The sequence below is a fragment of the Aeromonas sp. 96A genome (genome assembly GCF_051919165.1).
GTDB lineage: Bacteria > Pseudomonadota > Gammaproteobacteria > Enterobacterales > Aeromonadaceae > Aeromonas > Aeromonas veronii.
In genome coordinates this window covers 3,512,819-3,568,372 of the sequence record NZ_JBQBFE010000001.1, presented here as the reverse complement: position 1 = coordinate 3,568,372, position 55,554 = coordinate 3,512,819, and the positions used below count along the sequence as shown (strand labels likewise).

The following is a 55,554-nucleotide window of genomic DNA, read 5'->3' as shown; positions in this document are numbered from 1 at the left end:
CAGCTGAGCTAAACGACCTGGGATTCTGAAATGATGGTGGGTCGTGCTGGATTCGAACCAGCGACCAATTGATTAAAAGTCAACTGCTCTACCGACTGAGCTAACGACCCATCTAAATCATTTTTTTACAAACTGGTGGTCGTTACTGGGATCGAACCAGTGACCCCCTCCTTGTAAGGGAGGTGCTCTCCCAGCTGAGCTAAACGACCTGGGATTCTGAAATGATGGTGGGTCGTGCTGGATTCGAACCAGCGACCAATTGATTAAAAGTCAACTGCTCTACCGACTGAGCTAACGACCCATCTAAATCATTTTTTTAAACTTTTTACTGCAAATATGGTGGTCGTTACTGGGATCGAACCAGTGACCCCCTCCTTGTAAGGGAGGTGCTCTCCCAGCTGAGCTAAACGACCTGGGATTCTTGAAATGATGGTGGGTCGTGCTGGATTCGAACCAGCGACCAATTGATTAAAAGTCAACTGCTCTACCGACTGAGCTAACGACCCATCTAAATCATTTTTTACAAACTGGTGGTCGTTACTGGGATCGAACCAGTGACCCCCTCCTTGTAAGGGAGGTGCTCTCCCAGCTGAGCTAAACGACCTGGGAATTCTGTCTCCACCTAGTGGAGAAAATGGTGGGTCGTGCTGGATTCGAACCAGCGACCAATTGATTAAAAGTCAACTGCTCTACCGACTGAGCTAACGACCCTCACCACGACCAGTTCCGACCGCATTACTGCTTCGGCTCTGACGGCGGCCTATATTACGGATTTAAATTTCCGGTGCAACAGAAAATTCGTAATTTAAATCCGTTTGCTCACTGTGCGTACAAATGCAGGCTGTTTTTACAGTAGCGTTACGAAAACAGTGACATACAGCAATGTTACAGCTTGGCCAGACTCTGTTTGGCCAACTGGGCTGGCGAGGTGTTGGGATAGCCCTTGATCACCTGCTCATAGAAGGATTTGGCTTCCGCCTTCTTGCCATCCAGCTGCGCCAGCATACCCAGCTTCAGCAGCGCATCGGCTCGCTTGGGGGATTTGCTGTATTTGTTGGCCAAGGTCGAAAACTGGGCCGAGGCTCCGGCTCTGTCACCCTTGTTGAACAGCAACTGGCCGAGCCAGTAGTGTGCATTGGGAACATAGCCCGAATTGGGGTACTGCTTGATGAAGCCCTGGAAAGCCGGAATGGCTTTGTCGTAGTTCTTCTCTTTGAGCACCATGTTGACCGCTGCGTCGTAGGCCTGATTCTCATCCTGATTGGTTGAGTAATTGGCGGCGGCAGCCGGTGTGGCAGCAGCAGGGGCCGGGGCGGCTGGAGCAGCTTGCTGGCTGCTGGCAACCTTGTCGAGCTCCTGATAGAGCTGACGCTGGCGCTCTTGCGACTGTTCCATCTGGTAGGTCTGCTGCTCCAGCTGACCACGCAGCTCGGAAACCTCCCCTTGCAGGGAGTCGACCTGTTGCTGCAATTCAGCTTGCAGTCGCAGACGGGCATTGAGGGTGCGCTCCAGCAGGGCAACCCGATCTTCCAGGCTACCGGTGGGCACGATGGCGCCGTTGTTGCCACTAAGGACAACGCCACCACCCGAGTCACCGCCCAGATCGCTGACAGGAGCCGCAGCTTGCGCATTCAGAGCAACCATTACGGCCAGCGCAACGACAGCTTGCTTGTACACAGATTTCATTCGGATCAAACCTTAGCGTTTAGTACAGATAAAACGGCCAGCGCCATCGTCGCTCGCATATGCAGATTTCATTCGGATCAAACCTTGGCGTTTAGTGCAAATAAAACGGCCATCGAAATGGCCGCTTGCATATAAACGAACTTCGTCCGGTTTAAACCTTAGTAAACCAGAACCGCGCGGCGGTTTTTGGCAAAGGCATCCTCGGTGTGGGACATGTCCAGCGGCTTCTCTTCGCCATAGCTGACGATAGAGAGCTGCTCGGCCTGCACACCCAGGGTTTGCAGATACTTGGCAACAGCCTTGGCACGACGCTCACCCAGGGCGATGTTGTACTCCGGAGTACCGCGCTCATCGGCGTGACCTTCGATCAGGACTTTCACGCTCGGGCGCTCGCGCAGGTAGCTGGCGTGGGCATCCAGCAGATCAGCGTACTGACCCTGGATATCGTAACCGTCGAACGGGAAGTAGATCACGTTGTCACGCTGCAGTGCTTCGAACTTCTGACGCATCTGCTCTTCCGGGGACAACATGCCGTTGGCGCCGCCGGTTTGTACACCGCCCATGCCGTCGGTCATACCTGATTCAGCGCCAGCGGCGTCGGAATCAGAAGAAGAACTACAAGCGGCCAGGGTGAACAGTGGCAGTGCGATGGCCAAACCCTTGAGCAGTTTATTGAGTTGCATGCTATTTCCTTAAACCTTTATAACAAAACAAAAAACAATTGGATTTTTATCAATTCAAGAAGGGCGACCAAGCTGGTGCACGAATTTCACCGCTACTGGTCGGAAGCACAGCCTTGAAGCGACCATCAGTCGACACCAACGCGAGACTCTTACGACCCTGATAGATGGTGGCATAAATGATCATGCTGCCATTGGGAGCCACACTTGGCGACTCATCCAGAGCGCTCTGGGTAAGGACCAACAGGGCATTGTTTTCCATGTCCTGACGGGCAATACGATACTGTCCCTGAACACGGGTCACCATCACCATGATTTTGCCATCAGGAGTGATGGATGCACCCTGGTTGGATTCACCTTCCCAAGTCATCCGGCGAGTCATACCAGTCGCCAAATTTACGCTATAAATCTGGGGTTTGCCACCACGTTCAGAGGTGAACAACAAATTTTGCCCATCCGGCATCCAGGAGGGTTCAGTGTCGATCACACGGCTGGTTGTGACGCGAGTCAGCTGCTTGCTAGCGACATCAACCACATAGAGGTTCGGTGAACCATCTTTGGAGAGAACGATAGCCAGACGACGACCATCCGGAGACCACTCCGGCGCCCCGTTGATACCGCGGAAACTGGTGATCAGGCTGCGCTGCTGGGTGTAGATATCCTGCACGTAGATTTCGGACTTCTGGTTCTCGAAGCTCACGTAAGCCAGCTTGCTGCCATCCGGCGACCAGGCCGGAGACATCAAGGGCTCGCGGGAGCGCAGCAGGGTCTTCTCGTTGTAACCGTCGTAGTCAGAAATACGCAGCTGGTACGGAAACTGGGTACCCTGCTGTACGGAGACGTAAGCCAGACGGGTCAGGAAGGCACCGCGCTCGCCAGTCAGACGCTCATAGACGATGTCGGAGATACGGTGGGCAAACTGGCGCATCTGGGCACCCGGGATGGTCGCCATGCGGCTATCCAGGATGTAACCGTTGCTCTCGCCACCTTGTGCCTTGGCCAGCTGGCCTTTCAGCACATCGACCAGCTCGAAGTTGACCTTGTAGGTGCCGTCACCGACTGCCGAAATGGACCCCACCACCACGGCTTCAACCCCTTGGGAGGCCCAGGGAGCGAAGTTGATCTCGCTGCTGCTGCTCGGGGTCTGCGGCATCTGGCCACGGGCCAGCGGCTTGAACTTGCCGCTGCGCATCAGGTCGTTGGAGACCACTTCCGCGATGTCCTGCGGCAACTGCCCGTTACCTTCCCACTTGAAGGGAGCGACGGCGATGGGGCGTGCGCTATCAATACCGCCGGTGATGACGATGTCCAGGGCCGCCTGGGCACTCTGGCCCAGCAACAAACAGCCAACCAAAGCAAAAAATACTTTTCTGATCATGGCTTAAATACTCGGTTCCAATATAGATGAGAGGTTAAATTCCTTTCTCGGCGAGAGGTTGCCAACCGGAGGCAAGCAACCTCGTTTTATCACGCTTAGATACTCGGTTCTAACTTCAGGTTAAATTCCTTCAACATCTCGAATGCCGCAGGATCCTTGGGCACAGGCAGTTGATTGGCTTTCAGAACAGCCGCCTTACCGGAACGACAAACCGCCGGGTCACCCTGGCCGTTATCTACCGATATGACAAAGCCACTGCTCGCAAGACGTACGCCGATAGTACATGTTTTGCCCCGCATGGTGGGATCCAAAATCATATACCGCTCAACAGTTGCCTTGATGAGCGCCGCATATTTGTCGACTTCGCCCTGGGCTGCTGCCGATGCCGCCTGACTGCGAGCATTGGCCTCAGCCGACAGCTGCTGCTGCATCATCTCTTCCATCTCTTTTTGCAGCTTGGCCTGCTCGGCGGCTTTACGCTTGCGCTCAGCCGCGATCTTGGCCTGCTTTTCGGCCTCTGCCTTGGCTTTCTTCTCTGCGTCAGCTTTTGCCTTTTTCTCAGCCTCTTCCTTGGCCTTCTTCTCGGCCTCGGCTTTGGCTTTTTTCTCTGCTTCTGCCTTGGCTTTCTTCTCGGCTTCGGCTTTGGCCTTCTTGTCAGCTTCCGCTTTCTTGGCCTTGGCTTCTGCCGCCTTTGCCTTCTCTTCGGCCTCTTTCTTCTCTTGTTCCTTTTTCTTCTTCAGCGCCAACGCCTTGCTCTCGGCTTCCGCCGCTTTACGCTCGGCTTCGGCCTTCTTGGCCTTCTGTTCTTCCAGCTTGCGGGCTTCCTCGGCTTTTTGGGCCTTCTCTTCCGCCTGCTTCTGCTCGGCAACCTTCTTCTGCTTCTCGGCCTCGGCCTTGCGAGTCGCCTCTTCGGCCTGCTTGCGCTTGGTCTCGGCGATGCGAAGCTGCTCCTGTTTCTGAGCCAGCTCGCGCTTGGCGAGATCCGTGTCTTCCTTATCCTTCTCTTTCTCTACCTTTTGAGGCTTGGGCTGAGATTTCTGCTGCTGGATCTGCTTGGCCTGCTCGTTGAGGAAGTTCTCATCGAGCATGACAGCATTGACGATCTGCCCCTTCGATTCGGGTCGTTTCGGTTTGCTGAAATCGAGCCCGACAAACAGGATGATGCCGATGATCAGGTGCAGCAGAAACGACGCGATGAGATAACCGGAAATACCACGCTTCACATCCATCTCCGTTAGTTCACCGGATCTGTCATCAGGCCAACCTGAGGCACACCCGCATTCTTGAGGGCCACCATCAACAGGATCACCTCTTCGTAGCGCACGGCCTTGTCACCCGCGACCACCACGGGGGCATTCTGGTTGATCGCCAGATAGCCCATGGCTTTTTCGGTGATGTATTGCTGCATCGCCTCTGGCGTGCCGCTTGGCACCGGCTCGTCATCGGCTTCGCCAGCCTTGATGACATACTCGCCTTCGGTATTGACGCTGACGATGAAGGGCGGCTTGGCATCTTCCGGCAACTGCTCGGACTCAGCCTGTGGCAGATCCACCTTGACCCCTTGCGTGATCACCGGCGTGACCGCCATAAAGATGATAAGCAGCACCAGCATGACGTCGATATAGGGAACCACGTTGATCTCGGCCACCTTTTTGCGCCGGATCCGCTGATAGGTTTGCATTACTGATCACCCTGCTGCTGTGCAATTTGACGGTTCAGAATGGTGGTGAACTCGTCCATGAAGTTGGCGTAGGCGTTCTCCAGCCGCTCGACCTTGTTGGAGAAGCGGTTGTAGAAGATAACCGCCGGGATAGCGGCAAACAGACCCATGGCGGTAGCGATCAGCGCTTCCGCGATACCCGGTGCCACCATCTGCAGGGTGGCCTGCTGCACCTGACCCAGGGCGATAAAGGCGTTCATGATCCCCCATACAGTACCGAACAGACCGATATAGGGGCTGATGGAACCGATGGTCGCCAGCACCGGCAGATTGGATTCCAGATCATCCACCGCGCGGGAGAGGGAGACGCGCATGGCGCGGTAGGTACCATCCATCACCGCATCCTGACCACGGGCACCGGCCTTGAGCAAGCGGGCATACTCCTTGAAGCCGGAGTAGAAGATATCTTCCATGCCTTCGATATCATCGCGGCGGGAAGAGGACTCCTGATAGAGCCGATTGAGATCGACCCCTGACCAGAAGCGATCTTCAAACTGTTCCGATGCGAGATTGGCCGCCTTGATCGCCTTTGAACGCTGGATAATCAGCGCCCACGAGACAATAGACATGCTCATCAGGGTCATCATGACCAGTTTTACCAACAGGCTGGCTTGCCAAAACAGGCCAATAAACGAAATTTCAGCGTGCACTTAACAGCACTCCCTTGATTTTTTCAGGTATAGCTACAGGTTTCATTTGCGGATGACTGACACAGGCTATCTGTACCATGGCCTGGGTGATCAGTCGTCCATCAGCTGCCAGGATCTGCTGCGAAAAGCGCAGGGATGCGCGTTTCACTTCAATCACTTGCGTTAATACATTCAATAGTTCATTAAAACGGGCCGCCGAGCGGAAATCGATCTCAGTTCGGCTCACCACGAAGGCATATCCCTCCTGCAGCCAGACGTCCTGTTCGACCCCTTTGGCACGAAGAAACTCGGTGCGAGCACGTTCCATAAACTTGAGATAATTGGCGTTGTAGACGATGCCCCCGGCGTCGGTGTCTTCGTAGTAGACACGCACCGGAAACTCAAAGACTTCCCCCATAACAATCTGTGATCCATTCGACAGTCAGATGGGGGGCTATCATAGCGCAGGGCTGAATAGGAAAGAAGCAGGGGGAGACAGGGAAATCCTGCCTCCCCCCGTTTTTTATGAAAGGAAATATGAATGTGTCAGCCAGAGGCCATACAACAAACTGGGCCAGGCGAGCCAGGGGTTGAACAGCACACGTCCGGGCAGGCTTTTCAGATGAAAGCCAAGCCCGTTAAGTACGCCACAACAGACGGCCCACATCAGCCAGGGAGCAAGCCAGAGACCATGCTCGCTGGTGTTGGCCGCGATCAGATTGGGGGCCTGTAAAATAGCGACGGCCAACAAGGCCGCCGCGAGTAACATCAACCCCTGCCACGGCTGCCGCTCCAGTGGAGCGGCCAGGCTGGCGAGTCGATCACTTGTTTTCATCGATCTGACGATCCATGTTCTCGGTGTGTTCCAGCCACAGCGCATTGATGATGCCAAATGCACAGGCCAGCAACAGCCCCAGGATCCAGGTGAAATACCACATTGTCAGCGCACCTCTTAATAGAGAGATTGTTGGTTATCTTCGATGTGCTTGTTGGTTACCCGGCCAAACATCTTGATGTAAGTCCAGATGGTGTAACCCAGCACAATCGGTACGAAGATCGCTGCGGCCACAGTCATCACCTGCAAGGTGTTGAAAGAGGCGGTAGCATCCCACATGGTCAGGCTCAGTGACGGCTCAAGGCTTGAGGGCATCACGAACGGGAACATGGAGAAACCGGCAGTGAGGATGACCCCGGCAATCGCCAGCGAGGAGCTGGTAAACGCCAGCCAGCCGATGTTCATGCGGGCAAACAGCGCAGTCAGCAGGCTCATGGCCAGGCCCAGTACAGGGGCAGCCACCATCCACGGATAGAGGGTGTAGTTGTTCATCCAGGCACCAGCCTGCAGGACAACTTCCTTGTTCATCGGGTTGGATACTGCGTCTGTCGCGGCAGCCTTGACGATGACATACCCTTCCATACCGCTTACCCACCAACCCGCGGCAGCAAACAGCACCAGGGTCAGCAGTGAGCAGATCATGGCGGCAGTGCGGGAACGCGCCAGCACTTCACCGTCGGTCTTCATCATCAACCAGGTTGCGCCCTGGGTGAGCAGCATGAACAGGCTCACCAGACCAGCCAGAATGCCGAACGGGTTAAGCAGGCCGAAGAAGTTGCCGTGATAGGTCAACATCATGAACTGGTTAAACTCGAACGGAACGCCTTGCAGCAGGTTGCCAAAGGCCACACCAAAGACGATGGGCGGTACGGCGCTACCGGCGAACAAGGCCCAATCCCAGTTGCTGCGCCATTTGGCATCAGCACGCAGGGAGCGGTACTTGAAACCGACCGGACGCAGGAACAGCGCCATCAAGGTCAGGATCATGGCGATGTAGAAGCCGGAGAAGGTCGCGGCATACACCATCGGCCAGGCGGCGAACAAGGCACCACCGGCAGTGACCAGCCAAACCTGGTTACCTTCCCAGTGCGGCCCCATGGTGTTGAGCATCACGCGGCGCTCGACATCTTTCTTGCCAACGAACGGGAGCAGTGCGCCTACCCCCATGTCGAAGCCGTCAGTGATGGCAAAACCGATCAGCAGCACGCCGACCAGAGCCCACCAGATGACACGCAGAGTTTCGTAATCAAACATGGTCGCTCTCCTTATGCCTTGATCTGTTCAAAGTGATACTTGCCAGTCTTCAGGCTGCTGGGGCCAAGACGGGCATACTTGAACATCAGGTACATCTCGATAACCAGAAGTACGGTATAGAACAGGCAGATACCGATCAGAGAGAACCAGATCTCGGCTGCAGGCAAGTTGGATGCAGAGAGGGAAGTCGGCAACACCTCTGCAATGGTCCACGGTTGGCGACCATATTCAGCAACAAACCAGCCAGCTTCGATGGCGATCCACGGCAGCGGGATACCCCACAGCAGACCCTTGAGCAGCCACTTGCGCTTGCCGATCTGGTGACGGGCACTGTCATAGAAGGCCATACCAATCAGCACCAGCATCAGCATGCCGACGGCAACCATGATGCGGAAGGCGAAGAACAGCGGCAGTACCTGCGGGATGGAGTCATCCACGGCGGCCTTAATCTGCTCGTCGGTAGCATCGGTCACGTTGCTGGTGTAGCGCTTGAGCAGCAGACCGTAGCCCAGATCCTGCTTCACTTCGTCGAAGCGAGCGCGGGTCTCGTCAGACTTGTCACCGGATTGCAGCTTGGTCAGCAGGTCGTAAGCGGTCATACCGTTACGGACGCGCAGTTCGTGCTCGCTCTTCAGATCCTTCAGACCGGTTACCTGACCGTCCAGAGAACGGGTCGCGATAATGCCCAGCGCATAGGGGATCTTGATGGCGTAGTCGGTGCGCATCTCTTCCTGATTCGGAATACCGAACAGGGTAAAGGCGGCCGGAGCAGGTTCAGTTTCCCACTCAGCTTCGATAGCGGCCAGTTTCACCTTCTGCACTTCACCGGTCTCGTAACCGGATTCGTCACCGAGGATCAGCACGGACACGATGGAAGCCATACCGAACGCAGCGGCAATGGCGAAGGAGCGACGGGCGAACGCCACATCACGATTCTTCAGCAGGTAGTAGGAGGAGATACCCAGCACAAACATGGCGCCACAGGTATAACCAGCCGCCACAGTGTGGACGAACTTGACCTGAGCAACCGGGTTGAGCACCACGTCAGCGAAGCTCATCATCTCCATCCGCATGGATTCGAAGTTGAACTCGGCACCGACCGGGTTCTGCATCCAGCCGTTGGCGACCAGGATCCAGAGGGCTGAAGGTTGGTACCCAGCGCCATCAACCAAGTGGCAGCCAGATGCTGATGCTTGCTCAGACGATCCCAACCAAAGAAGAACATACCAACGAAGGTGGACTCCAAAAAGAAGGCCATCAGCCCTTCGATAGCCAGCGGGGCCCCGAAGATATCGCCGACATAATGGGAGTAGTAAGCCCAGTTCGTCCCGAACTGGAACTCCATGGCCAGACCTGTGGTGACCCCCAAGGCAAAGTTGATACCAAACAACTTACCCCAGAATTTGGTCATGTCCCGGTAGATGGTGTTGTTGGTCATCACATAGACGGATTCCATGATCGCCAGGAGAAAGGCCATTCCCAGCGTCAGGGGTACAAACAAAAAGTGATAAAGGGCCGTCGCAGCGAACTGGAACCGCGATAGGTCTACCACATGCTCAGCAATCATGATGTTTCCTCACCGATTATTGGCACGGCTATTTTAAGTTTTAAGCACAAAGCTTCCGTTGGAGGTTATCGAATGAGCCTTATTGGGACGTGTCACAACAAAACGCGTTCAGTAACCACTGGCATTAACAACAAGGCAATACGAGAACACAAATAAAGCTAATGTTTAACAATTCCAAAACAATCAGCCTAAATTTATTCTCGCCCATGATGACCGGGTTTTTATATCACCTTTATTTGATTGAAATCAATGTAAAAGGACCCGCCATACATGGCTTTGAAAGGCATTTTTAATCTATTTCACGATTATTGACGCGAGCCAGATCACAAAACACGATAAAGCGTAAAACATTGATTTAAATCAATTTAAGAATTTAACATCCCGCCGCTCGGTTTAATTTGAAAAGCGTGAATGACGCGCCTTTTTCCATGTTATCCGAGTCAGGCAATCTGATTCGAAAACTCAATTTAAAATTGCAAAGAATGCATACTCATGCGAACCAATTTCATCAATAAAGACATTAGATAAACTAATTTGAAGAGTGCAATTTTTCTTGTTTGCCGGGGTCGATTCGAACTCCTACAATGCGCCTCGCAGTGAGGGCATACCCTTGGATACAGGCCGGTTAATCCGGGTTCACGGTACGTATTCGACGATCAATTTGAACCTGTCTATTGGAATCGAAGATGAAAAAGTTTGTTGCTAAAACCATCCGTTACTACAAGCTTTCCTTTGTTCAGCTCTATCAACTGAACCGACTCTGAGAGCTCGCGACGGCTCACCTGTTTATTTTCCGGTCTGTGTCCAGACGCACTCACTGTCTGTGAACATCCATCCTGAATTGTCTTTGCCCACCGCATCCGCCGTGGGCTTTTTTTTGCCCGGATAATAAAAAACCGCCTTTGACGGCGGTTTCATGTTCAAACGACTGTTTTTACTTCTCATCTAGTCGCTGAAGACCGAAATGAGCGTAGGCTCGTGTGGTCGCAATCCGTCCTCTGGGTGTACGTTGCAGATACCCTTGCTGGATCAGATAAGGCTCCAGCACATCTTCGATAGTATCTTTCTCTTCCCCGATCGCGGCGGCCAGATTATCGAGACCCACCGGCCCCCCCATAAACTTGTCTATCACAGCCAACAATAACTTGCGGTCCATGAAGTCAAAACCTTCGTTATCGACATCCAGCATGTCCATGGCGCGGGCAGCAATGGGGCCGTCGATCCGGCCATCGGATTTCACTTGGGCAAAGTCGCGCACCCGCCTTAACAAACGGTTAGCAATCCGCGGCGTGCCGCGAGAGCGACGGGCGACCTCAATGGCACCATCTTCCGTCATGTCGAGCCCCAGACAACGGGCGCTGCGGGAGACGATATCGGTCAGGTCCTTGACGTTGTAGAACTCCAGCCGCTGGACGATACCGAAGCGATCCCGCAGCGGGCTGGTCAGTGAACCTGCCCGGGTGGTGGCGCCAATCAGGGTGAAGGGAGGCAGATCCAGCTTGATGGAGCGAGCTGCGGGTCCCTCCCCGATCATGATGTCGAGCTGGTAATCCTCCATCGCCGGATAGAGCACCTCCTCTACCACAGGGCTGAGGCGATGGATCTCGTCGATGAACAGCACATCGTTCGGTTCGAGGTTGGTGAGCAGCGCCGCCAGATCCCCCGCTTTCTCCAGCACCGGGCCGGAGGTGGTCTTGATATTGACCCCCATCTCGTTGGCGACGATGTTGGCGAGGGTAGTCTTGCCCAGACCCGGCGGGCCGAAGATCAACAGGTGATCGAGCGCTTCACCCCGCTGACGGGCCGCTTCGATAAAGATCTCCATCTGCTCGCAGACGGTATCCTGACCGGTGTAATCAGCCAGCTTCTTGGGGCGGATAGCCCGGTCAATAATGTCATCCTCACGGGCGGCACTGGCCGAGATGAGGCGGTCTGCTTCAATCATCAACTACCTCATACCAGGCTACGCAGGGATTCACGGATGATATCTTCCACCGACATCCCCTCTTTGGCGATCTTGCTGACAATCTGACTCGCCTGCTGCGGCTTGTAACCTAGGGCCACCAGCGCACTGGCCGCCTCCTCGGTCACATCCGGTGCCCGCAATTCGGGCTCACTGGCTGGCAAGGTGACCATGGCCGGGGAGAAGAGGTCGTGACTTACCCACCCCTTGAGACGATCCTTCATCTCCACCACCAGCCGCTCGGCGGTCTTCTTGCCGACTCCCGGCAGTTTGACCAAAGAGCTTATCTCTTCACGTTCGACACTCAGCACAAACTGGGTAGCTGTCATGCCGGAAAGAATCGCCAGCGCCAGCTTGGGGCCAACTCCGTTGGTCTTGATCAGCTCGCGGAACAGCGCCCGCTCCTGTTTGTGGTTAAAACCATAGAGCAGCTGGGCATCTTCCCGCACCACGAAGTGAGTATGGATGGTCGCTTCCTTGCCGATCTCCGGCAAATCATAGAAGCAGCTCATCGGCATCTGTACCTCATAGCCAACCCCGCCCACTTCCAGCAGGACCTCGGGGGGCTGCTTTTCAATGACAATGCCTCTCAAGCGACCAATCACGGCTCTCTCCTCACCAATACAACTATTCGTAAATTGGCTCATAGCATAAAGAATAACTGGATAAGTATCCAGCATAGGGCAGCAACACCCTTGTGGTCAGAGAGGCTTTTTATCCCATTTTCCACCATGCTTGATCGGGTGCAGCCAGTGCACGGGATGTTTCAGCGCCGCACCGGCCCCCGAGCGGGGGATAAACCACTACACTAAACCCGTTCGGAACCGAAACTGGTGCCAATGTCGATACCAAGGAAGGCCATCACATGAAAATTGTTACCACCTCCAATCTGGGTCTTGCCATATTGCTCAGCTGTACGCTGGGCATGGGGGTCGTTGGCTGGTATGGCAGCCAGCGGCTAGCCAATCTGCTCTCCTACGTACTGGGTGCCGCATGGCAGACCGCCGACGGTGCCATGGAGGGCTCCATAGAGCTGGGCAACCAACAGCTACAGATTCAGAAGATGCAAAACGGAACCCCGCTCAATCGCGCCGAACTCGATGCTGCCAAGGCGGCGACCGATGATGCGCTGGCACGGGTCAGCCAGGGGCAGCTCATTGATGGTGCGGCCCTTGCAACCATGGAACAGCACAAGCAGGACTATCAACAGCAACAAGAGAAGCTGCTGGCGCTCTATCACGCCTATACCGAGGTGGATCAGGCCCTGCATCACAACGCCGATCTGATGGCCCGCCTCTCGACCCAGCTGGAGGTGATCGGTGACGGAGCGGTCGATGCGCTGACCCAATCCCCCGACCAGACCATCAGCTGGAACAGCGGCCTCTCCACTCGCTGGGAAGCGGCCGACGGGGGGATGGAATCCAACATAGGCTTTTTGCGCCAGCTCTATGCGCTGGAAAAGATGCGCAGACAAGGAGTCACAGAGGCGATCAAGGCCGAGCTGAAAGAGGCGACCGATTTCTACCACGAAGCGGTCGACAGCATGCTCGGCACCGGGCTGTTCGATATCGAGGGAACCGGCGAATTTGCCGGCAAGACACTGTCGGCAGAGTATCGCGCCCTGTTGGCCAGGCATCAGCAACTGATGGGACAGTGGGTCGATGCGCTCGGCAGCTATCAGACCCAGCAGTCCGTCTATGAAGTCAGTGCCGATGAGCTACGACAACAGCTGGTTGCCATCGAGGAGAGCGGCGATGCCACCGTCGAGGATCAGGTGGCCCAGCTCAACGGCATCATCAGCCAGACCCGAACCCTGCTGCTGGGTGGCCTGTTGCTGAGCCTGATCATGGTCACCCTCTGCGGCTTCTGGCTGACCCGCAAACTGGTAACTCCACTGCTGCAAGTAGACAAACGAATGCAGGATATCGCCGCCGGCGAGGGAGACCTCAACGCCCGCATCAACCTGCAACGGGATGACGAGATAGGCTCGCTGGCCAACAGCGTGGATCGTTTCATCGAGAAATTGCAGAAGATGATCAGCTCCACCATGGACAACAACCAGCACATCAGCGAACACGTTCACACCTCGGTCAACCGGGTGGAGGCAATCAGCCAAAGCAGCCGCCAGACCGCCGAACATGCACTGGCCCTGCACCACGACAGTGAACAGATGGTGCAAGTCGCCACAGGTATCTCGGACAACTGCAGCATGGCGGCCCACAATGCCAACGAGGTGCGCCAGCTGACCACCGAGAGCAGTCAGTATGTCGCCTCCGCCAGCGCGGGCATGCAACGGGTGGTACAAGAGGTGAGCGAGTGTGCCATCGCCATCAACTCCCTCAAGGAGCAGGCGGGTCAGATTGGCCAGATCATCTCCACCATCAGCGGCATCTCGGAACAGACCAACCTTCTGGCCCTCAATGCGGCCATCGAAGCAGCCCGCGCTGGGGAGATGGGGCGTGGCTTTGCGGTGGTCGCGGACGAGGTGCGCACCCTGGCTAATCGTACCGCGACATCGAGCGCCGAGATCAGTCAGGTGATCAGCAGCATCCAGCAGCAGACCGAAACCGCCTACCTGATGATGCAGCGCAACCTCAAGACGGTGGAGTCCGGCATGCAGGACTCCGAGAACACCAAACAAATCCTGTTCAAGGTGGAAGGCGCCATCGATCAGCTGGCCGACATGGTGCAGCAGGTGGCCGTGGCTACAGGACAGCTGTCACACACCCTGAGCCACTCCTCTGACAAGGTCTCCGGCATCAGTCTGCAAGCCAGAACCGGCGAACAGGAGGCACAGGAGTGCCTGCAGCTCGCCTCCTCGCTCCATCAAGCCAGCCTGCTGCAACAGCGCCTGCTCTCCCAGTTCAGGGTCTGACCCCTTTCAATAGCAAAGATGCCACTCATATGAGTGGCATCCTTTTGCTACCGGTCGCTCATTCCTGCCGCCTTAACTTCCTCAACGTCCTATGGCCAGTTGAACAGCCAGGCTCAGCATGATGATGCCAACCAGCAGATCGATCCCCTGCTGTACCCGGCTGCGGGCCAGCCAGGGCGCCAGTGCCGCAGCACCCAGTGCCAGCGAGTAGAACCACACCAACGAGGCCAGCATGGCCCCCGCAGCAAAGGCCGGACGCAGGGACTCGCTCACCTGACTGCCAAGGGAGCCGAGCAGCATTAAAGTATCGAGATAGACGTGAGGATTGAGCAGCGTAACACCCAGCGTCATTGCAAGCACGCTTTTGGCACCCATCTGCTGAGCAGAATCGGCAAGTCCTTCCCCTTTACCGCGCCAGGCACTGAGCAGGGAACGGCCACCAAACCAGCCGAGAAACAGCACGCCTCCCCAGGTGAGCAGTGCCATGCCGAAGGGGCTGGCGGCCAGCACATTGGCCCCGCCAAATACGCCGATAGCAATCAGGGTGAGATCGCAGAAACTGCAGAGCGTGGCCGTCAGCAGATGGTGATTGCGATGGATGCCCCGACTCAGCACAAAGGCATTCTGGGCGCCGATGGGGATGATCATGGCCAGACCGATGGTGAAGCCTTGTAATGTTGTTGCGAGCATCATGGAGAGCACCGTTCGAAATGATGAATGAGCGGCACTATAGCGATGGTGGTTCCTTCTTAGAAATTCATTGATTTACTTATTGATTCATTTTGCTAATAAAAACCGGCATACCCAGCCTCTGTTCCAGCCCTTGTCAATTACCGGATCTGACAATTGTGACCCTCAGAGTGCGGCAGGAGAATCTGTTGCGCCTGTGGGCTCAGCCTACTGCAGCAATCTGGGGAAGTTGGTAACCACAACTTGCTCCAGATTGGGCAGCAACAGCCCCGTACTAACCCCTTTGGCAATGGCCTGATAGCGGTTCATGGAGCCGGTTTTGCGGGTGACCTGATTGAGATGGTAATTGACCGTGCGCTCCGTGATCCCGAGGATGCAGGCGATCTCGCTAGAGGTCTTCCCTTCGCTGGCCCAGAACAGGCACTCGGTCTCGCGCTCGGTCAAGGGGTCTTTCCCCGCACTGTCCATCATGCTGAAACGCACCACCCGAATGGCCGCCTCGAAGATGTAATTGGACATCCAGGAGAGGATCGGCGAGGACTCCAGCAGCAGGTCGCTCGAGGCCCGCTCGGAGGTGATGAAGGAGAGAATACCGTTCTCCCCGGCAGCACCGTGCAGAGGGAAGGAGATGCCGTTACGCAACCCGAACTCGGCTGCCAACCCCATCACGTCCATGGTTCCCTCCTGCAAAAAACTGGCCCGCTCATCGAGGCGGTTCCAGTAAATGGGCAGCGTCTGCTTGCGTGCCAGCCGGATCACCGGATCGCACGCCAGCATGTTGTTTTCGGTATAGGCCTGCACCCAGGAATCGGGGCACTGGTTGAACAGCACCACCTTGGGCCTTTGCATCGACATCGGCAGGATCAGGGCGAAGCGATAGTAGTCATAGCCCATCCCGAGCGTAAAGCGACCGATCAGTTCGGCCAGACGATTGCCGTCCGTCACCGAAGTGAAATGTTCGAGGTACTCAAGCAGTTGGTCTCTGTTCATATGAAAGCCCCCTTGGCCAGACATGTGATTATAACGGCGAATAGCAAGATAGAGGGTCCATAATGTTGGTTTTTAAAGGAAAATTGAGAGAACATCCACGAAACGAGGTGGAGAATGAACTCTATCGCTTTCGAAATCGCGTCTTTTCCGACCGGCTAGGCTGGGATGTCGAGTCTCATCGGGGCCTGGAGCGTGACAGCTTCGACACGCCAGACACCCATTGGGTTCTGATCGAGGACGAACAAGGGCTATGTGGCTGTATTCGTCTACTCAACTGTGCCGATGCCTATATGCTGCCCACCATCTTCCCCACCGCCCTTGCCGGTGAAAGCGCGCCACGCACCCCCGATGTCTGGGAACTCACCCGTCTGGCTATCGATGCCCAGCGCGCACCGCGCATGAGCAATGGCGTCAGCGAACTCACTTGCGTCATCTTCCGCGAGGTCTATGCCTTCGCCAATGCCCACGGGGTCCGGGAGCTGGTCGCCGTCGTCAGCCTGCCGGTGGAGCGCATCTTCCGCCGACTTGGCCTGCCCATCGAGCGGCTCGGTCATCGGCAGGCGGTCGATCTGGGTGCGGTAAGGGGCGTTGGCATCCGCTTCCATCTGGATGAGCGCTTCGCGCAGGCGGTCTCCCAACCTCTGCTGGGCCATTATCAAACCAGCCATTATCCACTGCAGCAACCGTCACCGGTGCTGGCAGTTCACTCATAAAAAATCCCGGGAAAACAGACCCGGGATAAAGATGTCGCTACGATCTGCGCAGGGCTACCCCATGCGGCACCAGAGAGTATCCTCCCTCAATGGCCTGACCACTACTGTCAAAAATCACAGCGCAACGCCCCTTCCACCGCCCATTGTTGTCCCCTGCCGAGTGACGTAGAGTCAACCCTTGGGCAACGGAAGGGGGAGAAGATGAAAGAGCTGGACTACAAACTGCTGCGGGCGCTGGATGCGGTACTGCAGGAGCAGAACTTCGATCGGGCGGCCAAGTCGCTCCATATCACCCAGTCGGCCATCTCCCAGCGGATCAAGCAGTTGGAGCAACAGTTTGCCGAGCCGCTGCTCATTCGCAGCCAACCGCTGCAGGCCACGTCACTCGGCCAGAAGCTGCTTGCCCACTATCGGCAAGTACATCAGCTTGAGCTCGAACTGGCGGGGGAGCTGACTCCCGATGAGCCGCAGGGGCCAATCCGGATCAGTATCGCAGTGAACGCCGACAGCCTGGCCACCTGGTTTTTGCCCGCCATTGCCCCCTTGTTGAAACAGCACCCCATCGAACTCAACCTGCTGGTCGATGACGAGAGCCGTACCCTCGACAAGGTCCGCGAGGGTCAGGCCTTTGGTGCGGTCAGCCTGCATCCCCAGCCGCTGGCGGGTTGCTGCGTCGACGAGCTCGGTGAGATGAACTATCTGCTTACCGCCAGCCCCGCCTTCGTAGCCCGCCACTTCCCTCGCGGCCTGACCCGCGATGCGCTGGCCAAGGCACCGGCGGTGGCGTTCGATCAGCGCGATGACATGCATGTGAGCTTTATGAGAGAACACTTCGGGCTGGAGCCGGGCGGTTATCCCTGCCATACGGTCCACTCGTCAGAGGCCTTCGTCGCCATGGCCGAACAGGGGTTGGCCTACTGCCTCATTCCCGAATTGCAAATAAGAGGCCAGCTGGCTGACGGGTCACTGCTCAACCTCAGTCCCGACCACGTCCTGACGGAATGCCTCTACTGGCACCGCTGGGTACTGGAAAAAGGGGTTCACAAGCAGCTATCCCAACGCCTTATCGACCATGCCAGCTCGCAGTTGAAACCACGCTGAGCAGGCCATTCACCTTGGCTTTGCAGGGCTAAAAACGTATAGTGCTGGGCGATCCTTCATCAGGTCTTCACCCAGGTTTTCACTTCAGGTTCCTCACTTATGTTCCAAGACAATCCGCTGCTGGCCCAGCTCAAGCAACAAATCCGCGAAAACATCCCGAAGAAAGAGGGTGTGATCCGCGCCTCGGACCGGGGCTTCGGCTTTCTGGAAGTCGATGAGAAGACCAGCTATTTCGTGCCGCCTCCCTACATGAAGAAGGTGATGCACGGTGACCGGGTGACCGCCCTGATCCGCACCGAAAAAGAGAAGGAAGTGGCCGAGCCGGATACCCTGCTGGAGCAGTCCGTCACCCGCTTCGTGGCCCGGGTCAAGATGTTCCGCGACCGCCTCAACGTGGTGGCCGACCATCCGCTGATCAAGGATGCCATCAAGGCCCGCGTCAAGAAGGGTCTGGATGAGAAAGAGTTCAAGGAAGGTGACTGGGTGGTAGCTACCCTCAAGCGCCATGCGCTGGTCGACGGCAACTTCTCTGCCGAGATCACCCAGAAGATTGCAGCCCAAGAAGATCACAACGTGCCCTGGTGGGTGGTGCTGGCCCGCCACAATCTGGCCCAGGTCGAGCCGGCTGATTTGCCGGAGTGGAAGGTGATCGAAGAGGAAGAGCTGCCTCGTCGCGATCTGACCGCAGTCCCCTTCTTCACCATCGACGGTGCCAAGACCAAGGACATGGACGATGCGCTGGCCATCACCAAGCTGGACAACGGCTGGGAGCTGCTGGTCGCCATCGCTGACCCGACCGCCTATGTGGCCGAAGGGAGCGAGCTGGACAAAGAGGCGGCCCAGCGCGCCTTTACCGTCTACATGCCGGGCCGCAACGTGCCGATGATCCCGCGCACCCTCTCCGACGAGCTCTGCTCCCTGAAAGAGGGTGAGGAGCGCAACACTCTGTGCGCCCGTCTGCTGATCGCCGAAGATGGTCTGCTGCTGGAGGAGACCGAGTTCTTCGCCGCCCGCATCTGCTCCCACGCCCGTCTCAACTATGACGACGTCTCCGACTGGGCCGAGCATGGCAAAGAGCTGTCCATCGACGCAGGCGTACTGGCCCAGCTGCCGCTGATGAAGGCGATGACCGAGGCGCGCATCGCGTGGCGCACCGAGCATGCGCTGGTATTCCCGGATCGTCCCGACTACGACTTCGAGCTGGGCGAGAATGGTGAAGTGCTGGCCATCCACGTCGAGCCACGCCGCATCGCCAACCGCATGGTGGAAGAGTCGATGATCGCTGCCAACATCTGCGCCGGTCGCGTACTGGGCAAGAGCGTCGGCTACGGCATCTTCAACGTCCACACAGGCTTTGACGAAGAGTCCCTCGACGGCGCCATCGACCTGCTGAAGAGTGCCGAAGCCCCGTTCGAGCGCGACGAGATCGCCAGCCTCTCAGGCTTCTGCGCCCTGCGCCGCTGGATCGACAACCTCGACACCCGCTGGCTGGATGGCAAGATCCGCCGCTTCCAGAGCTATGCGCTGATGTCCTCCGAACCGGGCGCCCACTACGGTCTGGGTCTGGATGCCTACGCCACCTGGACCTCCCCGATCCGTAAATACGGCGATATGGTCAACCATCGTCTGCTCAAAGCGGTCATCGCCGGCAAGACCCCGGGTGAGCGCCCGAGCACCGAGCTCACCGAGCACCTGACCGCCTGCCGCCGTCTGCACCGCATGGTGGAGCGCGACATCGGCGACTGGCTCTATGTCCGTTACCTGAAAGCCGCGGCTGGCACCGATCAGGTATTCAACGCCGAGATCATCGACGTGATGCGTGCCGGTCTCAAGCTGCGTCTGCAGGAGAACGGCGCCGTGGTCTTCCTGCCTGCCCGCCATATTCTCGACAACAAGGATCGCCTGGAGTGCAACTGGGACAACGGCCGCGTCTATCTGGACAAGACCGAAGTGGTCTACGAGCTCGGCCAGATCATCGAGGTGAAGCTGACCGAAGCGGTGGAAGAGACCCGCTCCCTTATCGCCAAACCGGCAGTGGATCTGGTGCCTGGCCCGGCACCGGAAGCCCCGGCGGCCGAGAGTGCGCCAGCCGATAACAGTGAAACGCCTGCTGAGACTGCCCCCAAGGCATAATAAGCCGCGCAGAATCATCTGATCTGCCCGAGAGCCCGCCATCGTGCGGGCTCTTTTTTGCCAGGCATCCCGCCCTACAAGCTGCCATATATACCGTTATGGCACACAGTTCCAGCCACGATTGGCAGATAACGCAGTGAATGTCTCCAGCAGCAGGGCTGAAAGCAACCGTTATGTGCGCCGCCTCTCCTTTCTGACATATTAATCAAGGAGAAATATGTCTATACTCGCTTGGGTACAATCCAAGGGATATTGGTATGCAGGAATGGGACCCGGAACACTTCACCAACTTCGCTCAGTTATGCGAAGTGAGCCTCGCCACCATCCGTGAAAAGACCGATGCCGAACGCCTCTATCTCTGGCTGAAAGCCCCCGAACCGCAGCTCTACAGCTTTCAGCTCGATCACGGACTGACCACGCTTGATCTCGCTCATCTCGGCCAACTGACCCTGCCCCACCACCTGATCGACAAGGCGATGGAGAAGGGACAACTGGTGATCGAACAACTCCAGCCACCGCCGGACCCCGGCGAAAATGTGGAGCCTGCCCAGCCACAGTTACGCGCCTGCTTCCCTCTCAAGCGTCATATGAAACTGGAAGGAGTCATCTATCTGGAGACCCGCCGCCGCATCGACCGCCTCTCCTCCCACCAGCGTCAGGGTATCCAGCTCCTTATCCACTATCTGACGGCCGAGCTCAGCAATCACCTGCTCTCCAGCCAGGTTAATCAGGAGCGGGACCAGCGGCTCCATACCCAGACCGATCTGGTACAGAGTCAGGCACTGCAAGGCTCCTTCCTCACCATGTTGCAGGCGCTGCACATGGTAAGCGTTACCCTCTCCCGCAGTCGCAGCGAGAACGATCTGCTGCGGGATGCCGTGCTGCTGGCCCGCAAGGAGCTGCAGTTCGATCGGGTCGCCATCTTCCTGATCGAACCCGATGGCAAGACCATGCGCGGCACCTGGGGCACCAGCGAAGAGGGCGAGCTGATGGATGAACATAACTTCATCAGCCCCATTCCGGATCACCCCACGGTGCAAGAGGCGCTCAGGCGCAAGGACTACGTGCTGGTGATGGAAGATACCCCCCTCTACTACGAGAAGCAGCAGGTGGGCCGTGGCTGGAACGCCATGGTATCGCTATGGGATGGCACCACTCCCATCGGCTGGATCGCCGCTGACAACCTGCTGTGGCACCGGCCGCTCAAGGCCTATCAGAGCGAGATCTTCAAACAGTACGCCGCCATTCTGTCACAACTGCTGATCCGCCAGCGTACTCAGGAGCAGCTGGAAACCCTCAACCGCCAGCTGGAGGCCCGGGTTGCCGAGCGCACCATGCAGCTGGCCGAGACCAACCGTGCGCTGGAGGAGGCCAATCACCGCCTCTCCCTGCTGTCGCTAGAAGATCCCCTCACCGGCATCGCCAACCGGCGCCAGTGGGACATCACCATGCAGCGGGAGTGGGAGTGGGCACGGCGTACCCAGAACCTGCTGGCGGTATTGATGATCGATGTGGACGAGTTCAAGGCCTACAACGACCACTTCGGCCATGCCAAGGGGGATCTCTGCCTGCAACAGGTGGCCCATGTGCTGCGGGATGCAGAGCGACGCTGCACCAATCTGGTCGCCCGTTACGGTGGCGAGGAGTTCGTCATTCTGCTCTGCGCCCCCCAACCCGGTGAGGCCGAACAGCTGGCCGGACGGATCCACGATGGTCTTGCCCGCTTAAAAATGCCCCATCCCGCCTCGCGGGTTGCTGATTTCATTACGGTTAGCATAGGCTTTAGCTATCTGGTTCCCTCCCAGGACGGAGCATGGCAGACCCTGACCGAACAGGCTGACCAGGCGCTCTACCACGCCAAGTCACAAGGGAGGGCCCGCACTCTGGCCTATCGGTGATCCCATGCTGTTGCGTCGCTACCCTATCTTCAATCGTCGCCTGGCTCTGGTGGCCTACGGCATCGACTATCAGCTCAGCTCACCGGCCGAATGGCCTTCACTGGCGCAACATTGCCGCCTGCTGGCACAGGGGCGTCAATATCTTGTGCCCTTCACCCACGAACAGCTCGATGAACAGCGTCCACTACTGCTGGATCAGGACGCGATCCCGCTGGTTGAAGCCTCCAGCGAACGCCAGCCCAACTCGTTCCCGGTGCTGGAGCAGTGGCGCGACAGTCGGCGCAGACTGGCGGTGCACGGCGCCAACCGGGATCCACGCTGGCTCGGCGCCAGCCGCCTGCTGGTGTACTGGATGGGGGAAGAGGGGATCTGCCAGCCCACCGAACACAAGCGGATGGCGCTGAACATCGAAACCTGGGCGGATTTTCTCCCGCTGCGGGAGGCTGGGGTCGACTTCTTTGCCGGCGGCTTTCTCGCCCGTCCGGAGCTGGTCAATCAGCGGGCGAACCAGCCCGATATGGCGCTGGTACAGCAGATCCTCCAGCTCATCTGCCACGAAGAGTTCTCCTTCACCCAGGTAGCCCGCCTGCTGGAGCAGGATGCCTGGCTGCCCGGCCTGCTGCTCACCTACGTCAACGCCCCCGGCTTCGATCATGCCGCCCCCATCACCTCGGTACCCCGCGCCCTCTCCTATCTGGGGGAGCAGGAGATCCGCAAGTTCGTGCTGATCAACGGTCTGGCCCGGGTGAGCCAGCACATGCCGGAGGCCTGCACCCGCATGGCCATCGCCCGCGGCCGCTTCTGCGAGTTGATTGCCCTCACCGCCCTCGGTAAAGCGGAGGCAAGCTGGGCCTTTCTGGTGGGACTGGTGCTCGATGGCTCCCTGCTGTCGGAGCCGTTGATGGCCCACCTGCCCAAGAGCGTGCAGCGCGCCATCGAACTGCACGAAGGGCCACTCTTTCATCTGTTTCAGCTGGTCAGCACCTATGAACAGGGTAACTGGGCCCTGCTGGAACAGCTTGCCCCCAAATATCAACTCGATCCGGCCCAGCTCACCCCCGTCTATTTTCAGTCACAAATGTGGGGGCAAGCGTTTCTCACCAGCTAGGTGATGGCGAGGCAGGGAGCCACTGGCTAGAATGGGCTCCCTTTTTTCAGAGACTGACCCGCACCATGACGCTTTCCGGATTCCAAGGCCTGGTCTTTGACCTTGATGGCACCCTGGTCGACTCCATGCCGCTGCACCTCGCCGCTTGGGAACACACTGCCCGCGAGTTTGGCTTTCACTTCGACGCCGACTGGTTCTATGAGCTGGGTGGCATGCCGAGCCGCAAGATAGCCCTGCTGGTCGCACAGGAGCAGCAGCTCCCCCTCGATCCGCTCGAAGTCACCCGCTGCAAGACCGCCCACTATGTGGCCAACCTGCACAAGGCGACCGTCTTTCCCGCCATGCAGGCGCTGGTCGAGCGCTATCATGGCGTCATCCCGATGGGGATCGGCACCGGCTCGCCGCGCATCAATGCCGAGGCGGTGCTGCGCAACACCGGGCTGGATCGCTACTTCTCCGTGGTGGTCACCGCAGACGATGTGGAGCTGCACAAGCCCAATCCGGACACCTTCCTGCTGGTCGCCAGCAAGCTGGGGATCGAGCCATCAGGCTGTCTGGTGTTTGAAGATACCGGTATCGGGGTACAGGCCGGAGAGGCGGCGGGTATGCAGACCTGCATGGTCAAAGAGGGTCAACCGGTTGGCATAACCGCGTAGTGCGGAAAAAAATATCGCCCTGCAAGGGGCGATAACCGGAACCGGCTCTCATACGGGACATGAATGAAAAATGAGAGCAGGTTCCGTCAGCCGCTGACGCAGGGCGCGTCAACGGGGCGTGCGGGGCAGACGATTACTCGTTGTTGCCGCCGCCCTGATTGTCGTCATAACGACCCGGCGCACCGTGGGGGCGCGGCGCCATGGAGACACGCGGCTTGCGAGCACGCTGGATGTTCACCTGCGGACGGCCCGTGTGCATGGCAATGGTGGAGATCTTGGCCTTGTAGACCAGCTGCTGGTTACCATGAGCATCGGTCAGCAGCACGCTGTACTGGTCGAACCCGCTGATGGTGCCTTCCAGCTTGATGCCGCTCACCAGAAAAATAGCGACCTGACTGCGGTTCTTGCGCAACCAGTTGAGGGCAGAATCTTGCCCGTTCCCGAGGGAGAAGGCTTGCTCAATCGTGGAGTAGCTGGGGGATTCAGTTGTCATAAATTATTGTCCCGCGGAAAAAAAGTGGCGTTTGATTGTGCTAAATGGGCACTGGCTTGTCAAAGTCATTCTCACTCCCGCCAGCAATAGCGGCCTCCGGGGGCTGGTCGCTGACCAGCACAACTGCGATAATCGCCAGCTCTGGCTCTACCACGGGCCTTATCTGGGGTTTTATCTTGCATCCGGTTTCACACCAACACCACACCACCTATGTCCATGATGCCACTGCCTGCGAAGAGTGTGATCTGCTGATACCGGCCACACCGCTCGAGGTGGGACAGGCCAGCTGCTGCCCCCGTTGCGGACACACACTGAGTCGCCACCTGCCACAACAGGAGTTGCGGCCGATCTCCTACGGGTTCGCGGCACTCATCATGTTCGTGCTCGCCAACGCCTTTACCTTTATGTCCTTCTCGGCCAAAGGGGTGGGCCAGGAGATGACCTTTTTGCAGAGCATCACCACCCTGGTGGATGAGGGCTATCTGTTTCTCGGCGCGGTACTGAGCCTGACCCTGATCGGCCTGCCGCTGGTCTATATGGGATCCATCATGCTGGTGCTGTGGCGGGTCGATAAAGATCTGCACAGCAATGCCCTGCGCTCCCTCGGCCGTCTGCTCTGCCGGATCAAACCCTGGCTGATGGTGGATGTCTTTCTGGTGGGGGTGCTCATCTCGCTGGTCAAGCTGATGGGGATGGCCGACATCAAGATGGGGCTGTCGTTCTGGGCTTTCGTCGGTTACACCGTGCTGCTCATCAAGATGATCTCCTCGCTTGACCAGATGTGGCTGTGGCAGCGGCTGTTCGGCCCGACCGAGGCGCGGGATATCGACCCGGAAGTGGGCGCGCTGGAATCAGGTCTGGTGGGCTGCCACATCTGTGGCGCTCTGAGCGAGGTGGGCAGCCACAGCTGCTCCCGCTGCGGCGGCAAGCTGCATGCGCGCAAGCCGGGCGGCCTGAACCGCACCTGGGCGCTGCTGTTTACCTCCGCCATTCTCTACATTCCGGCCAACGTCTATCCCATCATGGATACGGTGTTTCTCGGTGATGACAGCCCCTCCACCATCCTCGGCGGTGTGGTGCTGCTCTGGGCCATGGGCTCCTACCCCATAGCGGCGGTGATCTTTTTCGCCAGCGTGGTGGTGCCGCTGGTGAAAATACTGGCGCTATTCTGGCTTTGCTATATGGTGCAGCGCGGCAATGTCACCTCCCCCCTCGGCAAGCTCAAACTCTATCGCATGACCGAATTTGTCGGACGCTGGTCGATGATCGACGTCTTCGTGGTGGCCATTCTGGCGGGCCTGATCCGGCTCGACAATCTGATGACCATCTATCCCGGCCCTGCGGCCGTCGCATTTGCAGGTGTGGTGCTGATCACCATGGTCGCCGCCATGAGTTTCGACTCTCGCCTGATCTGGGATTTACAACAAGGAGAACGCGAACGTGAGTGAGCGTAAAAAAAGGTGGAAACCGGGCTCTGACTTTCTGAGCTCTGCCGCCGCAATCTGGATGGTGCCCCTGCTGGCGCTGTTCATCGGTCTCTGGATGCTGTTCCAGCACTGGTACTCCCAAGGCCCCAGTTTCACCCTGACAGTCGCCACTGCCGAGGGCATAGTCGCTGGCAAGACGGTGATCCGTTCCCGCGAAGTGGACGTCGGCCGCATCGAGGCCGTCGAGCTGAGCGATGACTATAGCCATGCCGTGCTGAAAGGACGGCTGACCAATGCCGCCTCCGGCATGCTGCGCGGTGACAGCCAGTTCTGGGTGGTCAAGCCCAGAGTGGGCCGTGAAGGGGTATCGGGTCTGAGCACCCTGCTCTCCGGCGCCTATATCGAGCTCGCCCCCGGCAAGAAAGGTCGGGCGCGGGACGAATACGCCATGCTCGACAAACCGCCGCTCGCCTCCCTCGATGCCAAGGGGCTGCGTCTCACCCTCAGCAGCCGCGACACTCGCGCGCTGGGAGAAGGCTCCCCCATCAACTATCAGGGCTTCACCATAGGTCAGGTGGAAGAGGCGAAGTTCCTGCCGGAAAAGAGCGAGATGCAGTATCAGATCTTCATCCACGCCCCCTATGACATTCTGGTGAGCAGCAACTCCCGCTTCTGGATGACCCCGGGCTTCGAGGTCTCCATGAGCAGCGAGGGGATGAAGGTGAAGATGGATTCGCTGGAGAGCCTGATCGATGGCGGCATCACCATGGGTCTGCCACCCGGATGGGCCCCTGGCGAGCCGGTCAAACAGATGGAAGGGTTCACCCTGTTCCAGGATGAGGCGAGCGTGCTGGCCGGTAGTCTGGATCAGTTCATCGACTACGTCTTCCTGTTCGATGACAACGTGGGTGGCCTGCACCCGGGCGCGGCGGTGCAGTATCGCGGCATTCGGGTTGGTACCGTCATCTCCGCCCCCTACCTCATCGAGGACAAGGGCGTGCAGATCTTCAAGAGCCGCCAGATCCCGGTGCTGGCTCGCATCGAGGTGCAGCGCCTCTCCCACCGCTATGCCAAGGCGGAGAAGGATCAATGGCGTGCCCTGTTCGGCAAGCAGTTCAAGGAGGGGTTGCGTGCCAGCCTCAAGACCTCGAGCCTGCTGACCGGCGGCAAGATCATCGACCTCAACTTCTATCCGGACGCGCCGCGCTTCGAGCAGGCCAAGCTGGCCGGTTATCAGGTCTTCCCCACCGTGCAGGGCGGGCTGGATCAGATCGAGCGCAAGGTGAACCTCATCCTCGACAAGTTTGTCGACATGGACATGGCGACCACCCTGACCAAGGTCAACGGGTCACTCACCACCCTGGATGGCACCCTGAAGAACATCAGTGCAGTCAGCGCCAACCTGAACAAGCTCACCGCCAAGGATTCCACCCAGCAGCTGCCCGCCTCGCTCAACGAGAGCCTCAAGCAGTTGCAGGAGACCTTGCAGGCCTATGATGCCCAGTCGCAGACCAATCAGGACCTGCGCCAGTCGGTGCAGACCCTCAATCAGTTGATGCGCGAACTGCAGCCGCTGGTGCACTCCCTCAACGAGCAGCCCAGCTCGCTGATCTTCGATCGCGCGCATCCATCGGACCCTGAGCCCAAGCGAGGCAAACAATGAAAAGAGAGATCCTGACGCTGGCCCTGCTGGGCCTGCTGGCGGGTTGCAGCAGCCAACCAAGCCTGCACTACTACTCGCTCGATGCCGACAACCAGCAACCCGTAACGGCCCCGGCCCAACCGCAGCACCAGCTGGTGCTGCGCCCGGTGGCGCTGGCCAGCCAGCTCGACCGGATCAGTCTGGTCTATCAGCTGGAAGGGCAAGAGCTGCACTTCACCGAGTACCATCGCTGGGCCGGTGCGCTGGACGATCAGCTCAACCAGCTCACCCTCAATGGCCTCTCCACCCGCCTGCCGGGCTGGGTGGTGCGACAGGATGGCGCCCGCAAGGGGCCGGTGCTGACCATTCTGGTGGAGCGCTTTCAGGGCCGTCATGACGGCAGCGCCGTGCTGAGCGGCCGCTGGCGCCTGCTGGCAGAAGATGGCACCGTGCTGCGCGATGCCCCCTTCCGTCAGGAGCGGGTACTGCCAGCCGATGGCTACAACGCACTGGTGAACGAACTGGGTCAGGGCTGGCAACAGCTGCTCGACCAGATCGCCGATGAGGTGCGCCAGAGCGCCCGCTAACCGGCAATCCCCCCGATTGCAGAGATAAAAAAACGACGCCAGCTGGCGTCGTTTTTTATGGGCGAGTATCAGGCGATGACTCACGCCTTGGCGGGCTGGCTCAGGCGAGCAACCGCTTCGACGTGCATGGCGTGGAGGAGGAACATGTCTATCGCTCCGCGCCAATGTCCGCTCATGCTTTCGCTGGCAGGCTCAGACGGGCAACCGCTGCCACATGCATGGCGTGGAGGAGGAACATGCAAATCGCTCCGCGCCAATGTCCGATCACGCTTTCGCTGGCAGGCTCAGACGGGCTACCGCTTCCACATGCATGGAGTGCGGGAACATATCGACCGGCTGTACCTCGTCCAGCACGAAGCCCTGCTTGACCAGCCAGGCGAGGTCACGGGCCAGGGTCTGCGGGTTGCAGGAGACATAGACCAGACGACGGGGCGCCATGGCGACCAGGGTCTGCAGTACCGCCTTGTCACAGCCCTTGCGCGGCGGATCCATCACCACCACATCAGCAGTCACACCCTGGGCGTGCAGTTCGGGCATCAGCTGCTCGGCCTTACCGACGTGGAATTCGGTGTGCTCGATGCCGTTGAGGGCCGCGTTGCGGCGGGCATCGCTGATGGCGCTCTCCACCGACTCGATCCCGACTACCTTGGCGGCCTTGCCTGCCAGGAACAGGGAGATGGTGCCGATACCGCAATAGATGTCGAACACTGTCTCGTTGCCGGTCAGCTCGGCATACTCGAGGGCGCTGGAGTAGAGCACATCGGTCTGGGTCGGGTTGTTCTGGAAGAAGGAGAGCGGCGAGATCTCGAACTCGAGCTCGTGGATCTTGTCGCGGATAACCCCTTCGCCCAGCAGCACCCGGTTGGTGGCGCCCAGAATGCGGTTGGTGCGCTCATCGTTGATATTCTGCACCAGGGTAGTAACCGGCAGATCGCTTAAGCTCGCCAGCAGCTCGGCTTCGAACGGCAGCTCCTCACCCAGGGTCACCAGCACCACCATCAGTTCGCCGCTCTTGAAGCCCTTGCGGGTCATCAGGTTGCGCACGCAGCCGCTGTGATTCACTTCGTCATAGGCGGCGATGTCGTGCTCGCGCATCCAGTTGCGTACCCGGGCATTGAGCTCGACGTGCAGTGAGTCTTGCACCGCACAGTCATCGGCGGTGATGAGATCGTGGGAGTGCTTGCGATAAAAACCGATCTCGGCACCCGCTTCACAACTGCGCACCGCATATTGCGCCTTGTTGCGATAGGCGAACGGGCTCTCCATGCCAAGGATATCCTTGACCGGAGTATCACCCAGCCCGGCCTGCTCCAGTGCGCTCTGCACCAGTGCCTGCTTGAGCTTGAGCTGGGCCGGATAGGCCAGCGGGCGCACCTGACAGCCACCACACTCGGTGTTGGGGCAGAAATCGGCAACCCGATCGGCAGAGGGCTGGAGCAGCTCGGCAACCTTGCCGTGCAGATAGTTCGGCTTGACCTCGGTCAGCTCCACCAGCGCCTGCTCACCGGGCAGCAGACCTTCGACAAACAGGGGGCGATCGAACAGGCGTCCTTTGCCATCTCCTTTGTCGGTCAGTTCCAGGATCTCGATCTGGTGTTGATGTCCCACTAACGGCATGAGCGGCTCCAAAAGTACTAAAAAATGGGGGTGATGGACGCGGAAAAACCATGCCCATCGAGAAAAGGTGGCAGAGTTTAGCGGAGATCCGGCCAAATTGCAGGCATAAAAAGCCTGATTATTACAATGGTCATTGCCCCTGGCCATCTGCCGGGTCTTGCCACCTTTCGGGTTGCGGCAAATTTAGCCCTTGGGCCATAACGCCCAGCCTGTTAAAATTCCGCCCTTGAAATTATCCTGGGCCCCGCGCCCGTTCTAGCTAAGGTCTACCGCGATGCGTACCAGCCAATATCTGCTTTCCACTCTCAAGGAAACCCCCTCCGACGCTGAAGTTGTCAGCCACCAGCTGATGCTGCGCGCCGGGATGATCCGTAAACTGGCCTCCGGCATGTATGCCTGGTTGCCAACCGGTCTGCGGGTACTGAAGAAAATCGAGAACATTGTTCGCGAAGAGATGAACAATGCTGGTGCCGTCGAAGTCTCCATGCCGGTGGTTCAGCCTGCCGAGCTGTGGCAGGAGTCCGGCCGCTGGGATGACTACGGTCCCGAGCTGTGCCGTCTGACCGACCGTCACAACCGTCCCTTCGTGCTGGGCCCGACCCACGAAGAGGTGATCACTGCGCTGGTGCGTTACGAAGTGAACAGCTACAAGCAGCTGCCGCTCAACCTCTACCAGATCCAGACCAAGTTCCGCGACGAAGTGCGCCCCCGTTTCGGCGTGATGCGTGGCCGCGAATTCCTGATGAAGGATGCCTACTCCTTCCACATCGACAAAGAGTCTCTGGTCGATACCTACGAGAAGATGCACGCCGCCTACTGCAAGGCGTTCACCCGCATGGGTCTGAACTTCCGTCCGGTGCAGGCCGATACCGGCTCCATCGGTGGTACCGGTTCCCACGAATTCCAGGTGCTGGCCGAGAGCGGTGAAGACTTGATCGCCTTCTCCGACAGCTCCGATTACGCCGCCAACATCGAGATGGCCGAAGCGCTGGCACCGGCTGGTGAGCGCGCAGCCGCCACCGTAGCCCTGACCAAGGTTGCCACCCCGAACGTCCACACCATCGACGAAGTGGCCGCTTTCCTGAACGTGGCACCGACCGCCATCGCCAAGACCCTGCTGGTACTGGCAGAGGAAGATGAGCACGGCAAGCAGGCAGTCATCGCGCTGGTACTGCGTGGCGACCACGAATTGAACGAAATCAAGGCCGAGAAACTGGCTGGCGTGGCCAACCCGCTGACCTTCGCCAACGACGAGCAGATTAAAGCTGCCGCCGGTTGCGATGCAGGCTCCATCGGCCCGGTCGGCTTTGCCGGTCGCATCATCGTCGATCGCAGCGCCGCCCATCTGGCGGACTTCGTCTGCGGCGCCAACGAAACTGGCTTCCACCTGACCGGTGCCAACTGGGATCGCGACATCGCTACCTATGAAGTTGCCGACCTGCGCAACGTGGTAGAAGGCGACCCGAGCCCGTGTGGCCAGGGCAAGCTGCTGCTCAAGCGCGGCATCGAAGTGGGCCACATCTTCCAGCTGGGTACCAAGTACTCCGAAGCGATGAAGGCGAGCGTGCTGAACGAAGCTGGCAAGTCCGTCACCATGGAGATGGGTTGCTACGGTATCGGGGTTTCCCGTCTGGTTGCTGCCGCCATCGAGCAGAACAACGACCAGTACGGCATCATCTGGCCGGACGCCATCGCTCCGTTCGAAGTGGCCATCGTGCCGATGAACATGCACAAGTCCGAGCGCGTGGCCGAGCAGGCACAGCAGTTCTACGCCGAGCTGAAAGCCGCCGGTGTGGACGTGCTGTTCGACGACCGTAAAGAGCGCCCGGGCGTGATGTTCGCCGACATGGAGCTGCTGGGCATCCCGCACGCCATCGTCATCGGCGATCGCGGTCTGGACAACGGCGTGGTGGAGTACAAGTGCCGCCGCACTGGCGAGAAGCAGGAAGTGGCCATCAGCGACATCATCGCCATGCTCAAGGCCAAGCTGGGCCGTTAATTCCGCCCTCTTCCCGATATAAGAAAGCGCGCCATTTGGCGCGCTTTTTGTTTTTGTGTGCTGACGACGGCAACCGGATGGTGGGCTTCGCCTCAGGGATTGCGACCGATAAAGAGGTCGGTCACGTGGCAGCTGCTTCTGGCTTCCAGTGCGTCGAGCATATAGGCCGCCGCATCTTCCGGAGTCATGAAGCCACTCGGGTCGACGTGATCCGAGTTGTCCCAGAATTCGCTGCGGATCCCGCTCGGATAGAGATTGACCAGCCGCAACGGAGAGCCTTTCAGCTCGGCGCGCAAGGATTCGAGAAAGCCGCGCATCCCCCATTTGGAGGCGCAGTAGAGGCTCTCGTTAGCCTTGCCCACCTGTGCGGCGGAGGAGAGCACATTGGCCAGTACTCCGCCCTTGTCGCCGATAAGCCGTACCGTCTGCTGAGCCACCAGAATGGTGGAGATGAGATTGCTCTCCACCACCCGGCGGATCTGCTCAGCGGTGTAGACACCGACCGGGCCAAACTCGCCCACCCCGGCGCAGTGGATCACCATGTCGGGCAGACCGCCCCACTCCACCGCAGCGGCGAAGGCGACGTCGACCTCTTCATGGTGCGCCAGATCGGCGGCGATGCCGATCACAGCGCTGCCGAGCAGTTGTTCCTGCTCCTGCAGTCGCTGATAACGGCGCCCCATCATGGAGACCTGATGGCCCCGCTCAACCAGTCCGATGGTCAGCGCCCGGCCGAGACCAGAACCGGCACCTGTCACTATGATGTGGCCCATTATCGCTCCTCGTCGTCAGTCGACGGTCAGATTAGAAAGTGAATTCATCGCCCATGAACCATCCATCGACAGAACGCTCTGATAGATGTTGGCGAAGAATGTCACCCCCGTTGTCAGACAACGTCAGATTAGAAAGTGAATTCGCCGCCCATGAACCAGCCGTCGACAGAATGCTCTGATAGATGTTGGCGAAGAATATCACCCCCCGTTGTCAGACAACGTCAGATTAGAAAGTGAATTCGCCGCCCATGAACCAGCCATCGACAGACTGGTCGATATTGGCGAAGTCGACCTTGGCTTCACGCCAGCCGGCACGCAGCTTGATCGGCATGGAGGAGAACTTGTAGGAACCACCCAGACGGTAGTCATAGTTATCCGCATCGTGAGTGCGCAGATCGCCGAAGAAGGCGATGCCGGTGCCCGGGATCTTCACTTCACTGCCGGCATAGGCCATCAGGGTGTTTTCATCATAACCCCGACGCCCCCAGGTTACCTGCTCGCCATCGTAGTGACGACCGGTCATCCCCAGATCGATCTTGAACAGATCGTTGTTGAACAGACGGTAGTAAAGGCTCAGATCGTAGGCTGTCAGGTCGTTCTTGAAGGCGCCACCGGAGGTGCTGAAATCGGAAATTTCAAATTTGGCGTTCGGCAGGAAGATGATACCGTGTTCCAGTTGCAGATAGCCGTTCCAGTTGTATTTGTCATCATAGTGATTGGCACTATAACCATATGCCTGACCACTGCCCTGAGAAGCCCATACATCAGCACCGGCGGCGAAACGCCAGTCATTGGCGGCCATGGCCCCCTGGCTGCACAGGGCAAACAGAACACCGGCAATCAGCGTCTTTTTCATTACGTCACTTCCTCTTGCATACATGGAAAAGAGCACTATTTTACCCGGTGCAGCCAAAATACACAGTCTCAAATCTGAACAAACGACGACAAATGTCAGTGCTTCACATGCTTCATCTCTGCCATCGGCTCAATCGGCTTCACCGGCAGTGACAGATCCAGCTTCTGACCATCGTCCATGGTGAGGGTGAGTGGGAAAGGGGTCTGCTCGGAGAGCGTGCCCACCTCGAACAGCATGATGTGCAGGCTGCCCGGCTTGAGCACCGCTTCGCCCTTGGCCGGGATCTCGATATTCTCGACCTGGCGCATCTTCATCACACCATTTTCGTGCAGGTGGGTGTGCAGCTCGGCACGCCCGGCCGCAGCAGAAGCCGCCGCCACCAGCTTGACCGGCTGGTCAGCGTCATTCTTCAGCACCATAAAGGCGGCAGTGTTGGGGGAGCCCGGCGGCAACAGGCGCACATAGCCGTTGACAGCCTCGACCTTGGCCAGTGCAGGCGCCGTCATACCCAGAACCAGCAGAGAATAAAACGCACGTTTAAACATGGTTGAAATCCTTTTGTGATATTGTTAAGCGGCGCCAAGATTACCCCAGCAGCAACCTTTTTTGCACCTTTCAATAACAAGGATTTAGACATGGCCCCCATTCTCATTGCCGAGCAGCAGGATGGCTTGCTCACCCTGACCCTCAACCGCCCCGACAAGCGCAACGCTCTCAATACCGAGCTCTATAAGCAACTGGTGGCAGTGCTGCGAGAGGCGGCAGCCGATGAGGAGGTGCATGTCCTGTTGTTGCAGGGACAGCAGGATTGCTTTACCGCGGGCAATGATCTGGCTGACTTTATGGGCAAGAGCTCGCTGGAGCCCGACGACCCCATACTGCAGTTCCTCCACACCCTGGCCGATTTCCCCAAACCCGTGATCGCCGCTGTTGCAGGCCCGGCGGTGGGGATTGGCACCACCATTTTGCTACACTGCGATCTGGTCTATCTGGCGGATAATGCCCGCTTGCAGCTTCCTTTCGTCGAGTTGGGGCTGGTGCCGGAGTTCGCCTCCAGCCTGCTGCTTCCGCGTCTGGTGGGGCACCTCAAGGCGGCCGAGCTGTTGCTGCTGGCCGAGGCGATGGATGCCGAGGAGGCGCTGCGACTCGGGCTCGCCAACAAGGTGGTGGCGGCCGATGGATTACTCTCCTTTGCCCGCGAGCAGGGGCTGAAGCTGGCGGCAAAACCGCCCAGAGCGCTGCAAAAGAGCAAGGCGCTGCTGAAACAGGAGCTCAAACAGGCGGTGCACTTTGTCATCGATCTGGAGGCGCACGCCTTCGCCCAGGCACTGCAAGGGGAAGAGGCGCAGCAGCGCATCGCCCAGAAACTCAAACGGCGGGGCTGAGCCGCGCCCACATCCGTTCAGTTGAGGCGAAAACGGCCGATCAGCTCGCAGCCCTGCACCTTGTCCTGCAGCTGGATCAGCCGGGCAATTTCCGGATTGGGGTGGCGCTTGAGAAAGGCGAGCAGGGCACCACGACAGCAACACAGCTCACTGATCAGCGCCTCGCACTCCCGGTTGGGGCATTGTGGCACCAGCGCCGTGACCAGCTCGGAGGCGAGTTTCAGGTAGCGCAGCTCGTAAGTCGGCTCATCCATCGCCCGCCAGAAGTCGGCCAGCCGGTGACAGGTGGCGACTCGCATGGTGGCCAGCTCGGTCAACTCCACTTGGGTCATCTCGTAAACATCCCCCAGCGCCTGCTGATAAAAGCAGATCGCCGCCCCCAGCGAACCGGCCTGCCAGGCACGCTCCGCCTCCAGCATGTATCGTTGCCAACTTTGCGGTGTCATCTCGCTCTCCCGAATCCGTCATGGTGGGAGTGTTATCATGGCTAATTGAGAATAAATATCAACCAGAGGGTTAGTGCAGGATCTCTGCGCAACCTTGGCAAACCCGGCGCCCGACCTTATGATCCTGCCCTTCCCCCCTTCTTTGGAGCACACCACAATGCGACCTCGCCTCCCGCAGATGCTGGGCTGCTCCCTGCTCTGCGTGCCCCGCATGCTGGTCTGGATCTATTAGCTGCGCTCAAGCGAACGCAACCCATCCGATCCATTTAGCAAAGGAGTACCAGCATGAACACCTGCCAACACTGGTCGCAGGTCGAATACCTGCACCTGACGGTGACCAACCCCAATATCTCCCTCAAAGGGCAGCACAGCTACTACTCGGGTGCCTGGGATGGCCCCTTCGAAGAGGTGGCGGTGCGCTACCTCCATGGCGATCCCTTCAGCCGTAGCTCGGAAACCGGCTGGGAGCCGCTCTGGCATATCGACCGGCTCCATATCGGCGACTACGTGCAGATTGCAGCCGGGGTGAAGATCATCATGGGCGGCAACCACACCCACAACACGGCCTTCATCAGCACCTATCCGTTCGCCGATCTGGCGGCGCTCAAGCGCAGCTACCGCCCCGCAGGCGATACCCGCATCGGCAACGATGTCTGGATCGGCATGGAGGCGATGATCATGCCCGGCGTCACCATCGGCGACGGCGCCATCATCGCCGCCCGTTCGCTGGTCAATCAGGATGTGCCACCCTATGCCATGGTGGCGGGCACCCCGGCCAGGGTGGTGCGAATGCGCTTTGGCGAGGAGGAGATTGCCCGGCTACAGGCCCTCGCCTGGTGGGATTGGCCGGATCAACAGGTCAACGATCTGCTACCGCTGATCCAGCAAGGTGACGTCGCCCTGCTTGAACAGGCGGCTGCCGCTGGGCGGAGCGCCATGAGTTACCACCGCTAACCAGTAGCTGACAGCAGAAGGGCGACCCCGGGGTCGCCCTCTTTTATCTCCGGCATGCTCTGGATGCCGTCATCGCACATCCACTCATTGCGCGCTTTTGGACTGGTTGAGGCTGCACTGCTTGCCGGGATAACCGGGTAGATCCTTGGCATCGCTGCCGCAGGCGAACCTTTTGGCCTGTTGCAGGCGGGCGGCCAGATTGGAGTTATCGACAGGCATCCACTGCATCTGCTTGCCGAGCCAGCTGGCCCAGGCAAACTCGACGAAATAGACCTGTCTATCCTTGCGAAAGTAGCCCGCATTCTGCAGCAGTCCGGCGAGGGTGCGATAGGGGTAATCAGGCAGCTTGTCGATACTGGTCGGCAACTGCTCCGGGGTCAGCGGTTGCCCCTTCTCATCCTTGAGCCAGGCCCAGTGGTTGTTCTGCATCTGGCTCCAGAAGTTGGCTTTGTCCTGCAGACGGCCAATCACCTTGACCCGGGCATCCTTGACGCCCTGCTGCCACAACGCCTTGGTGAGATGGTGCCTGTCCACCAGCCAGTAGCTGCCATCCGGCGCAATCACCACGGGGATCTCTTTCTTTTTCATCAACTTGTCGAGCTGCTTTGCGCTCATGCCCGCCAATGTGGCCTGGGTCTCATCGACCTGGATCTGGCCGACGCCCCCCTGGGTCGGGTGCAAGGCATCAATGCCGATCTCGCACCAGTTGCCCACCGCCGTGTCGCTCTGGCACGGGGCCAACGCCCAGGCCCCCTGGCTCAACACACAGGCCAGCAATAACCATGCTTTCATCGTTTGACACTCCTCACCACATTGAACTGCACAGACGCCGGGAACGCTCTTCTACCCCGATTGGGAGTGAGAGTCGAATGCTGGCGGTCAGACCAGCAAACGGGATATCATGATTTCCCATCTGTCGGCGATATTTTCTCGCCGAGTTTTCTCCCCGCTTCACACTATTTGAAGGATCCGACCCATGAAAGGATGGACCCCCTTGCTGGCCCTGCTGGGCTGTGCTGCTGTCCAGGCTGCCGATATTCCCGCCGGAACACAACTCGCCCCCGAGCAGATTGTCGTTCGCCACCTCAAGGATGAACCTGCGAGCCTGAGCCCGCTCAAGCTGGTCGGCCTGCCGGAGTTGCAGGTACTGCGGGATCTGTTCGAGGGACTGCTGACCCAGGGGCCGGATGGCAAACCGGTTGCCGGGGTGGCGGCCAGCTGGGAGAACAAGGGCAACCAGTTCTTTACCTTCCATCTGCGCCCGGATGCGCGCTGGTCCAACGGCGATCCGGTCAAGGCCGGTGACTTCGTCTACGGCTGGCGCAAGCTGGTCGACCCGAAAGAGGCGGCCACCTTCGCCTGGTTTGCCCAACTGGCCCGTTTCGACAAGGTGGACGAGATAGTCGCTGGCAAATTGCCTGCCAGCGAGCTGGGGGTCAAGGCCCTCGATGACCACACCCTGCAAGTGACCCTCTCCCAGCCGGTGCCCTACTTCCTGAACCTGCTGAGCCACCCCAGCCTGTCGCCGCTCCATCAGGCCAGCATCGAGCAGTACGGCAACCAGTGGACCCAACCCGGCAAACTGGTGGGCAACGGTGCCTTTGTGCTGAACAACCGGGTGGTCAACGAGAAGCTGGAGCTGACCCCCAACCCTTATTACTGGGATCGGGCCCATACCGTATTGACCAAGGTGATCTTCATGCCGATCAATCAGGAGAGCGCGGCGACCAACCGCTACCTGGCTGGCGATCTGCATATCACCGAATCCTTCCCCAAGGAGCAGTACGACAAGCTGAAGCAGCAGATCCCGAATGAGGTCTACACCCCGGATCAGCTCGGTACCTACTACTACGCTTTCAATACCCGTCAGGCACCACTGAACGATGTGCGGGTGCGCAAGGCGCTCTCCTACACCATCGACCGCGCCCTGATCGCCGACAAGGTGCTCGGCACTGGCGAGAAACCGGCTTATCACTTCACTCCGGATGTGACCGCCAGTTTCACCCCGGCCGCCAACTTGCTCTCCACCAGCAGCCAACCGGCTCTGGACAGCAAGGCCAAGGCCCTGCTCAAGGAGGCCGGTTACGGCCCGGACAAGCCGCTCAAGCTGACCCTGCTCTACAACACCGCGGAAATTCACAAGAAGATGGCACTGGCGATTGCCAGCATGTGGAAGCAGAAGCTGGGCGCCGAGGTCGAGCTGACCAATCAGGAGTGGAAAACCTATCTCGACAGCCGCCAGAGCGGTCAGTTCGAGGTGATCCGCTCATCCTGGGTCGCCGACTACAACGACCCGTCAGCGTTCCTCGGCCTGTGGGGCTCTCGTCACAGCGGCAATATGGCAGGCTTTGCCAATGCCCGTTATGACCAGCTGCTGGCAGAGGCTGCCAGCACTCAGGATGCCGCCAGCCGCAGCAAGCTGTTTAGCGAGGCGGAAGCGATCCTGCAGGATCAAGCCCCCATCGCCCCCATCTACCAGTACACCAATGCCCGACTCATCAAGCCATGGCTCAAGGGCTACCCCATCAACAACCCGGAAGATGTGGCCTACAGCCGCCAGCTGTACCTGATCAAACACTGACACCGGCCACAACGATGCGAGGCCCCGCAGGGCCTCGCTATTGATACTGTTCACACCCCGATTTCCAGCCTAAAATGCCGCCCCTTCTGTTCAATTAATCTTCAATACCCAGTCAGACATGCGTTATTTGATACTGCTCTCGTTGTTGTGGACCCTGCCTGCGCAGGCCAATAGCGAATCCCAATGCCAGCAAGAGTTTGTCGGCTGGATGCTGCACCAGCAGCAACAGTTCAGCGATCGCAAGTCTGACAAGATGGAGCGGCGCCGGGCCGAACGGGCCATCGAGTTGGCTCGTCAGGAGTACGACAAGCAGACCAGCTTTTGCAAGACGATGGAGCTGGTGCGCAGCTACAAAGATAGCGATCCGCGCTTTAAACCGAGAAGCGGCGAAGTTCACGATTTCACCCCGGCCAGCTGACCCTCACTTCATCAAATCATTGTGTTGATTAATTGACCCAAGCCAAGTTCGGGTCACTGAAGAGCCTTAGAATGATTAACTGAGAACGACAATAAAAAACATATTTATCAGTTATTTGGCTTTTTCAGGAACGACACATGACCAGACTCCATCAGGAGGGGGAGATACACTTCCCCGACAACATCGCACTCATCTCGACCACGGATCCCGCCAGTCATATTACCTATGCCAACCAGCACTTCTGTGATGTGGCCGGGTACGGTGCTGCCGAAATGGAAGGGGTGCCCCACAATCTGGTGCGACACCCCGACATGCCCAAAGCGGCCTTCGCCGACATGTGGCAGCGGCTGCGACAGGGCAAAAGCTGGATGGGGCTGGTCAAGAACCGCGCCAAAAGCGGTCAGTTCTATTGGGTAAACGCTTACGTCACCCCGATCCTCAATGCGCAGAAGGAGATCGTCGAGTTCCAGTCGGTGCGCACCAAACCCGCCGCCAGCGATGTGGCCTGGGCCGAGCAGCTCTATGGCCTGCTGCGCAGCGGCAAGGCACTTCCCTGGCTGAGCCGGTGTCACATTGAACCGGGTCAGCTGTCCCTCTGGCTCTCCGTTTCTGCCTTGCTCACCACCCTTGCTACCTTTGCCACCGGCAACCTGTTCTGGTTGCTGCCCACCGCCTTGTTGCTGTTGGCACAGGCAACCCACGGCTGGCGATTGCAACAGCGGCTGTCTCATCTGCTCACCCTTGCCGATCAAGACAAGGGAACCCGCCTCTGTCAGGTGCTCTACACCCGACGGCGCGATACCCTGGCGGCCGTCGAACTGGCCCTGCGGATGAAGCAGGCCGAGCTCAAGGCCGTGGTCGGGCGCAGCGCCGACACCAACCAGCAGATCCTGCAGGCTGCCGAAGATGACCGGGGCAATATCCAGACCATTGATACTCATCTGCAGCGGCAGCGCGCCCACAGCGAGCAGCTGGCGACCGCCATCACCGAGCTGAGCCACTCCATTCGCGATGTGGCCCACAGTGCCCATGAGGCGAGCAATCTGGTTATAGAGGTACAGCAGGTCTCCGATGAGGGGCTGCAAGCATTGGCGACCACCCGATCCGCCGTCAACCAACTTCATCAGGAGCTGGATGCCAACCATGCCGTGCTGGCCCAGCTCACCAGCGACAGCCAGAAGATCAGCGGTATTCTGGAGGTGATCAGCCAAATCGCCGACCAGACCAACCTGCTCGCCCTCAATGCGGCCATCGAGGCCGCCCGGGCGGGCGAACAGGGGCGCGGCTTTGCCGTGGTGGCGGATGAAGTGAGGGCGCTGGCCCAGAAGACCCGTGCCTCGACCAGCGAGATCCACGAGATGATCCAGGCGCTGCAACAGACTACACGACAGCTGTCGGACGGGATGACGCAAGGGGCGCAGACTTCGGTGCGCTGCCAGCAGCACGCGGGCACCACCGCCGACGTGCTCACCCAGATCAACCGGATGCTGGGGCAGGTAACCCGCACCAGCGACGAGATCGCCCAGGCGGTGAGTCAGCAAGCCGACGTCACGGCGACGCTCGATGAAGGGATACACCAGATCCACCAGCTGGCCAGCCACACCGCCGACAACAGCAGGCAGGCCCTCGATGGCATCACCCTGCTGGTAGAGCGGCTGCAGGACCTCTCGCGGCTGATCAACCAGTTCAGATATTGAAGCGACAGTAATAAAAAAAGCGCGTCAACTGACGCGCTTTTTGTTGCTCTTGCCTTGGCACAACTGGCTTATTCGGCCGTCTCGCTGGCGGTAAACTCCGGCACCTTGGCCATGGCATCCAGCACCACCTGAATATCCGCCCCCGGCTTGCAGGCGTTCTCACTCAGGTGACGGCGCCAGGCGCGGGCCCCCTGCATATTCTGGAACAATCCCAGCATGTGGCGGGTCATGTGAGAGAGGTAGTTACCCTTGGCCAGCTCCTGCTCGATATAGGGCAGCATCATCCGCACCACCTCGTGGCGGCTCGGCACAGCGTTGTTCTGACCGAACACCAGATTGTCCACCTGCGCCAGAATGTAGGGGTTTTGATAGGCTTCACGCCCCATCATGACGCCATCAACGTGTTGCAGGTGCTCCAGAGTCTGCTCCATGGAGGTGACGCCGCCGTTGAGGGCGATGGTGAGATCCGGGTAATCCTGCTTGACCCGATAGACCCGAGGATAATCGAGGGGCGGGATCTCGCGGTTCTCCTTGGGGCTCAGGCCACTCAGCCAGGCCTTGCGGGCATGGACGATAAAGGTGTCGCAACCGGCATCGCGCACCTGTTCGATAAAGGCCTGCAAAAACTCGTAAGAGTCCTGATCGTCGATACCGATACGGGTCTTCACCGTCACCGGAATATCGACCACATCGCGCATCGCCTTGACGCAGTCCGCCACCAGCGCCGGTTCACCCATCAGGCAGGCACCAAAGCGGCCGTTCTGCACCCGATCGGAGGGACAACCGACGTTAATGTTCACTTCGTCATAGCCGCGCTCCTCGGCCAGCTTGGCACAGCGCGCCAGATCGGCCGGATTGCTGCCACCCAGCTGCAGGGAAATGGGGTGCTCCTGCTCGCTGTAACCCAGATAATCCCCCTTGCCGTGGATGATGGCGCCGGTGGTCACCATTTCGGTATAGAGCAAGGTCTGGCGGCTCATCAGTCGATGAAAGTAACGGCAATGCCGATCAGTCCAGTCCAACATGGGGGCGATGGAAAAACGCTGCGCCTGCATAAAAATCATCCGGGTTGGCTAAAGAAAGGGGCGGATTTTATCACAACGTGAAGCAGCCCCAGAAAATGAATTTTGTCGCCGCGCCATGCGAGGCCCTGTGATAGTATCCGGCTAATAGAAAGGGTATCTGCGCGATCATGAATCAAGACCAACTTTTACAACGAGCCGAGCGACTCTGTATACAGCGAGGGATCCGCTTCACCCCGACCCGACGTCAGGTATTTCGCCTGCTGGCGGCACACGGCAACGCCATCAGCGCCTATGATTTGTTGGCCCAGCTGCAACAAACCGAAGCCAATGCCAAGCCGCCAACCGTCTATCGGGCACTCGATTTTTTGCTCGAACAGGGCTTTGCTCACAAGGTGGAATCTCTCAACGCGTTTATCTTCTGCTGCCACTTCGATCACGCTCACCCGATGCAGTTGCTGATCTGCGACGAGTGCGGGGATGTGGTCGAGCTTCACGATACGGCGATCGATAGCGCGTTTTCCGAGCAGGCCCACTTGCATGGTTTTACTATTACCAATAAGACGATAGAGGCACATGGCCAATGTGCCCGTTGTACGCCCACTGTAGGAAGTCATCATGAAGGCTGATTTTGTAAATCCGTTCCTGCTATCCCTGCTCAATGTGCTCTCGACCATGGCACAGCTGGAACTCAAACCGGGCAAACCGAAACGCAAGATGGATGAGCTGGCGCGCGGCGACGTCTCCGGCCTGATCGGCATGGTCGGCCCGCAGACCCGTGGCTCCCTCTCCATCAGCTTCGAGAAGGGGCTGGCACTGGAGATCATGCGCCGCATGCTGGGGGAAGCTCCCGCCAACATCAACGAAGAGGTGACCGACATGGTCGGTGAAATCACCAACATGGTGACCGGCGGTGCCAAGCGGATGCTGGGCGAGAAGGGCTACGAGTTTGACATGGCAACCCCCATCATCGTCTCCGGCCCCAACCACACCATTACTCACCGTGCCGATGGCACCAAGATCATGATGCCGTTCGAATCGGATTTCGGTCGCGCCACTATCGAAATCTGCTTCGAGTAACCCTATGTGGAAAGCATTGAAATGGATTTTCATCTGCTGGGCCCTGCTGTTGATCCTGTCGGACATTCAGATCAGCACCTCCCTCTACAAGTACGAAGATAACCGGGTGCTCATCAACTTCCCGCGCTGGGAAGCCAAGCAGCCCTGGGGCACCTTCGAGTGGCATGCCGGACGGGTAGAAACCCACTGGTATGGTCTGGAGGGCAAACCCAAGCCGAAAGGCCCGCAAATCTGATCCGGTAACGGATCCGGCAGAAACAGAAGAGGCCAGCAGCTGCTGGCCTCTTTGCTATTTCGTTGTTTCTGAATCAAGCCGCTTCGGCAGCCAACTTCCCGCTTGGTCGCACCAGGATGCCGACGATGCAGGCCAGCAGAGTCGGCAGCAGCCAGGCAAGCCCCTTGTCGAACAGCGGCAGGAAGGCAAAGCCGTCCATCGCCATCCCGGCAGCCCCCAGCCCATCGAGACAACCAAACAGAAAGGCGACCGTCAGCACACCACGAAACACCAGCCGTGGCTGGGCAAACCATCCCTTGAGGAAGGTCACCAGCACCAGCGCGATGGCGACCGGATAGATGGCCACCAGCACCGGGATGGAGAGGCCGATCAGCTCGCTCAACCCCACATTGGCCACCAGTGCACAGAGCGCCCCCAGCAGGATCACCCAGTTGCGATAGGCCCAACCTGTCAGGCCATGGAAGTAGTCGGCACCGGCACAGAGCAGGCCGACAGCGCTGGTAAAACAGGCCAGGGTGATGATGGCAGCCAGAATAAACTGACCCGGTTGACCAAACAGACTCAGGACGTAGGCATTGACGATGGCGCCGCCGTTGCTGGTATCGCTCGCCACCCCACCGGCGCTGTTGCCCAGCTGAAAGAGCGAGACATACACCGCCGACAACCCGACCGCCGAGATCAAGCCTGCAATGGTCAGATATTTGAACTGGCTGCGATAATCCTCGATCCCCTTCTGGCGCAGCAAACCGATGATCAGGGCGCCAAACATCAGGGAGGCCAGGGTATCCATGGTGTTGTACCCCTCCAGCATTCCTTTGGTCAGGGCTGCATCTATGTACTCACCGCTGGCATCAGGCATGGTGCCCTGCGGCGTCATAAAGACCCCGACCGCCAGAATGAGCAGCATCGCCATCAGGGCAGGGGTCAGATATTTGCCGACCGCATCGAGCAGCTTGCCGCGATCGAGCGCCACCAGGATCACCAGAGCAAAGAAACTAAGGGTGTAGATCAGCAGCCCCGCATGGCCGGTATCGCCAAGCCAGGGCTTGAGGCCCATCTCGTAGGCGACCAGACCGGTGCGGGGAATGGCAAAGGCGGGTCCCATGATGATATAGATGGCGATGGCCAGCGCCGTCGCCGCCCCGGCGGGCAGATAGCGGGTCATTCCGGTCCAGCCACTCGCGCCGCCCCCCGAGCTCCCCTTGGCCACCGCAATCAGGGTGATCAGCGGCAAACCCACCGCCGTCAGCAAAAAGCCGCACATGGCGGCCAGCAGATGCTCACCGGCCATAAAACCGGCCAGCGGCGGAAAAATGATATTGCCAGCCCCCAGATAGAAGGCAAACGTCATAAACCCCAATCCGAATACGTCGGACAACTTCAATGATTTCGTCAAACTCAACCTCATCTGCCTTATCAGCTTGTTATTGATTGCACCCACTGCCTGGCAGATAACCGGTAACAATACCTCTCGCCCCCACACGGCCCGCAGACCGGATGAGGCGCACCACCTTTAGCATAAAGAAGAGGAGTTCGATCTCAATCACCAATTAATATCTTGAAACAATTTACCGCTGTGGAATTAATCGCCGAACAACTCGGCGCTCCATAAACAGGTGTCACACGTGGCGTATGGGAGGCAAGAAGAGGAAAACGGGTTATAGCGGCCAAATACGGCGGCTCAGATGCTATCTGTGTACAGTGACAATTACGGCAGTGCAAAGCGAGGCGAGAAGCGAGGCTCACAGAAAACAAAAGAGCCTGCACGGGGCAGGCTCTTGGCAATATCAGATCGGGTGTGATCAGGCAGCTTCGGCAGCCATCTCGGTCGGACGCACCATCACGCCAACTACGCAGGCCAGCAGGGTCGGCATCAGCCAAGCGAGGCCCTTGTCGAACAGCGGCAGGAAGGCAAACGCATCCATCTTCATACCGGCAGCACCCAGACCATCCAGGCACCCGAACAGGAAGGCAACCATCAACACGCCACGGAACACCAGACGGGGGCGGCCGAAGTAACCCTTCAGGAAGGTGACCAGCACCAGCGCCACGGCAACCGGATAGATGGCAACCAGCACCGGAATGGAGAGGCTGATCAACTGGCTCAGGCCCACGTTGGCCACCACGGCACAGATAACGCCCAGCAACACCACCAGCTTCTTGTAAGCCATGCCGGTCAGATTGTGGAAGAAATCGGAACAAGCAGAGATCAGACCGACTGCAGTGGTAAAGCACGCCAGAGTGATGATGGCCGCCAGAATGAACTGACCCGGCTGACCAAACAGGCTCAGTACGTAGGCGTTGACGATGGCGCCACCATTGCTGACATCCGTCGCCACACCGGCTGCAGTGTTACCCAGCTGGAACAGGGAGACGTACACCACGCTCAGACCAACGGCAGAGATGAGGCCGGCAATGGCCAGATACTTGAACTGGCTCTTGTAATCGTTGATGCCTTTCTGGCGCAGCAGATCGACGATCAGGGCGCCAAACATCAGGGACGCCAGGGTGTCCATGGTGTTGTAGCCTTCCAGGATCCCTTTCACGAAGGGGCTGTTCTGATAGTCACCGGACGCATCAGGCATGGAGCCTTGCGGTGCTACGAATACACCGATCGCCAGAGTCAGCAGCAGCAGCATCAGTACCGGAGTCAGGTATTTGCCGATGGCGTCCATCAGCTTGCCCTGGTTCATGGAGACCAGAATGGCCACACCAAAGAAGATCACGGTATAGGCCGCCAGACCAACCTGACCCATGTCACCGATGAACGGCTTGAGGCCCATTTCATAGGCCACCAGACCGGTACGGGGCGCGGCAAAGGCCGGGCCTATGATGATATAGATGGCAACGGCCAGCGCAGTCGCGACACCGGCAGGCAGCAGCTTGGTCATGCCAGCCCAGCCGTTACCGGCTTTCGCCACGGCCAGAATGGTCACCAGAGGCAGGCCCACGGCAGTGACCAGGAAGCCAAACATCGCCAGGGAGAGGTGCTCACCAGCCATGTAACCGGCCAACGGCGGGAAAATGATGTTACCGGCGCCCAGATAGAAGGCGAAGGTCATAAACCCTAATCCGAGTACATCGGACAATGTGAGTGATTTCGTCAAGTTCAACCTCGTCTGTCTTGTAAATTATTGCTTGTTATAGTTTTTATCGGTCGCTGACCGGGTGTGTTCAGGGGGTATAAAAAAAGAGCCTCGCATGTTTTTTCATCGCAACCAGTGGTTTTAGCTGGTCTGGAGCGGGCGCTCGATCTGGAACCAGCATAATGGCGTGAAAAAATAGTTCAAGACGAAATTTACATCTTCAAATAGAAGGGGTTGGTCAGTTGGATATATCTGTCGGAATAGGCCCCATCAGCAGAATGGATCACAATTTCACCCCTCTCACACCTGTTTAATCCTCTGCCAAGTAGCAATAAAACACGATTTGCCTCTTTACCCTCTCTGGTGATAACAGCTGTATAACAAATGCCATGCAGATCATAATTCGCCGAAATGCATAAAATTTCATCGGCCATCGCCGTCGGCAGCACCAGCGCTACCTGCCCGTTCGGGCTCAGCAAACGATCGCAGGCCGCCAGTAATGCGGGGCTGTCGAGGGCGCCGGTATGGCGGGCCAACGCCCGCGCCGGATCGCTAAATGACTGGCCTGCCAAGAAATAGGGAGGGTTGGAGACGACAAGATCGTAAGGGTCTGCCTGATAATCCTGAATGGCACTCTCTATGACGGTCACCCGATCGGCCCAGGGAGAAGCAGCCGCATTCTCCCGCGCCTGGCTGGCCGCATTAATATCCAGTTCGACCGCATCGAGACGGCAGTCAGATCTGCTGCGCTGGGCCAGCATCAGGGCGATCAGGCCGCTGCCGGTGCCGATATCGAGCACCCGGTGCGCCTGTTCGACCGGCGCCCAGGCACCGAGCAAAATGCCATCGGTACCCACCTTCATGGCGCAGCGATCGTGATTGATATGGAACTGTTTGAAGGTAAATCCGCGACTACGTCCCATCTGGCCCCCGTCATCTGCAAAAATGGTGGGCGATTATAGCGGCTAAGACACACTCACCAATAGGAGCCGACGAGATAATCGCCTATAATCTGCCGTTTCCTTAATGACCGAGTATTGCCATGAGCCAGTCCTTTGATGATTTCGACCTGCACCCAGCCCTCAACCGGGCCTTGGCCGAGATGGGATTCACCCGCCCCACCACCATCCAGCAGATGGTGCTGGAGCCAGCCCTGGACGGCCGCGATATTCTGGCATCCGCACCGACCGGTACCGGCAAGACCGCCTCTTTCCTGCTGCCGGCACTCCAGCACCTGCTGGACTTCCCGCGCCGCAAGCCGGGCCCCTGCCGCATGCTGATCCTGACCCCGACCCGTGAGCTGGCGCTGCAGGTGACCGCCCACGCCAAGGCGCTGGCGGCCCATACCAACCTCAGCATCGAAACCATCATCGGCGGCGTCAGCCATGAAGAGCAGCTGCCAGCCCTGACCAAGACCACCGACATCGTCGTGGCCACCCCGGGTCGTCTGCTCGAATACATCGAGAAAGAGGAGTTCGAGAGCCACGACATCGAGGTGCTGGTGCTGGATGAAGCGGACCGCATGCTGGACATGGGCTTTATCAAGGATGTGAACCGCATCGTGGAAGAGGCGCGCTACCGCAAGCACACCATGCTCTTCTCCGCCACCCTGGAAGGGGCCGGCCTTGAGAAGTTCGCCAACGAGATCCTCAAGGATCCGGTGGAGCTGCACGCCGAGCCGCCCCGCAGCGAACGTCGCCCCATCACCCAGTGGATCCATCTGGCTGATGACGCCGCCCACAAGCTGGCGCTGCTGACCCATATCCTGAAAGATCCGGAAACCCAGAAAGCCATCATCTTCGTCAAGACTCGCGAGCGTCTGGCGGAGCTCTCCGGCCAGCTGCAGGCTGCGGGTATCTCCTGCGCCTGGATCCGTGGCGAGATGGAGCAGAGCAAGCGTATCGAGTCGATCCGCAAGTTCCACGAAGGGGAAGTACCCTTCCTGATCGCCACCGACGTCGCCGCCCGCGGCATCGACCTGCCGAACGTCAGCCATGTCATCAACTACGACATGCCCTACGGCGCCGATGTCTACGTCCACCGGATCGGCCGTACCGGCCGCGCCGGCAACCGTGGCTGTGCCATCAGCCTGGTGGAAGCCCACGACATGGCGATGGTCGCCAAGATCGAGCGCTACACCGAGGAGCGCCTCAAGCGCCGGGTGATCGACGAGCTGCGCCCGAAACACAAGGAAGCGCGGGTACCGGTGAAGAAGAAAAAGCCGGTCGACAAGAAGAAGTCCGCCAAGAAGAAAAAGAAGAAGTGATCGCCTGGCGATAAAGAGAAGGGCCATCCCGCGGGATGGCCTTTCTGCATTCTGAATCACTCTGACGAGTGGTTATGCCACCACTCTGCGCATTCCCATATGGGGGATATCATCTTCGAGATAGCCTTCCCCTTCCGCCACAAAACCGTGTTGGCCGTAGAAGCCTTGCAGATGGGCCTGTGCCCCCAGCCAAATGCTGTGGGTCGGCCAGCGCACCTCGCACGCCTTGACCGCCTCGCCGATCAGCTGGTGACCGAGACCACCGCCACGCGCCTTGGGTGAGGTCACCACCCGACCGATGGCGGCACCGCTCTCATCGCCGATGCCGGGCGCCATGATCCGCGCATAGGCGGCCAGCAGATCGCCCTGATAGCCGAGCAGGTGCCAGACCCCCTCGCGGCGATCGAGCCCGTCCAGATCCTGAAAGGGGCAGGTCTGCTCCACCACGAACACCTCGGCCCGCAGCGCAAGCAACTCATACAACTCGTCAGTGGTCAGTTCAGACCAGGGTTTCAGGATCCAGTTCATCGGCAACTCCTTATCAGTTCGGCCTGCCAGCATAATCGTGGCGCCTGCGCCCTGCATTAACCTTTGTTAAGTTCTTTCAGCCGTTTGCGAATGCGGCTCAGACTAATGGGAGTGATACCGAGATAGGCGGCAATCTGGTGGTCTGGCACTCTGGCATCAAGCGCGGGAAAGCTGTCGAGAAAGTGCTGATAGCGCGCCTGCGGGCTGCCGGTCAGCAGCAACTGCTCCTTCTCCTCCTTGATGCGCAACTGTACCTCTAACAGGTGCTGGTACCAGCGCGGCCAGCCGGGCAGCTGGCGCAGGTCAGCCAGACTGAACAGCTGCAGACGGCAAGACTCCAGCGCCTCCACGCTGTAGCGGGCTGGCTCGCCACTAAGCAGGTGGTGGAAGTCGAGAAACTCGTCCCCCTCCCAGTAGAACTCCTTGATGTACTCGCGGCCATCCGCCAGCACCAGCTTGGCCCGCAGCAGCCCCTGCTCCACCCTGACCAGCAGCTCCGGGCTGTCACCGGCGTGCCAGAGGCAGCTTTTCGGACTGAGGGTCAGCGGGCGGGCAAAAGAGAGGAGGCGCGCGGCCTCCTCTTTATCTGCGACCAGCGCCCAATCGAAGGGGGGTCTGTCAGTCAGCATGATTAACCGCGACGCTGACGCACGGCTTCAAACAGACAGACGCCGGTCGCCACCGAGACGTTGAGGCTGGATACCGCCCCTGCCATCGGGATGCTCACCAGCTCGTCGCAATGTTCGCGGGTCAGGCGACGCATGCCTTTACCTTCAGCCCCCATCACCAGCGCCATCGGGCCGGTCAGTTTGGCCTGATAGAGGTCGTGATCGGCCTCGCCAGCGGTGCCGACAATCCAGACGCCGCGCTCCTGCAATTCGCGCAGGGTGCGGGCCAGGTTGGTGACCTGAATGAGCGGCACCACTTCGGCCGCGCCACAGGCAACCTTGCGCACGATCGGGGTCAGACCGGTAGCCTTGTCCCGCGGCACGATGACCGCATGAGCCCCGGCAGCATCGGCGCTGCGCAGGCAGGCGCCGAGATTGTGCGGATCGGTAACGCCATCCAGCACCAGCAGGAAGGGCTGGTTCTGTTGTGCCGCCAGCTCGTCCAGCAGGCTAGCCAGATCGTGCTCGGCGAGCTTCGGCGCCTCTTTCACCCGGGCCATGATGCCCTGGTGATTGTTGCCTTCCGCTTTGTCATCAAGGGTCTTGCGGTTCACGCTCTGCACCTTGAGGCCGAGGGATTCCAGCTCGGTCAGCAGGGGTTGCAGCCGGTCATCATCCCGCCCCTTCAGCGTCCATACCTCGATGAAACGCTCCGGGGTGCGCTCCAGCAGCGCGGTGACAGCGTGAATTCCGTAGATCAGTTCAGTACTCATTTAGTGCTCTTGGCCTTATCGCGAGCCTTTTTGCTCGGTCGTCTGTTGCTCGGTTTGGCGCGGCCACCCTTGTCGGATTTGCCGTGATCCTTGCCCTCTTTACGTTTTTCGTGGCGTTGGGCGCTCTTGGCCTTCTCTTTCTTGATCTCGGCCTGCTTGCGCGCCATCTCTTTGGCGTTCTTGCCGGTGGCCTTGAGCGGCTCTTCGACCATCACGAAGTCGATCTTGCGATCGTCCAGGTTCACGCCCATCACCTTGACCCGCACCTTGTCGCCCAGACGGTAGCGACGGCGGAAGTTCTCGCCAATCAGCTGCATGTGCAGGGGATCAAACTGGTAGTAGTCGTTGGTGAGGGTGCTGACGTGCACCAGACCATCGATGTGGATCTCCGCCAGACGGACGAAGAAACCAAAGCCGGTGACGCTGGCGATGACGCCGTCAAACTCGTCACCTACGTGATCCAGCATGTACTCGCACTTGAGCCAGTCGGCCACGTCGCGGGTCGCATCGTCGGCACGGCGCTCGGTCATGGAGCAGTGCTCGCCCATCGGGTCCACTTCTTCCAGCTGGTAGTGATAACCACCGCTCGGGGTCCACTTGTGGCGCAGGTTGCCCTGCTGCTCCTTGGCGGTCTGATACTTGATCGCCCGGTGCAGGATCAGGTCGGGATAGCGACGGATCGGCGAGGTGAAGTGGGCGTAGGACTTCAGGGCCAGACCGAAGTGACCGATGTTGTCGGCCTGATAGATGGCCTGACGCATGGAGCGCAGCAGCATGGTGGAGAGCAGCTCCGCATCCGGGCGCCCTTCAAACTTGGCAGCCAGCTCGGCAAAGTCTTTCGGCTCGGGCTCGAGGCCGCCTTTGAGCTCCAGACCCAGTTCGGCCAGGAAATCGCGGAAACCGGTCAGACGCTCTTCGCCCGGACGGTCGTGGACCCGGAACAGGGCGGCGGCTTCGTTCTTCTCGATATAACGAGCAGCAGCCACGTTCGCCTGGATCATGCACTCTTCGATGATCTTGTGGGCGTCGTTGCGCACCAGCGGCACGATGCGGTCGATCTTGCGCTGGGCGTTGAAGATGAAGCGGGTCTCCTCGCTCTCGAACTCCACCGCACCGCGTTGGTGACGGGCATGCTTGAGCGCCTTGTAGAGGTTGTTGAGCTCCTCGATATGGCCCACCAGCGGATCATACTGCTGGCGCAGCTTGGGATCGCCGTCGAGGATCGCCGCCACCTTGGTGTAGGTCAGACGGGCGTGAGAGTTCATTACCGCTTCGTAGAACTTGTAGCCGGACATGCGACCAGCGGCGGAGATGGTCATCTCGCACACCATGCAGAGGCGGTCTACTTGCGGGTTCAGGGAACACAAGCCGTTGGAGAGCACCTCCGGCAGCATGGGCACCACGAATTCGGGGAAGTAGACGGAGTTGCCGCGCTGATACGCTTCGGCATCCAGCGCCGTGCCCGGCTTCACGTAAGCGGAGACATCCGCAATGGCAACCCACAGACGCCAGCCGCCACCACGCTTGGCTTCACAGAAGACGGCGTCATCGAAGTCACGGGCGTCTTCCCCGTCGATGGTCACCAGCGGCAGGGCGCGCAGGTCGATGCGGCCCTCTTTGGCTTTCTCCGGCACCTGTTCGCCAAGACCGGCAACCTCTTTGGTCACCTCTTCCGGCCAGGTGTGCGGGATACCGTGGGTACGCAGGGCAATTTCGATCTCCATGCCCGGCGCCATGTTCTCGCCCAGCACTTCCAGTACGGTGCCGACGGCATTGATGCGGGAGGTGGCGCGCTGATTGATCCGCACAACCACGACCTGGCTCTGACGAGCCCCTTTGTTTTCCCCTTCCGGGATGATGATGTCCTGGCCGATACGGCTGTCATCCGGCACCACGAAACCAACGCCATTCTCGACGAAGTAACGGCCGACAATGTCTGCCTCACGGGACTTGAGCAGGCGCACCAGACGCGCTTCCTGACGACCCTTGCGGTCGATCTCGGTCGGCTGAACCAGCACGTAATCGCCATGCATCAGGCGTTGCATCTCTCGGTTGTTCAGATACAGATCCGGACCACCACCTTCCGGACGCAGAAAACCGAAGCCATCCTTGTGGCCGATTACATAACCTTTGACCAGATTCAGGCGATCCGGCAGGGCATAACATTGGTTGCGAGTGAATACCAGTTGTCCATCACGCTCCATGGCGCGCAGACGACGACGCAAGGCTTCCAACGGCTCTTCATCTTTCAGCTTGAGGACCTTGGCCAACTCTTCACGGGACATGGGCTTTTCATGGCCCTTGATGAGTTCCAGGATCAACTCGCGACTGGCGATGGGGTTATCGTATTTTTCGGCCTCGCGTTCGAGGAAAGGATCTTTTTGAGACATAAGCAGGCCTTAGGGTAGGTGGTAACGGTGCCATTATATCGGAGGGGGGGGCGAATGGCATCCATCGGCTGCCTTTTGGCCAATCTCTCTGTCATACTATCTTCAGTTCGCTGGCATGATGAGACACAGAACTCATGAGTAAGGACACATTTGCCCAATCCGCTGCCTATCTCAAACAGGCGGTCCCTTTGATGATCAAGTACCAGATCCCCACGACGCCGGACAATTACCACCTGTGGTACAACTATGTCTCGGCCAGCATGCCCGAGCTCAACCAGGCGATTGATCAGGCAGTCAAAATGCAGGGAACCTGCTCGCTCACCACCTGCGAGCGACTCTATCACCAGTATCTGGCCGCTCAGGACGAGAAGCAGATGGAGGCGATGAAACTGAGCCTTGCCGCCATGGCCAACGAGCTCGGCCACTCCATGCAGGACGCCATCTCCGATACCGGCATGTTTCAGGAGATGCTCGACAAGAGTTTTGACAAGCTCAGCCGCATTGATGACGAGGGCTTCAGCCTGGAAGACACCATGGGGATCCTGCGGGAGCTGGTGCGCGAATCGCGGGATGTGCGCATGTCCACCATGCACTTTCGCAACCAGCTCAGCAATGCGGAGAAAGAGATCAAGGAACTGCGGGCCGCGCTCAACGAGACGCGCAAGCTGGCCAACGAGGATGCCCTCACCAACCTGCTCAACCGCCGCGCCTTCGATCTGGAGCTGGAGGGGTTGATCCGCAGCCAGCACCCCTTCTCGCTGATCCTCGCCGATATCGATCGCTTCAAGAACTTCAACGACGAATATGGTCACCTGCTCGGTGATCAGGTGCTGCGCGCCTTCAGCAAACGGCTGCGCGACGCCTGCAAGGAGGGGGTCACCGCCTATCGGCTGGGTGGGGAGGAGTTCGCTATGCTGGTCCCCCATCGCTCGCTGGCGCTGGCCAGACAGATGGCGGAAAGCATGCGCCGCGCTATCGAGCGGATGTCGATTCTGGATCGCAAATCGGGCCGCCGCATCGACCACATCACAGCCTCGTTTGGCGTGGGCGAGTTCAACGGTCAGGAGAGCGCAGACTGTCTGGTCGAACGTACCGACAAGCTGCTCTACAAGGCCAAGGAGCTTGGGCGCAACCGGGTAATGCCACTCCCTTCCTGATTTGTCCCCTGCCCGACCGCAATGCCAATGTAAAAAGCCAGTCAGATCAACTGACTGGCTTTTTGGTCTCTCTTGCTCCGACAGGGGCTGTTCATTCCAGCCCCATTGGAAACCTGCTCAGTGTGAAGGATTACTCCTGCACCTCGCTGACACCTTCGACTTTCACATCAACACGGCGATCCGGAGCCAGGCAGACGATCAGCTCACGCTTGGACTTGCTGACGCAGCTGTCGCCGGTAACCGGTGAGGATTTACCACGCCCTTCCACATTGATCTTGGCGGCCGGGATCCCTTTACCAACCAGATAGTTGGCAACGGTCTGGGCACGCTGCTCGGAGAGTTTCTGGTTGTAGGCATCGGAACCGATACGGTCGGTGTGACCAATTACGGTTGCCACGCCATCCTTGGGTCGCGCCTCTTCAATCTGGCTATAGAGGCTATCCAGTGCCTGACTGGCCTCTGGCTTGAGGGTCGCCTTGTTGAAGTCAAACAGCACATCGGAGCTCAGGGTAAACTGCTTCTCAACCATCACAGGTGCAGGAGCAGGTTCCGGGGCCGGAGCGGGCGCCACAGGGGCTACCTGACCAAAGCGATAGACTGCGCCCACAGAGAGCAGGCCATTGTCCATACGCAACCCGGTATTGTCTCGACTGCCGTAGGGGGTAGTGTATTGATATTCAAGACGGGCAGCCCAATCACGATTGAAGGCATACTCTGCACCCAGCGCGCTGACAAAGTTGAACCGGCCATCACCCCCTTTCAGGTCACTGTTCGCGGCCGCATAACCACCACCGATGCGTCCGTACAAGTCGAGGCTATCAGTTACAGGGAAGCCCAGCTTCAATGATAAATGAATAAGTTGGGCCTGAACTTCATCTTGAAACGCTGCGCCCGTGGCTGAGCGGGCATCATATTTGTACTTACCCAGATAATCGTAGCCATACTCGATGCCCAGGTTCTTGTTAAGCTGATAGCCGGCAAATACACCAGCCCCAAGAGCATCATTGGTCTCATTGCCGAGGGTAAAGCTGTTGCTTTCATCAATGCCGTAGAAGTTGGACCAACCCAGTTTGGCACCGCCATACCAGGTGTTGTCTTGACCGGCAGCCTGGGCATTGGCCGCCAGCAAGCCGGTAACCAGCAAGGTAATCAATGATTTTTTCATGTTTGAGCCTCTGCAACTTTATGTAGGAGGAGGTTGATTGATATCACCTCGTCTTATAGGTGCAACCACCCAAAAGCGATCGCAGCATATCAACGTTAGCCTATTTTCAAGTCACTGATATCAATTAACAAAAAACACTCTAACGCAACCACGTTACAAAAACAGCAACAAACGTTTGTTATTTGAACTGGATGTGACGCAAAAAGACGCACAAATGAGGGCGGATAGGAGAAAAAGGCCAGCAACATGCTGGCCCGAAGCGATATCAGTGACGAACAAACTCGTAGTGCTGATCGATAAAGTCAGCAACACGCTGGCTCAGTACCTTGTGCACCGTCTTGGTCGGATGCACCTGATCCCAGAACATATGCTCATCGCAGTTGAGAGTCGCTGCTCGCCCTTTTGCCTGCCCGCTCACCACCGCCTGCGCCAGGATCGGGTTACCGGCTATAGCCACTCTTTCGGAGACACTCAAAGCCGGGGTCGCAGCCAC

Annotated in this window: 52 protein-coding genes, 8 tRNA genes and 1 pseudogene (2 of these 61 only partly in view); 21 read left to right on the top strand and 40 right to left on the bottom strand. The window is 58.6% G+C overall.

Features of this window, described 5'->3' with window-relative positions; translation table 11 throughout:
* The 21 genes and pseudogenes from ACTG2W_RS16610 to ruvA all read right to left on the bottom strand — a co-directional run.
* Nucleotides 1-18: transfer RNA gene (locus ACTG2W_RS16610), tRNA-Val, on the bottom strand; it reaches 58 nt to the left of the window's first position.
* A gap of 16 nt (nucleotides 19-34) precedes the next feature.
* A tRNA-Lys gene (locus tag ACTG2W_RS16605) sits at nucleotides 35-110 on the bottom strand.
* Nucleotides 111-133: 23 nt separating this feature from the next.
* Nucleotides 134-209 (bottom strand) — tRNA-Val (locus tag ACTG2W_RS16600).
* Nucleotides 210-225: 16 nt separating this feature from the next.
* Nucleotides 226-301, bottom strand: a tRNA-Lys gene (locus ACTG2W_RS16595).
* A 36-nt stretch (nucleotides 302-337) separates the two neighbouring features.
* Nucleotides 338-413: transfer RNA gene (locus ACTG2W_RS16590), tRNA-Val, on the bottom strand.
* A 17-nt stretch (nucleotides 414-430) separates the two neighbouring features.
* A tRNA-Lys gene (locus ACTG2W_RS16585) sits at nucleotides 431-506 on the bottom strand.
* A 22-nt stretch (nucleotides 507-528) separates the two neighbouring features.
* Nucleotides 529-604 (bottom strand) — tRNA-Val (locus tag ACTG2W_RS16580).
* A gap of 31 nt (nucleotides 605-635) precedes the next feature.
* A tRNA-Lys gene (locus ACTG2W_RS16575) sits at nucleotides 636-711 on the bottom strand.
* 174 nt (nucleotides 712-885) lie between these two features.
* The gene (ybgF, locus tag ACTG2W_RS16570) at nucleotides 886-1,686 is read right to left on the bottom strand and encodes a tol-pal system protein YbgF (protein WP_440016417.1); all 801 of its coding nucleotides are present in this window, start codon (nucleotides 1,684-1,686) and stop codon (nucleotides 886-888) included.
* Nucleotides 1,687-1,844: 158 nt separating this feature from the next.
* A complete protein-coding gene (gene pal, locus ACTG2W_RS16565; RefSeq protein ID WP_005304908.1) occupies nucleotides 1,845-2,369 on the bottom strand; it encodes a peptidoglycan-associated lipoprotein Pal in 525 nt (174 codons plus the stop codon).
* 49 nt (nucleotides 2,370-2,418) lie between these two features.
* Nucleotides 2,419-3,744, bottom strand: coding sequence for a Tol-Pal system beta propeller repeat protein TolB (gene tolB, locus ACTG2W_RS16560; RefSeq protein ID WP_005335728.1), 1,326 nt, complete (start codon nucleotides 3,742-3,744; stop codon nucleotides 2,419-2,421).
* Nucleotides 3,745-3,839: 95 nt separating this feature from the next.
* Complete coding sequence (tolA, locus tag ACTG2W_RS16555) at nucleotides 3,840-4,973, bottom strand: cell envelope integrity protein TolA (protein ID WP_013723471.1); 1,134 nt, start codon at nucleotides 4,971-4,973, stop codon at nucleotides 3,840-3,842.
* A gap of 5 nt (nucleotides 4,974-4,978) precedes the next feature.
* Nucleotides 4,979-5,425: a protein TolR gene (gene tolR, locus ACTG2W_RS16550; protein WP_005335733.1), complete on the bottom strand. Its 447-nt coding sequence runs from the start codon at nucleotides 5,423-5,425 to the stop codon at nucleotides 4,979-4,981.
* The gene (gene tolQ / locus ACTG2W_RS16545; protein WP_005335735.1) at nucleotides 5,425-6,114 is read right to left on the bottom strand and encodes a protein TolQ; all 690 of its coding nucleotides are present in this window, start codon (nucleotides 6,112-6,114) and stop codon (nucleotides 5,425-5,427) included. Before tolQ ends, tolR begins: the two co-directional genes overlap by 1 nt.
* The gene (gene ybgC / locus ACTG2W_RS16540) at nucleotides 6,104-6,511 is read right to left on the bottom strand and encodes a tol-pal system-associated acyl-CoA thioesterase (protein ID WP_005335737.1); all 408 of its coding nucleotides are present in this window, start codon (nucleotides 6,509-6,511) and stop codon (nucleotides 6,104-6,106) included. The genes tolQ and ybgC overlap by 11 nt, the downstream gene beginning before the upstream one ends.
* 105 nt (nucleotides 6,512-6,616) lie before the next feature.
* On the bottom strand, nucleotides 6,617-6,928 hold the full coding sequence (locus ACTG2W_RS16535) for a cyd operon YbgE family protein (protein ID WP_235657032.1): 312 nt from the start codon (nucleotides 6,926-6,928) through the stop codon (nucleotides 6,617-6,619).
* Nucleotides 6,915-7,031, bottom strand: coding sequence for a cytochrome bd-I oxidase subunit CydX (gene cydX, locus ACTG2W_RS16530; protein ID WP_005304933.1), 117 nt, complete (start codon nucleotides 7,029-7,031; stop codon nucleotides 6,915-6,917). The genes ACTG2W_RS16535 and cydX overlap by 14 nt, the downstream gene beginning before the upstream one ends.
* Before the next feature lie 14 nt (nucleotides 7,032-7,045).
* A complete protein-coding gene (gene cydB, locus ACTG2W_RS16525; protein WP_005335741.1) occupies nucleotides 7,046-8,182 on the bottom strand; it encodes a cytochrome d ubiquinol oxidase subunit II in 1,137 nt (378 codons plus the stop codon).
* 11 nt (nucleotides 8,183-8,193) lie between these two features.
* Nucleotides 8,194-9,749, bottom strand: a pseudogene (locus ACTG2W_RS16520) (cytochrome ubiquinol oxidase subunit I).
* 934 nt (nucleotides 9,750-10,683) lie between these two features.
* On the bottom strand, nucleotides 10,684-11,694 hold the full coding sequence (ruvB, locus tag ACTG2W_RS16515; RefSeq protein ID WP_440016415.1) for a Holliday junction branch migration DNA helicase RuvB: 1,011 nt from the start codon (nucleotides 11,692-11,694) through the stop codon (nucleotides 10,684-10,686).
* Between the two features lie 8 nt (nucleotides 11,695-11,702).
* Entirely contained in the window at nucleotides 11,703-12,317 is a 615-nt protein-coding gene (ruvA, locus tag ACTG2W_RS16510; protein WP_005335746.1) for a Holliday junction branch migration protein RuvA, read from the bottom strand.
* A gap of 260 nt (nucleotides 12,318-12,577) precedes the next feature.
* Between ruvA and ACTG2W_RS16505 the strand changes: the two genes are divergently transcribed.
* Nucleotides 12,578-14,587 (top strand): methyl-accepting chemotaxis protein, encoded by a 2,010-nt coding sequence (locus tag ACTG2W_RS16505; protein WP_106844105.1) that lies wholly within the window; start codon nucleotides 12,578-12,580, stop codon nucleotides 14,585-14,587.
* An 81-nt stretch (nucleotides 14,588-14,668) separates the two neighbouring features.
* Here the strand turns inward: ACTG2W_RS16505 and lysE are convergent, their stop codons facing one another.
* Together lysE and ACTG2W_RS16495 are read right to left on the bottom strand one after the other, a co-directional pair.
* Nucleotides 14,669-15,277 (bottom strand): L-lysine exporter, encoded by a 609-nt coding sequence (gene lysE / locus ACTG2W_RS16500; protein WP_106844108.1) that lies wholly within the window; start codon nucleotides 15,275-15,277, stop codon nucleotides 14,669-14,671.
* Nucleotides 15,278-15,484: 207 nt separating this feature from the next.
* Entirely contained in the window at nucleotides 15,485-16,267 is a 783-nt protein-coding gene (locus ACTG2W_RS16495) for a LuxR family transcriptional regulator (protein WP_005335753.1), read from the bottom strand.
* Nucleotides 16,268-16,329: 62 nt separating this feature from the next.
* On the opposite strand from ACTG2W_RS16495, the gene ACTG2W_RS16490 reads away from it, so the two are divergent.
* The 6 genes from ACTG2W_RS16490 (at nucleotide 16,330) to ACTG2W_RS16465 (ending at nucleotide 23,876) form a co-directional block, all read left to right on the top strand.
* Nucleotides 16,330-16,980: an acyl-homoserine-lactone synthase gene (locus ACTG2W_RS16490; RefSeq protein ID WP_106844104.1), complete on the top strand. Its 651-nt coding sequence runs from the start codon at nucleotides 16,330-16,332 to the stop codon at nucleotides 16,978-16,980.
* Between the two features lie 201 nt (nucleotides 16,981-17,181).
* Nucleotides 17,182-18,081 carry a LysR family transcriptional regulator ArgP gene (locus tag ACTG2W_RS16485; RefSeq protein ID WP_106844103.1) on the top strand — a complete coding sequence of 300 codons (900 nt, stop codon included), beginning with the start codon at nucleotides 17,182-17,184 and terminating at the stop codon, nucleotides 18,079-18,081.
* 99 nt (nucleotides 18,082-18,180) lie between these two features.
* Entirely contained in the window at nucleotides 18,181-20,214 is a 2,034-nt protein-coding gene (locus ACTG2W_RS16480) for an exoribonuclease II (protein ID WP_421309015.1), read from the top strand.
* A 257-nt stretch (nucleotides 20,215-20,471) separates the two neighbouring features.
* A complete protein-coding gene (locus tag ACTG2W_RS16475) occupies nucleotides 20,472-22,112 on the top strand; it encodes a sensor domain-containing diguanylate cyclase (protein WP_106844101.1) in 1,641 nt (546 codons plus the stop codon).
* Between the two features lie 4 nt (nucleotides 22,113-22,116).
* Nucleotides 22,117-23,220 (top strand): EAL and HDOD domain-containing protein, encoded by a 1,104-nt coding sequence (locus ACTG2W_RS16470; RefSeq protein WP_100645101.1) that lies wholly within the window; start codon nucleotides 22,117-22,119, stop codon nucleotides 23,218-23,220.
* Nucleotides 23,221-23,285: 65 nt separating this feature from the next.
* Nucleotides 23,286-23,876 (top strand): HAD family hydrolase, encoded by a 591-nt coding sequence (locus ACTG2W_RS16465; RefSeq protein ID WP_440016411.1) that lies wholly within the window; start codon nucleotides 23,286-23,288, stop codon nucleotides 23,874-23,876.
* 133 nt (nucleotides 23,877-24,009) lie between these two features.
* Here ACTG2W_RS16465 and hfq read toward each other — a convergent pair whose 3' ends face one another.
* Entirely contained in the window at nucleotides 24,010-24,369 is a 360-nt protein-coding gene (hfq, locus tag ACTG2W_RS16460; protein ID WP_005335772.1) for an RNA chaperone Hfq, read from the bottom strand.
* A 176-nt stretch (nucleotides 24,370-24,545) separates the two neighbouring features.
* On the opposite strand from hfq, the gene ACTG2W_RS16455 reads away from it, so the two are divergent.
* From ACTG2W_RS16455 to ACTG2W_RS16445, 3 genes are read left to right on the top strand one after another with little or no spacing between them, the layout of a single operon-like run.
* The gene (locus ACTG2W_RS16455; RefSeq protein ID WP_064341664.1) at nucleotides 24,546-25,817 is read left to right on the top strand and encodes a paraquat-inducible protein A; all 1,272 of its coding nucleotides are present in this window, start codon (nucleotides 24,546-24,548) and stop codon (nucleotides 25,815-25,817) included.
* On the top strand, nucleotides 25,810-27,459 hold the full coding sequence (pqiB, locus tag ACTG2W_RS16450) for an intermembrane transport protein PqiB (protein WP_005335774.1): 1,650 nt from the start codon (nucleotides 25,810-25,812) through the stop codon (nucleotides 27,457-27,459). Before ACTG2W_RS16455 ends, pqiB begins: the two co-directional genes overlap by 8 nt.
* Entirely contained in the window at nucleotides 27,456-28,025 is a 570-nt protein-coding gene (locus ACTG2W_RS16445) for a PqiC family protein (protein ID WP_440016408.1), read from the top strand. The genes pqiB and ACTG2W_RS16445 overlap by 4 nt, the downstream gene beginning before the upstream one ends.
* A gap of 264 nt (nucleotides 28,026-28,289) precedes the next feature.
* Here the strand turns inward: ACTG2W_RS16445 and rlmD are convergent, their stop codons facing one another.
* Nucleotides 28,290-29,642 carry a 23S rRNA (uracil(1939)-C(5))-methyltransferase RlmD gene (gene rlmD, locus ACTG2W_RS16440; RefSeq protein WP_106844097.1) on the bottom strand — a complete coding sequence of 451 codons (1,353 nt, stop codon included), beginning with the start codon at nucleotides 29,640-29,642 and terminating at the stop codon, nucleotides 28,290-28,292.
* A 274-nt stretch (nucleotides 29,643-29,916) separates the two neighbouring features.
* On the opposite strand from rlmD, the gene ACTG2W_RS16435 reads away from it, so the two are divergent.
* Entirely contained in the window at nucleotides 29,917-31,641 is a 1,725-nt protein-coding gene (locus ACTG2W_RS16435; RefSeq protein WP_123172343.1) for a proline--tRNA ligase, read from the top strand.
* Nucleotides 31,642-31,733: 92 nt separating this feature from the next.
* Here ACTG2W_RS16435 and ACTG2W_RS16430 read toward each other — a convergent pair whose 3' ends face one another.
* The 3 genes from ACTG2W_RS16430 to ACTG2W_RS16420 form a co-directional block, all read right to left on the bottom strand.
* Nucleotides 31,734-32,414 carry an SDR family oxidoreductase gene (locus ACTG2W_RS16430; protein WP_157162400.1) on the bottom strand — a complete coding sequence of 227 codons (681 nt, stop codon included), beginning with the start codon at nucleotides 32,412-32,414 and terminating at the stop codon, nucleotides 31,734-31,736.
* Nucleotides 32,415-32,640: 226 nt separating this feature from the next.
* Complete coding sequence (locus tag ACTG2W_RS16425) at nucleotides 32,641-33,270, bottom strand: TIGR04219 family outer membrane beta-barrel protein (RefSeq protein ID WP_263085473.1); 630 nt, start codon at nucleotides 33,268-33,270, stop codon at nucleotides 32,641-32,643.
* Nucleotides 33,271-33,365: 95 nt separating this feature from the next.
* Nucleotides 33,366-33,815 (bottom strand): copper chaperone PCu(A)C, encoded by a 450-nt coding sequence (locus ACTG2W_RS16420; RefSeq protein ID WP_263085472.1) that lies wholly within the window; start codon nucleotides 33,813-33,815, stop codon nucleotides 33,366-33,368.
* Between the two features lie 90 nt (nucleotides 33,816-33,905).
* Here ACTG2W_RS16420 and ACTG2W_RS16415 point away from each other — a divergent pair, with 90 nt between their 5' ends.
* A complete protein-coding gene (locus tag ACTG2W_RS16415; RefSeq protein ID WP_440016405.1) occupies nucleotides 33,906-34,655 on the top strand; it encodes an enoyl-CoA hydratase-related protein in 750 nt (249 codons plus the stop codon).
* Between the two features lie 17 nt (nucleotides 34,656-34,672).
* On the opposite strand, the gene ACTG2W_RS16410 is transcribed toward ACTG2W_RS16415, so the two are convergent.
* Nucleotides 34,673-35,101: a DUF2753 family protein gene (locus ACTG2W_RS16410; protein WP_440016403.1), complete on the bottom strand. Its 429-nt coding sequence runs from the start codon at nucleotides 35,099-35,101 to the stop codon at nucleotides 34,673-34,675.
* Nucleotides 35,102-35,386: 285 nt separating this feature from the next.
* On the opposite strand from ACTG2W_RS16410, the gene ACTG2W_RS16405 reads away from it, so the two are divergent.
* Entirely contained in the window at nucleotides 35,387-36,055 is a 669-nt protein-coding gene (locus tag ACTG2W_RS16405) for a CatB-related O-acetyltransferase (protein ID WP_440016401.1), read from the top strand.
* Between the two features lie 84 nt (nucleotides 36,056-36,139).
* Here ACTG2W_RS16405 and ACTG2W_RS16400 read toward each other — a convergent pair whose 3' ends face one another.
* On the bottom strand, nucleotides 36,140-36,847 hold the full coding sequence (locus tag ACTG2W_RS16400) for a ParB-like protein (RefSeq protein WP_440016399.1): 708 nt from the start codon (nucleotides 36,845-36,847) through the stop codon (nucleotides 36,140-36,142).
* A 184-nt stretch (nucleotides 36,848-37,031) separates the two neighbouring features.
* On the opposite strand from ACTG2W_RS16400, the gene ACTG2W_RS16395 reads away from it, so the two are divergent.
* From ACTG2W_RS16395 to ACTG2W_RS16385, 3 genes are all read left to right on the top strand, one after another.
* The gene (locus ACTG2W_RS16395) at nucleotides 37,032-38,636 is read left to right on the top strand and encodes a peptide ABC transporter substrate-binding protein (RefSeq protein WP_440016397.1); all 1,605 of its coding nucleotides are present in this window, start codon (nucleotides 37,032-37,034) and stop codon (nucleotides 38,634-38,636) included.
* A gap of 118 nt (nucleotides 38,637-38,754) precedes the next feature.
* On the top strand, nucleotides 38,755-39,054 hold the full coding sequence (locus tag ACTG2W_RS16390) for a hypothetical protein (protein WP_005335795.1): 300 nt from the start codon (nucleotides 38,755-38,757) through the stop codon (nucleotides 39,052-39,054).
* A 137-nt stretch (nucleotides 39,055-39,191) separates the two neighbouring features.
* On the top strand, nucleotides 39,192-40,751 hold the full coding sequence (locus ACTG2W_RS16385) for a methyl-accepting chemotaxis protein (RefSeq protein WP_440016395.1): 1,560 nt from the start codon (nucleotides 39,192-39,194) through the stop codon (nucleotides 40,749-40,751).
* Between the two features lie 68 nt (nucleotides 40,752-40,819).
* On the opposite strand, the gene dusA is transcribed toward ACTG2W_RS16385, so the two are convergent.
* Entirely contained in the window at nucleotides 40,820-41,806 is a 987-nt protein-coding gene (dusA, locus tag ACTG2W_RS16380) for a tRNA dihydrouridine(20/20a) synthase DusA (protein WP_106844089.1), read from the bottom strand.
* Nucleotides 41,807-41,943: 137 nt separating this feature from the next.
* Between dusA and zur the strand changes: the two genes are divergently transcribed.
* From zur to ACTG2W_RS16365, 3 genes are read left to right on the top strand one after another with little or no spacing between them, the layout of a single operon-like run.
* On the top strand, nucleotides 41,944-42,402 hold the full coding sequence (zur, locus tag ACTG2W_RS16375; RefSeq protein ID WP_005335805.1) for a zinc uptake transcriptional repressor Zur: 459 nt from the start codon (nucleotides 41,944-41,946) through the stop codon (nucleotides 42,400-42,402).
* Nucleotides 42,392-42,853: a chemotaxis protein CheX gene (locus tag ACTG2W_RS16370; protein WP_005335807.1), complete on the top strand. Its 462-nt coding sequence runs from the start codon at nucleotides 42,392-42,394 to the stop codon at nucleotides 42,851-42,853. Before zur ends, ACTG2W_RS16370 begins: the two co-directional genes overlap by 11 nt.
* A 4-nt stretch (nucleotides 42,854-42,857) precedes the next feature.
* On the top strand, nucleotides 42,858-43,088 hold the full coding sequence (locus ACTG2W_RS16365) for a hypothetical protein (protein WP_005335809.1): 231 nt from the start codon (nucleotides 42,858-42,860) through the stop codon (nucleotides 43,086-43,088).
* Between the two features lie 73 nt (nucleotides 43,089-43,161).
* Here ACTG2W_RS16365 and brnQ (ACTG2W_RS16360) read toward each other — a convergent pair whose 3' ends face one another.
* From brnQ (ACTG2W_RS16360) to ACTG2W_RS16350, 3 genes are all read right to left on the bottom strand, one after another.
* Nucleotides 43,162-44,439: a branched-chain amino acid transport system II carrier protein gene (gene brnQ, locus ACTG2W_RS16360; RefSeq protein ID WP_235657033.1), complete on the bottom strand. Its 1,278-nt coding sequence runs from the start codon at nucleotides 44,437-44,439 to the stop codon at nucleotides 43,162-43,164.
* Between the two features lie 451 nt (nucleotides 44,440-44,890).
* On the bottom strand, nucleotides 44,891-46,195 hold the full coding sequence (gene brnQ, locus ACTG2W_RS16355) for a branched-chain amino acid transport system II carrier protein (protein WP_040067130.1): 1,305 nt from the start codon (nucleotides 46,193-46,195) through the stop codon (nucleotides 44,891-44,893).
* 191 nt (nucleotides 46,196-46,386) lie between these two features.
* Entirely contained in the window at nucleotides 46,387-47,097 is a 711-nt protein-coding gene (locus ACTG2W_RS16350; RefSeq protein WP_106844087.1) for a tRNA1(Val) (adenine(37)-N6)-methyltransferase, read from the bottom strand.
* 119 nt (nucleotides 47,098-47,216) lie between these two features.
* Here ACTG2W_RS16350 and srmB point away from each other — a divergent pair, with 119 nt between their 5' ends.
* Nucleotides 47,217-48,440, top strand: coding sequence for an ATP-dependent RNA helicase SrmB (srmB, locus tag ACTG2W_RS16345; RefSeq protein ID WP_005335816.1), 1,224 nt, complete (start codon nucleotides 47,217-47,219; stop codon nucleotides 48,438-48,440).
* Between the two features lie 72 nt (nucleotides 48,441-48,512).
* On the opposite strand, the gene ACTG2W_RS16340 is transcribed toward srmB, so the two are convergent.
* From ACTG2W_RS16340 to rnr, 4 genes are read right to left on the bottom strand one after another with little or no spacing between them, the layout of a single operon-like run.
* The gene (locus ACTG2W_RS16340) at nucleotides 48,513-48,968 is read right to left on the bottom strand and encodes a GNAT family N-acetyltransferase (protein ID WP_106844086.1); all 456 of its coding nucleotides are present in this window, start codon (nucleotides 48,966-48,968) and stop codon (nucleotides 48,513-48,515) included.
* A 56-nt stretch (nucleotides 48,969-49,024) separates the two neighbouring features.
* Nucleotides 49,025-49,597 (bottom strand): Crp/Fnr family transcriptional regulator, encoded by a 573-nt coding sequence (locus ACTG2W_RS16335; RefSeq protein WP_106844085.1) that lies wholly within the window; start codon nucleotides 49,595-49,597, stop codon nucleotides 49,025-49,027.
* A gap of 2 nt (nucleotides 49,598-49,599) precedes the next feature.
* Complete coding sequence (rlmB, locus tag ACTG2W_RS16330; RefSeq protein WP_106844084.1) at nucleotides 49,600-50,349, bottom strand: 23S rRNA (guanosine(2251)-2'-O)-methyltransferase RlmB; 750 nt, start codon at nucleotides 50,347-50,349, stop codon at nucleotides 49,600-49,602.
* Nucleotides 50,346-52,739 carry a ribonuclease R gene (gene rnr / locus ACTG2W_RS16325; RefSeq protein WP_106844083.1) on the bottom strand — a complete coding sequence of 798 codons (2,394 nt, stop codon included), beginning with the start codon at nucleotides 52,737-52,739 and terminating at the stop codon, nucleotides 50,346-50,348. The genes rlmB and rnr overlap by 4 nt, the downstream gene beginning before the upstream one ends.
* A gap of 134 nt (nucleotides 52,740-52,873) precedes the next feature.
* Between rnr and ACTG2W_RS16320 the strand changes: the two genes are divergently transcribed.
* Nucleotides 52,874-53,896, top strand: coding sequence for a GGDEF domain-containing protein (locus ACTG2W_RS16320; RefSeq protein ID WP_019445736.1), 1,023 nt, complete (start codon nucleotides 52,874-52,876; stop codon nucleotides 53,894-53,896).
* A gap of 130 nt (nucleotides 53,897-54,026) precedes the next feature.
* On the opposite strand, the gene ompA is transcribed toward ACTG2W_RS16320, so the two are convergent.
* Entirely contained in the window at nucleotides 54,027-55,061 is a 1,035-nt protein-coding gene (ompA, locus tag ACTG2W_RS16315; RefSeq protein WP_108614112.1) for a porin OmpA, read from the bottom strand.
* A 265-nt stretch (nucleotides 55,062-55,326) separates the two neighbouring features.
* Nucleotides 55,327-55,554, bottom strand: partial view of an SGNH/GDSL hydrolase family protein gene (locus ACTG2W_RS16310; protein ID WP_069526899.1) — the 3' portion only. The gene runs 810 nt beyond the window's last position; the window shows 228 of its 1,038 coding nt (coding positions 811-1,038); the start codon falls outside the window, past its right edge; it ends in the stop codon at nucleotides 55,327-55,329.

Excerpts from the sequence above, each read along its gene's own strand:
- ybgF (WP_440016417.1), bottom strand. The coding sequence starts at position 1,686 with ATGAAATCTGTGTACAAGCAAGCTGTCGTTGCGCTGGCCGTAATGGTT.
- pal (WP_005304908.1), bottom strand. The coding sequence starts at position 2,369 with ATGCAACTCAATAAACTGCTCAAGGGTTTGGCCATCGCACTGCCACTG.
- tolB (WP_005335728.1), bottom strand. The coding sequence starts at position 3,744 with ATGATCAGAAAAGTATTTTTTGCTTTGGTTGGCTGTTTGTTGCTGGGC.
- tolA (WP_013723471.1), bottom strand. The coding sequence starts at position 4,973 with ATGGATGTGAAGCGTGGTATTTCCGGTTATCTCATCGCGTCGTTTCTG.
- tolR (WP_005335733.1), bottom strand. The coding sequence starts at position 5,425 with ATGCAAACCTATCAGCGGATCCGGCGCAAAAAGGTGGCCGAGATCAAC.
- ybgC (WP_005335737.1), bottom strand. The coding sequence starts at position 6,511 with ATGGGGGAAGTCTTTGAGTTTCCGGTGCGTGTCTACTACGAAGACACC.
- ACTG2W_RS16535 (WP_235657032.1), bottom strand. The coding sequence starts at position 6,928 with ATGAAAACAAGTGATCGACTCGCCAGCCTGGCCGCTCCACTGGAGCGG.
- cydX (WP_005304933.1), bottom strand. The coding sequence starts at position 7,031 with ATGTGGTATTTCACCTGGATCCTGGGGCTGTTGCTGGCCTGTGCATTT.
- cydB (WP_005335741.1), bottom strand. The coding sequence starts at position 8,182 with ATGTTTGATTACGAAACTCTGCGTGTCATCTGGTGGGCTCTGGTCGGC.
- ruvB (WP_440016415.1), bottom strand. The coding sequence starts at position 11,694 with ATGATTGAAGCAGACCGCCTCATCTCGGCCAGTGCCGCCCGTGAGGAT.
- ACTG2W_RS16505 (WP_106844105.1), top strand. The coding sequence starts at position 12,578 with ATGAAAATTGTTACCACCTCCAATCTGGGTCTTGCCATATTGCTCAGC.
- lysE (WP_106844108.1), bottom strand. The coding sequence starts at position 15,277 with ATGCTCGCAACAACATTACAAGGCTTCACCATCGGTCTGGCCATGATC.
- ACTG2W_RS16495 (WP_005335753.1), bottom strand. The coding sequence starts at position 16,267 with ATGAACAGAGACCAACTGCTTGAGTACCTCGAACATTTCACTTCGGTG.
- ACTG2W_RS16490 (WP_106844104.1), top strand. The coding sequence starts at position 16,330 with ATGTTGGTTTTTAAAGGAAAATTGAGAGAACATCCACGAAACGAGGTG.
- ACTG2W_RS16485 (WP_106844103.1), top strand. The coding sequence starts at position 17,182 with ATGAAAGAGCTGGACTACAAACTGCTGCGGGCGCTGGATGCGGTACTG.
- ACTG2W_RS16480 (WP_421309015.1), top strand. The coding sequence starts at position 18,181 with ATGTTCCAAGACAATCCGCTGCTGGCCCAGCTCAAGCAACAAATCCGC.
- ACTG2W_RS16475 (WP_106844101.1), top strand. The coding sequence starts at position 20,472 with ATGCAGGAATGGGACCCGGAACACTTCACCAACTTCGCTCAGTTATGC.
- ACTG2W_RS16470 (WP_100645101.1), top strand. The coding sequence starts at position 22,117 with ATGCTGTTGCGTCGCTACCCTATCTTCAATCGTCGCCTGGCTCTGGTG.
- ACTG2W_RS16465 (WP_440016411.1), top strand. The coding sequence starts at position 23,286 with ATGACGCTTTCCGGATTCCAAGGCCTGGTCTTTGACCTTGATGGCACC.
- hfq (WP_005335772.1), bottom strand. The coding sequence starts at position 24,369 with ATGACAACTGAATCCCCCAGCTACTCCACGATTGAGCAAGCCTTCTCC.
- ACTG2W_RS16445 (WP_440016408.1), top strand. The coding sequence starts at position 27,456 with ATGAAAAGAGAGATCCTGACGCTGGCCCTGCTGGGCCTGCTGGCGGGT.
- rlmD (WP_106844097.1), bottom strand. The coding sequence starts at position 29,642 with ATGCCGTTAGTGGGACATCAACACCAGATCGAGATCCTGGAACTGACC.
- ACTG2W_RS16435 (WP_123172343.1), top strand. The coding sequence starts at position 29,917 with ATGCGTACCAGCCAATATCTGCTTTCCACTCTCAAGGAAACCCCCTCC.
- ACTG2W_RS16430 (WP_157162400.1), bottom strand. The coding sequence starts at position 32,414 with ATGGGCCACATCATAGTGACAGGTGCCGGTTCTGGTCTCGGCCGGGCG.
- ACTG2W_RS16425 (WP_263085473.1), bottom strand. The coding sequence starts at position 33,270 with ATGAAAAAGACGCTGATTGCCGGTGTTCTGTTTGCCCTGTGCAGCCAG.
- ACTG2W_RS16420 (WP_263085472.1), bottom strand. The coding sequence starts at position 33,815 with ATGTTTAAACGTGCGTTTTATTCTCTGCTGGTTCTGGGTATGACGGCG.
- ACTG2W_RS16415 (WP_440016405.1), top strand. The coding sequence starts at position 33,906 with ATGGCCCCCATTCTCATTGCCGAGCAGCAGGATGGCTTGCTCACCCTG.
- ACTG2W_RS16410 (WP_440016403.1), bottom strand. The coding sequence starts at position 35,101 with ATGACACCGCAAAGTTGGCAACGATACATGCTGGAGGCGGAGCGTGCC.
- ACTG2W_RS16405 (WP_440016401.1), top strand. The coding sequence starts at position 35,387 with ATGAACACCTGCCAACACTGGTCGCAGGTCGAATACCTGCACCTGACG.
- ACTG2W_RS16400 (WP_440016399.1), bottom strand. The coding sequence starts at position 36,847 with ATGAAAGCATGGTTATTGCTGGCCTGTGTGTTGAGCCAGGGGGCCTGG.
- ACTG2W_RS16395 (WP_440016397.1), top strand. The coding sequence starts at position 37,032 with ATGAAAGGATGGACCCCCTTGCTGGCCCTGCTGGGCTGTGCTGCTGTC.
- ACTG2W_RS16390 (WP_005335795.1), top strand. The coding sequence starts at position 38,755 with ATGCGTTATTTGATACTGCTCTCGTTGTTGTGGACCCTGCCTGCGCAG.
- ACTG2W_RS16385 (WP_440016395.1), top strand. The coding sequence starts at position 39,192 with ATGACCAGACTCCATCAGGAGGGGGAGATACACTTCCCCGACAACATC.
- dusA (WP_106844089.1), bottom strand. The coding sequence starts at position 41,806 with ATGCAGGCGCAGCGTTTTTCCATCGCCCCCATGTTGGACTGGACTGAT.
- zur (WP_005335805.1), top strand. The coding sequence starts at position 41,944 with ATGAATCAAGACCAACTTTTACAACGAGCCGAGCGACTCTGTATACAG.
- ACTG2W_RS16370 (WP_005335807.1), top strand. The coding sequence starts at position 42,392 with ATGAAGGCTGATTTTGTAAATCCGTTCCTGCTATCCCTGCTCAATGTG.
- ACTG2W_RS16365 (WP_005335809.1), top strand. The coding sequence starts at position 42,858 with ATGTGGAAAGCATTGAAATGGATTTTCATCTGCTGGGCCCTGCTGTTG.
- brnQ (WP_235657033.1), bottom strand. The coding sequence starts at position 44,439 with ATGACGTTTGCCTTCTATCTGGGGGCTGGCAATATCATTTTTCCGCCG.
- ACTG2W_RS16350 (WP_106844087.1), bottom strand. The coding sequence starts at position 47,097 with ATGGGACGTAGTCGCGGATTTACCTTCAAACAGTTCCATATCAATCAC.
- srmB (WP_005335816.1), top strand. The coding sequence starts at position 47,217 with ATGAGCCAGTCCTTTGATGATTTCGACCTGCACCCAGCCCTCAACCGG.
- ACTG2W_RS16340 (WP_106844086.1), bottom strand. The coding sequence starts at position 48,968 with ATGAACTGGATCCTGAAACCCTGGTCTGAACTGACCACTGACGAGTTG.
- ACTG2W_RS16335 (WP_106844085.1), bottom strand. The coding sequence starts at position 49,597 with ATGCTGACTGACAGACCCCCCTTCGATTGGGCGCTGGTCGCAGATAAA.
- rlmB (WP_106844084.1), bottom strand. The coding sequence starts at position 50,349 with ATGAGTACTGAACTGATCTACGGAATTCACGCTGTCACCGCGCTGCTG.
- rnr (WP_106844083.1), bottom strand. The coding sequence starts at position 52,739 with ATGTCTCAAAAAGATCCTTTCCTCGAACGCGAGGCCGAAAAATACGAT.
- ACTG2W_RS16320 (WP_019445736.1), top strand. The coding sequence starts at position 52,874 with ATGAGTAAGGACACATTTGCCCAATCCGCTGCCTATCTCAAACAGGCG.
- ompA (WP_108614112.1), bottom strand. The coding sequence starts at position 55,061 with ATGAAAAAATCATTGATTACCTTGCTGGTTACCGGCTTGCTGGCGGCC.